This window comes from Mycobacterium sp. NGS11 (assembly GCF_059813315.1).
The window spans coordinates 1-55,161 of record NZ_JCALEJ010000028.1; the positions used below are offsets into that span (position 1 = coordinate 1).

The 55,161-nt window shown below is 67.6% G+C and carries 55 protein-coding genes, 4 tRNA genes and 1 pseudogene (1 of these 60 only partly in view); 22 read left to right on the forward strand and 38 right to left on the reverse strand.

Features of this window, described 5'->3' with window-relative positions; all coding sequences use genetic code 11:
* Positions 1-228: 228 nt before the first annotated feature.
* From AC5Y4T_RS22265 to AC5Y4T_RS22345, 17 genes are all read right to left on the reverse strand, one after another.
* Positions 229-3,468, reverse strand: a complete 3,240-nt coding sequence (locus AC5Y4T_RS22265) for an arabinosyltransferase domain-containing protein (protein ID WP_499955434.1) — start codon at positions 3,466-3,468, stop codon at positions 229-231.
* 77 nt (positions 3,469-3,545) lie between these two features.
* A complete protein-coding gene (locus AC5Y4T_RS22270; RefSeq protein ID WP_499955436.1) occupies positions 3,546-6,881 on the reverse strand; it encodes an arabinosyltransferase domain-containing protein in 3,336 nt (1,111 codons plus the stop codon).
* A gap of 87 nt (positions 6,882-6,968) precedes the next feature.
* Complete coding sequence (locus tag AC5Y4T_RS22275; protein WP_499955438.1) at positions 6,969-7,592, reverse strand: maleylpyruvate isomerase family mycothiol-dependent enzyme; 624 nt, start codon at positions 7,590-7,592, stop codon at positions 6,969-6,971.
* Positions 7,589-8,074, reverse strand: a complete 486-nt coding sequence (locus AC5Y4T_RS22280) for an SRPBCC family protein (RefSeq protein ID WP_499955440.1) — start codon at positions 8,072-8,074, stop codon at positions 7,589-7,591. The genes AC5Y4T_RS22275 and AC5Y4T_RS22280 overlap by 4 nt, the downstream gene beginning before the upstream one ends.
* Positions 8,071-8,394 carry an ArsR/SmtB family transcription factor gene (locus AC5Y4T_RS22285; RefSeq protein WP_499917252.1) on the reverse strand — a complete coding sequence of 108 codons (324 nt, stop codon included), beginning with the start codon at positions 8,392-8,394 and terminating at the stop codon, positions 8,071-8,073. Before AC5Y4T_RS22285 ends, AC5Y4T_RS22280 begins: the two co-directional genes overlap by 4 nt.
* A 108-nt stretch (positions 8,395-8,502) precedes the next feature.
* Entirely contained in the window at positions 8,503-11,754 is a 3,252-nt protein-coding gene (locus tag AC5Y4T_RS22290; RefSeq protein ID WP_499955442.1) for an arabinosyltransferase domain-containing protein, read from the reverse strand.
* Between the two features lie 6 nt (positions 11,755-11,760).
* Positions 11,761-13,782: a galactan 5-O-arabinofuranosyltransferase gene (locus AC5Y4T_RS22295; RefSeq protein WP_499955444.1), complete on the reverse strand. Its 2,022-nt coding sequence runs from the start codon at positions 13,780-13,782 to the stop codon at positions 11,761-11,763.
* A gap of 2 nt (positions 13,783-13,784) precedes the next feature.
* The gene (gene dprE2, locus AC5Y4T_RS22300) at positions 13,785-14,549 is read right to left on the reverse strand and encodes a decaprenylphospho-beta-D-erythro-pentofuranosid-2-ulose 2-reductase (RefSeq protein ID WP_499955446.1); all 765 of its coding nucleotides are present in this window, start codon (positions 14,547-14,549) and stop codon (positions 13,785-13,787) included.
* Positions 14,550-15,941 (reverse strand): decaprenylphosphoryl-beta-D-ribose oxidase, encoded by a 1,392-nt coding sequence (dprE1, locus tag AC5Y4T_RS22305; RefSeq protein ID WP_499955449.1) that lies wholly within the window; start codon positions 15,939-15,941, stop codon positions 14,550-14,552.
* Between the two features lie 90 nt (positions 15,942-16,031).
* Complete coding sequence (locus AC5Y4T_RS22310; protein ID WP_499917657.1) at positions 16,032-16,397, reverse strand: GtrA family protein; 366 nt, start codon at positions 16,395-16,397, stop codon at positions 16,032-16,034.
* A gap of 111 nt (positions 16,398-16,508) precedes the next feature.
* On the reverse strand, positions 16,509-16,988 hold the full coding sequence (locus AC5Y4T_RS22315) for a GreA/GreB family elongation factor (protein ID WP_499917247.1): 480 nt from the start codon (positions 16,986-16,988) through the stop codon (positions 16,509-16,511).
* Between the two features lie 101 nt (positions 16,989-17,089).
* Positions 17,090-17,977: a TauD/TfdA dioxygenase family protein gene (locus tag AC5Y4T_RS22320; protein ID WP_499955451.1), complete on the reverse strand. Its 888-nt coding sequence runs from the start codon at positions 17,975-17,977 to the stop codon at positions 17,090-17,092.
* Positions 17,978-18,070: 93 nt separating this feature from the next.
* On the reverse strand, positions 18,071-18,901 hold the full coding sequence (gene wzm / locus AC5Y4T_RS22325) for a galactan export ABC transporter permease subunit Wzm/RfbD (protein WP_499947288.1): 831 nt from the start codon (positions 18,899-18,901) through the stop codon (positions 18,071-18,073).
* The gene (glfT1, locus tag AC5Y4T_RS22330; RefSeq protein ID WP_499955453.1) at positions 18,898-19,818 is read right to left on the reverse strand and encodes a galactofuranosyltransferase GlfT1; all 921 of its coding nucleotides are present in this window, start codon (positions 19,816-19,818) and stop codon (positions 18,898-18,900) included. Before glfT1 ends, wzm begins: the two co-directional genes overlap by 4 nt.
* Positions 19,811-20,650, reverse strand: coding sequence for a galactan export ABC transporter ATP-binding subunit Wzt/RfbE (gene wzt, locus AC5Y4T_RS22335; RefSeq protein WP_499955455.1), 840 nt, complete (start codon positions 20,648-20,650; stop codon positions 19,811-19,813). Before wzt ends, glfT1 begins: the two co-directional genes overlap by 8 nt.
* A gap of 20 nt (positions 20,651-20,670) precedes the next feature.
* Positions 20,671-21,117: a bacterial proteasome activator family protein gene (locus tag AC5Y4T_RS22340; RefSeq protein ID WP_499917656.1), complete on the reverse strand. Its 447-nt coding sequence runs from the start codon at positions 21,115-21,117 to the stop codon at positions 20,671-20,673.
* Positions 21,118-21,198: 81 nt separating this feature from the next.
* On the reverse strand, positions 21,199-23,196 hold the full coding sequence (locus AC5Y4T_RS22345) for a DUF6541 family protein (RefSeq protein WP_499955457.1): 1,998 nt from the start codon (positions 23,194-23,196) through the stop codon (positions 21,199-21,201).
* 117 nt (positions 23,197-23,313) lie between these two features.
* Between AC5Y4T_RS22345 and AC5Y4T_RS22350 the strand changes: the two genes are divergently transcribed.
* Complete coding sequence (locus AC5Y4T_RS22350) at positions 23,314-24,510, forward strand: cysteine desulfurase-like protein (RefSeq protein ID WP_499955459.1); 1,197 nt, start codon at positions 23,314-23,316, stop codon at positions 24,508-24,510.
* A 101-nt stretch (positions 24,511-24,611) separates the two neighbouring features.
* On the opposite strand, the gene AC5Y4T_RS22355 is transcribed toward AC5Y4T_RS22350, so the two are convergent.
* Complete coding sequence (locus AC5Y4T_RS22355) at positions 24,612-25,580, reverse strand: NAD(P)H-quinone oxidoreductase (protein ID WP_499955461.1); 969 nt, start codon at positions 25,578-25,580, stop codon at positions 24,612-24,614.
* 37 nt (positions 25,581-25,617) lie between these two features.
* Here AC5Y4T_RS22355 and AC5Y4T_RS22360 point away from each other — a divergent pair.
* Positions 25,618-25,704, forward strand: a tRNA-Ser gene (locus tag AC5Y4T_RS22360).
* Positions 25,705-25,743: 39 nt separating this feature from the next.
* Here the strand turns inward: AC5Y4T_RS22360 and AC5Y4T_RS22365 are convergent.
* The 4 genes and pseudogenes from AC5Y4T_RS22365 to AC5Y4T_RS22380 all read right to left on the reverse strand — a co-directional run.
* Positions 25,744-26,098: pseudogene (locus AC5Y4T_RS22365) on the reverse strand (Rv2629 family ribosome hibernation factor); the annotation flags it as partial.
* Between the two features lie 35 nt (positions 26,099-26,133).
* Complete coding sequence (locus AC5Y4T_RS22370; protein ID WP_066873023.1) at positions 26,134-26,322, reverse strand: hypothetical protein; 189 nt, start codon at positions 26,320-26,322, stop codon at positions 26,134-26,136.
* 29 nt (positions 26,323-26,351) lie between these two features.
* Positions 26,352-27,605: a lipase LipE gene (gene lipE / locus AC5Y4T_RS22375; RefSeq protein ID WP_499955463.1), complete on the reverse strand. Its 1,254-nt coding sequence runs from the start codon at positions 27,603-27,605 to the stop codon at positions 26,352-26,354.
* A 25-nt stretch (positions 27,606-27,630) separates the two neighbouring features.
* On the reverse strand, positions 27,631-28,455 hold the full coding sequence (locus AC5Y4T_RS22380; RefSeq protein ID WP_499955465.1) for a crotonase/enoyl-CoA hydratase family protein: 825 nt from the start codon (positions 28,453-28,455) through the stop codon (positions 27,631-27,633).
* A gap of 23 nt (positions 28,456-28,478) precedes the next feature.
* On the opposite strand from AC5Y4T_RS22380, the gene AC5Y4T_RS22385 reads away from it, so the two are divergent.
* On the forward strand, positions 28,479-29,063 hold the full coding sequence (locus tag AC5Y4T_RS22385; protein WP_499917237.1) for a TIGR03086 family metal-binding protein: 585 nt from the start codon (positions 28,479-28,481) through the stop codon (positions 29,061-29,063).
* A 91-nt stretch (positions 29,064-29,154) separates the two neighbouring features.
* Here AC5Y4T_RS22385 and AC5Y4T_RS22390 read toward each other — a convergent pair whose 3' ends face one another.
* Both AC5Y4T_RS22390 and hisC read right to left on the reverse strand, forming a co-directional pair.
* Positions 29,155-29,616: a DUF4334 domain-containing protein gene (locus AC5Y4T_RS22390; RefSeq protein ID WP_499947293.1), complete on the reverse strand. Its 462-nt coding sequence runs from the start codon at positions 29,614-29,616 to the stop codon at positions 29,155-29,157.
* A gap of 9 nt (positions 29,617-29,625) precedes the next feature.
* Positions 29,626-30,693 (reverse strand): histidinol-phosphate transaminase, encoded by a 1,068-nt coding sequence (gene hisC / locus AC5Y4T_RS22395; RefSeq protein ID WP_499955467.1) that lies wholly within the window; start codon positions 30,691-30,693, stop codon positions 29,626-29,628.
* An 80-nt stretch (positions 30,694-30,773) separates the two neighbouring features.
* Between hisC and AC5Y4T_RS22400 the strand changes: the two genes are divergently transcribed.
* Both AC5Y4T_RS22400 and AC5Y4T_RS22405 read left to right on the forward strand, forming a co-directional pair.
* Positions 30,774-30,865: transfer RNA gene (locus AC5Y4T_RS22400), tRNA-Ser, on the forward strand.
* Between the two features lie 29 nt (positions 30,866-30,894).
* Positions 30,895-30,967, forward strand: a tRNA-Arg gene (locus AC5Y4T_RS22405).
* 151 nt (positions 30,968-31,118) lie between these two features.
* Here the strand turns inward: AC5Y4T_RS22405 and AC5Y4T_RS22410 are convergent.
* The 3 genes from AC5Y4T_RS22410 to AC5Y4T_RS22420 are packed head-to-tail and all read right to left on the reverse strand — an operon-like array spanning position 31,119 to position 33,049.
* Positions 31,119-31,634, reverse strand: a complete 516-nt coding sequence (locus AC5Y4T_RS22410) for a hypothetical protein (RefSeq protein ID WP_499917234.1) — start codon at positions 31,632-31,634, stop codon at positions 31,119-31,121.
* A gap of 11 nt (positions 31,635-31,645) precedes the next feature.
* Positions 31,646-32,650, reverse strand: a complete 1,005-nt coding sequence (locus tag AC5Y4T_RS22415) for a phosphotransferase family protein (protein WP_499955538.1) — start codon at positions 32,648-32,650, stop codon at positions 31,646-31,648.
* A 39-nt stretch (positions 32,651-32,689) separates the two neighbouring features.
* On the reverse strand, positions 32,690-33,049 hold the full coding sequence (locus AC5Y4T_RS22420; RefSeq protein ID WP_499955469.1) for a nuclear transport factor 2 family protein: 360 nt from the start codon (positions 33,047-33,049) through the stop codon (positions 32,690-32,692).
* A gap of 125 nt (positions 33,050-33,174) precedes the next feature.
* Here AC5Y4T_RS22420 and AC5Y4T_RS22425 point away from each other — a divergent pair, with 125 nt between their 5' ends.
* The 6 genes from AC5Y4T_RS22425 (at position 33,175) to AC5Y4T_RS22450 (ending at position 37,485) form a co-directional block, all read left to right on the forward strand.
* A complete protein-coding gene (locus AC5Y4T_RS22425; protein WP_499955471.1) occupies positions 33,175-34,119 on the forward strand; it encodes a class I SAM-dependent methyltransferase in 945 nt (314 codons plus the stop codon).
* An 85-nt stretch (positions 34,120-34,204) separates the two neighbouring features.
* A complete protein-coding gene (locus tag AC5Y4T_RS22430) occupies positions 34,205-34,615 on the forward strand; it encodes an MmcQ/YjbR family DNA-binding protein (protein WP_499955473.1) in 411 nt (136 codons plus the stop codon).
* 105 nt (positions 34,616-34,720) lie between these two features.
* Positions 34,721-34,960, forward strand: a complete 240-nt coding sequence (locus AC5Y4T_RS22435) for a hypothetical protein (protein ID WP_064880197.1) — start codon at positions 34,721-34,723, stop codon at positions 34,958-34,960.
* A 23-nt stretch (positions 34,961-34,983) separates the two neighbouring features.
* A complete protein-coding gene (locus tag AC5Y4T_RS22440) occupies positions 34,984-35,139 on the forward strand; it encodes a DUF6131 family protein (protein WP_197694711.1) in 156 nt (51 codons plus the stop codon).
* Between the two features lie 152 nt (positions 35,140-35,291).
* The gene (locus AC5Y4T_RS22445) at positions 35,292-35,996 is read left to right on the forward strand and encodes a response regulator transcription factor (RefSeq protein WP_499917654.1); all 705 of its coding nucleotides are present in this window, start codon (positions 35,292-35,294) and stop codon (positions 35,994-35,996) included.
* On the forward strand, positions 35,974-37,485 hold the full coding sequence (locus AC5Y4T_RS22450) for a sensor histidine kinase (protein ID WP_499955475.1): 1,512 nt from the start codon (positions 35,974-35,976) through the stop codon (positions 37,483-37,485). Before AC5Y4T_RS22445 ends, AC5Y4T_RS22450 begins: the two co-directional genes overlap by 23 nt.
* A gap of 1 nt (position 37,486) precedes the next feature.
* On the opposite strand, the gene AC5Y4T_RS22455 is transcribed toward AC5Y4T_RS22450, so the two are convergent.
* Entirely contained in the window at positions 37,487-37,954 is a 468-nt protein-coding gene (locus AC5Y4T_RS22455) for a lipoprotein LpqH (RefSeq protein ID WP_499917229.1), read from the reverse strand.
* 178 nt (positions 37,955-38,132) lie between these two features.
* Between AC5Y4T_RS22455 and AC5Y4T_RS22460 the strand changes: the two genes are divergently transcribed.
* Positions 38,133-40,007 (forward strand): alkyl/aryl-sulfatase, encoded by a 1,875-nt coding sequence (locus AC5Y4T_RS22460; protein ID WP_499955477.1) that lies wholly within the window; start codon positions 38,133-38,135, stop codon positions 40,005-40,007.
* Between the two features lie 7 nt (positions 40,008-40,014).
* On the opposite strand, the gene AC5Y4T_RS22465 is transcribed toward AC5Y4T_RS22460, so the two are convergent.
* From AC5Y4T_RS22465 to AC5Y4T_RS22490, 6 genes are all read right to left on the reverse strand, one after another.
* On the reverse strand, positions 40,015-40,983 hold the full coding sequence (locus AC5Y4T_RS22465) for an NADPH:quinone oxidoreductase family protein (RefSeq protein WP_499955479.1): 969 nt from the start codon (positions 40,981-40,983) through the stop codon (positions 40,015-40,017).
* Positions 40,983-41,606 (reverse strand): TetR/AcrR family transcriptional regulator, encoded by a 624-nt coding sequence (locus AC5Y4T_RS22470; protein ID WP_499955481.1) that lies wholly within the window; start codon positions 41,604-41,606, stop codon positions 40,983-40,985. The genes AC5Y4T_RS22465 and AC5Y4T_RS22470 overlap by 1 nt, the downstream gene beginning before the upstream one ends.
* A complete protein-coding gene (locus AC5Y4T_RS22475; RefSeq protein ID WP_499955483.1) occupies positions 41,587-42,870 on the reverse strand; it encodes an acyl-CoA dehydrogenase family protein in 1,284 nt (427 codons plus the stop codon). The genes AC5Y4T_RS22470 and AC5Y4T_RS22475 overlap by 20 nt, the downstream gene beginning before the upstream one ends.
* An 18-nt stretch (positions 42,871-42,888) precedes the next feature.
* Positions 42,889-43,653: an SDR family NAD(P)-dependent oxidoreductase gene (locus AC5Y4T_RS22480; protein WP_499955485.1), complete on the reverse strand. Its 765-nt coding sequence runs from the start codon at positions 43,651-43,653 to the stop codon at positions 42,889-42,891.
* Position 43,654: 1 nt separating this feature from the next.
* The gene (locus AC5Y4T_RS22485) at positions 43,655-44,695 is read right to left on the reverse strand and encodes a phosphotransferase family protein (protein ID WP_499955487.1); all 1,041 of its coding nucleotides are present in this window, start codon (positions 44,693-44,695) and stop codon (positions 43,655-43,657) included.
* A gap of 67 nt (positions 44,696-44,762) precedes the next feature.
* Positions 44,763-45,434 carry a class I SAM-dependent methyltransferase gene (locus tag AC5Y4T_RS22490; protein WP_499955489.1) on the reverse strand — a complete coding sequence of 224 codons (672 nt, stop codon included), beginning with the start codon at positions 45,432-45,434 and terminating at the stop codon, positions 44,763-44,765.
* Between the two features lie 74 nt (positions 45,435-45,508).
* Here AC5Y4T_RS22490 and AC5Y4T_RS22495 point away from each other — a divergent pair, with 74 nt between their 5' ends.
* Positions 45,509-46,144 (forward strand): histidine phosphatase family protein, encoded by a 636-nt coding sequence (locus tag AC5Y4T_RS22495; RefSeq protein ID WP_499917221.1) that lies wholly within the window; start codon positions 45,509-45,511, stop codon positions 46,142-46,144.
* 63 nt (positions 46,145-46,207) lie between these two features.
* Complete coding sequence (locus tag AC5Y4T_RS22500) at positions 46,208-47,254, forward strand: phosphotransferase family protein (RefSeq protein ID WP_499955491.1); 1,047 nt, start codon at positions 46,208-46,210, stop codon at positions 47,252-47,254.
* Here the strand turns inward: AC5Y4T_RS22500 and AC5Y4T_RS22505 are convergent.
* Complete coding sequence (locus tag AC5Y4T_RS22505) at positions 47,251-47,601, reverse strand: LapA family protein (protein ID WP_499947308.1); 351 nt, start codon at positions 47,599-47,601, stop codon at positions 47,251-47,253. The genes AC5Y4T_RS22500 and AC5Y4T_RS22505 overlap by 4 nt on opposite strands.
* Before the next feature lie 100 nt (positions 47,602-47,701).
* Here AC5Y4T_RS22505 and AC5Y4T_RS22510 point away from each other — a divergent pair, with 100 nt between their 5' ends.
* From AC5Y4T_RS22510 to AC5Y4T_RS22530, 5 genes are read left to right on the forward strand one after another with little or no spacing between them, the layout of a single operon-like run.
* On the forward strand, positions 47,702-48,649 hold the full coding sequence (locus AC5Y4T_RS22510) for an ABC transporter substrate-binding protein (protein ID WP_499955493.1): 948 nt from the start codon (positions 47,702-47,704) through the stop codon (positions 48,647-48,649).
* Between the two features lies 1 nt (position 48,650).
* A complete protein-coding gene (locus AC5Y4T_RS22515; protein ID WP_499955495.1) occupies positions 48,651-49,754 on the forward strand; it encodes an ABC transporter ATP-binding protein in 1,104 nt (367 codons plus the stop codon).
* A 12-nt stretch (positions 49,755-49,766) separates the two neighbouring features.
* Positions 49,767-50,453 (forward strand): ABC transporter permease, encoded by a 687-nt coding sequence (locus AC5Y4T_RS22520; protein ID WP_499955498.1) that lies wholly within the window; start codon positions 49,767-49,769, stop codon positions 50,451-50,453.
* A complete protein-coding gene (locus tag AC5Y4T_RS22525) occupies positions 50,450-51,166 on the forward strand; it encodes an ABC transporter permease (protein WP_499917215.1) in 717 nt (238 codons plus the stop codon). The genes AC5Y4T_RS22520 and AC5Y4T_RS22525 overlap by 4 nt, the downstream gene beginning before the upstream one ends.
* Positions 51,167-51,766: a putative glycolipid-binding domain-containing protein gene (locus AC5Y4T_RS22530; RefSeq protein ID WP_499955501.1), complete on the forward strand. Its 600-nt coding sequence runs from the start codon at positions 51,167-51,169 to the stop codon at positions 51,764-51,766.
* Here AC5Y4T_RS22530 and AC5Y4T_RS22535 read toward each other — a convergent pair.
* On the reverse strand, positions 51,729-52,673 hold the full coding sequence (locus AC5Y4T_RS22535) for a prephenate dehydrogenase (protein WP_499955540.1): 945 nt from the start codon (positions 52,671-52,673) through the stop codon (positions 51,729-51,731). The genes AC5Y4T_RS22530 and AC5Y4T_RS22535 overlap by 38 nt on opposite strands.
* A gap of 129 nt (positions 52,674-52,802) precedes the next feature.
* Here AC5Y4T_RS22535 and AC5Y4T_RS22540 point away from each other — a divergent pair, with 129 nt between their 5' ends.
* From AC5Y4T_RS22540 to AC5Y4T_RS22550, 3 genes are all read left to right on the forward strand, one after another.
* Complete coding sequence (locus tag AC5Y4T_RS22540; RefSeq protein ID WP_499917213.1) at positions 52,803-53,324, forward strand: tRNA adenosine deaminase-associated protein; 522 nt, start codon at positions 52,803-52,805, stop codon at positions 53,322-53,324.
* An 83-nt stretch (positions 53,325-53,407) separates the two neighbouring features.
* Positions 53,408-53,866 (forward strand): nucleoside deaminase, encoded by a 459-nt coding sequence (locus tag AC5Y4T_RS22545; protein ID WP_499955503.1) that lies wholly within the window; start codon positions 53,408-53,410, stop codon positions 53,864-53,866.
* Between the two features lie 29 nt (positions 53,867-53,895).
* Positions 53,896-53,985, forward strand: a tRNA-Ser gene (locus tag AC5Y4T_RS22550).
* 31 nt (positions 53,986-54,016) lie between these two features.
* Here AC5Y4T_RS22550 and AC5Y4T_RS22555 read toward each other — a convergent pair.
* Together AC5Y4T_RS22555 and AC5Y4T_RS22560 are read right to left on the reverse strand one after the other, a co-directional pair.
* Positions 54,017-55,156 (reverse strand): site-specific integrase, encoded by a 1,140-nt coding sequence (locus AC5Y4T_RS22555; RefSeq protein ID WP_499955505.1) that lies wholly within the window; start codon positions 55,154-55,156, stop codon positions 54,017-54,019.
* Positions 55,140-55,161: the 3' end of a helix-turn-helix domain-containing protein gene (locus AC5Y4T_RS22560; protein ID WP_499955507.1), read on the reverse strand. Its footprint extends 638 nt past the window's final position; 22 of the gene's 660 nt are visible here — the last part of the coding sequence; its start codon lies beyond the right edge, outside the window; it ends in the stop codon at positions 55,140-55,142. Before AC5Y4T_RS22560 ends, AC5Y4T_RS22555 begins: the two co-directional genes overlap by 17 nt.

The window sequence follows — 55,161 nt, forward strand, 5'->3', positions numbered from 1 at the left end:
GATCAGCAGCGTGACCGTGGCGGTGCAGGTTCCCAGGCGTGTCAGCGTGCGCATTCGGCCACCTTTTCCGACGTGTGAAATGGATCACAGCGGAATCAGTATTGACCAAAAAATGGCGCGGTTAAACCCCTGATCGGTAATTACTGCGCCGTTAATTCGGGCGCACTATTCAACTGATGAATAATGACGCCGCAAAGCCAATTGGAAAGCCGGTGTTTCGTTCGCTCGCTACGGTTTGATGCGGATCGGTCCGGGCGACCACCATCCGGTGCGGGTGGCGGAGCCCAGGTCGAGTTGCGCCGGGTGTGCATCGGCGATGGTGTCGAACTTGCGCAGCGATCCCCAGTCACGGCCCCAGTCATGGGACAGATACGTCGACATGACGTGGGCCCGCAGCAACAGGTCGGTGATGCCCAGCAGTCCACCGTTCACGCCGTCCTGCCAGGTGTCGGTGTCCTGCTTCTTGGCGTTGTAGTCCGGGGTGATGCGGAACTCCGGGATGTCGGTGACGCCATTGGAGTGCAGCATCGGCTGCTGGCACGGGAACGCCAGCCCGACGGCCCAGTCCATCAGCACCGGGCGCTTGGAGCCGACGTACTCCTGCAACGAGCGCAGCTCCGGCACCCGCGGCGGGGTCAGGGCGATCCAGTCGTCCGGTGTCAACGAAAGATCCTCGGCGACCACCCGCACCGCGACCGCGTCGGCGGGCATCGCCGAGCGCGCGAAGCGCAGGTTCCGCCACACCTTCGGCTGCTCGCCGTACAGGTCATAGGGCACCAGCCGGCCGGCCGGCTGCACCGCGCCGCCGGGGCCGGGCCTGCCGAATTCCAGTTCCACCGTCTGCCCGCTGGTGTGGCCGTGCAGGATGCTGTTGCCGGCGATGGTGCCCGCGGCCGTCACCACCACCAGCGGGTGTCCGTCATCGAGCTTGGGCAGCTGGTACCACGCCGAGGTGAGCCGGCTCTGCTGCTGCGCGCCGGTGGTGTAGCTGCCGGCCAGCGGCACCCTGCTGGGATCGAGGCCGTAGGGCAGCGGCACCGTGGAGCCGTTGACGCCCGGGGTCTTCAGCTTGGTCGGCGCATCCCAGTCGTAGTCGGTGCCGGGCTGCGCCACCTCCGTCTCTTTGACCGACTCGGCCAGGGTGCGGTCCGGCACGCCGTTGGGCGTGAAACCCGTTGGGCTGGCCCCACCCAACGGCCCGAGCGGGCCATAATTGTCCGGCTCTCCTGTTTTGAAAGGCGCCATGAAGCCGGCGTTGCTGTCCGGCTCGACGAGCACGTCGTCGGCCAGCCCGCAGCCGCCGCTGAACTCCCGCAGGTTGTCCCAGGCGTTGGAGTAGGTGGGGTACTGGCGCACGATGCCCGCCACCATCGACGCGATGAACACCAGCGCCATGAAGCCGGCCGCGAGGGGGATGGGCGCGGCGGTCAGCGCCCGCGCCAGCCGTCCTTCGCCGCGGTCCCGCGGCGCGAAGTGCAGGTACGCCGCGTACAGCGCGACGATCACGAACAGCGCGAAAAAGACGGCGCTGACGCTGATTCCGTGGAACCTCGGCATCACGTTGTTGAACGGGACGCCGAAGCTCGACACGTACCACCAGCCGTTCGTGGTGGCGAAACACAGCGCCAGCACGAACAACAGCGCCGCCAGGAAGGCCATGCGGTTACGCGACCAGCGCAAGCTCTCGTGCGACACCAGCACCGTCGTCAGCGCGGCCATCGCCGCTCCCACCGCGGCGAACAGCCCGAAGTGGTGCACCCACTTGGTGGGGGTGAACATCAGGAAGAACATGGTGCCGAAGATGACGCCCATCAGCCGCCAGGCCGGCCCGCGCGCAACTCCGGGAATTCGCTTGCGCCGCAACATGATGAACACGGCGGTGAAGAGGCACAGCGCGGCGATCAGGAAGCCGAAGCGGCGCGACAGCGAGCCGTCGACGGTGGGCAGGATCAGGTAGTAGTAGCGCAGGTTCTCGGTGTACCAGGCCTGGCTGGGGCCGATCGAGGTGCGAATCCTGGTGGCTTCCAACACCGTTGACAGCGTCTGATCGGCGAACACCACGGTCAGGATGACCGTGCCGGCGGCCAGCATCGGCGCCACCAGCGGCCAGGTGCCGACCAGACGATGGCGTTTCACCAGAATCCGCAGGATCGGGCGGCCGCCGGCGACCAGCGCGGCCACCGCGATCAACCCGGTCGGCTGCACCCCGAGGGTGAATGCCGCGGTGATGACCGCTAGCGCGGCGGGCGTCAGCCGGCTGTAGCGCATGGAGTGCTCGATCAGCACGTAGGTGATCAGCGACCCGACGGCGATGATCGGCTCGGGGCGCAGGCCGTTGTCGAACGGCATCCAGGCCGTCAGCAGGACCATGCCCGCCGCCCAGTTCGCCGCCTTGCTCGCGGCCACCGCGGGTCCCAGCCGCGGCAACACCTCCCGCGACAGCAGCAGCCAGCACACGATTCCGGCGATCAGGTCCGGCAACCGCATCCACAGGCTGGCGTCGGTGACGTGGGTCATCAGCGCCAGCAGGTTGTAGTACCAGCCGAAGGGGTCCTCGGGGCTACCGAACCAGCGGAAGTAGTTCGACATGTAGCCGGCGCGGTCGGCGACGCGGGCCATGCCCAGGATGTAGCCGTCGTCCGACGAGTTCGCCCCGATCACGTGCCAGAGCACGAAGCCGGAGATCACCGTCACGTCGGCCAGGGTGAACGTGCGCCAGTTCGCCGGAATGAGCCGGCGCATCCGGTGACCGTCCAGCTGATCGAGGCGCCACAAGGCGATCAGGGCGACGATGGTGGACACGATGGCCAGCACCATCGCGGCCAGCTTCAAAGTCGTTGGGGTGGTGGAGAACCGGGTGTCGATGGTCGCCGAGAGACCCAGACCCGCCGGGGCCGGCCCGCTGAGGTCGGTGAACACCCCGACGATCTGCGGCCGCAGGTTCGGGTCGGGGAAGCCGCCGCCGAGCGGCCTGCCCGCTGGATCGGTCAGCCCGACGAACGTGGCATAGGCGCCCGCCTTGGTCGAGGTGATCTCGATGCGCTGACACTGCGCCGACTCCACCTGATCGCGGGCCGCGCTGGCGATCACCACGTTGCGGTCGGTGACGTCGACGCGCTTGCCGTTGACGACCACGAACAACGCGTTGAGCGCGGCGTCCTTGCCCTTCTTGGGCGCCGTGCTGAGCACGACCCCGCCCTCGGGTGGCAGGCCCCGCACCACCGAGCACGGCACGGTCACGTGCACGTCGACCGGGGTGAGCGAAATCAGCGGCGCGGTAACGCTGTTCAGTTGGCCGTTCTGCGGCCAGTTCAGCGTTGCGGTGGTCTGCACGACGGGCAGCAGCGGGGTCGCGATCGACAGGATGAAACCGATCAGCCCGGCGATGGTCGCGACCCAGCGCGTCACGCGCACGTCTTGACGGGGGGCCGCCTTGTCTTCGCGCTTGTCGACGCTCGTGACACTCATTTGCTGGTCGGTTCGCGACCCGTCCCCCGCAAGCGGGAGGTGCCCCCCGCGCCCGGCTTCGCCGCCCTTGCGATCGCTCATGGCAGCGCCCGAATCGGTCCCTGCCGGCTCCAGCCGTGCACTGTCATCACACCCTGTTCGATCGTGGCGTCCGGCGCCTGATCAGCCGGCACCAATCGGAAGTACTGCTCCAGCGATCCCCAGTCGCGATGCCAGTCGCCACGCAGGTACGTCGCGATCGTCGAGGTGCGCAGCATCGCCTGGGTGATCAGGAACGGACCCCCGTCCTCGCTGGCCTCCCATCCGTTCGACGACGCCGCCGTCTGCTTGTGATCGGGCAGGATGCGGTACGCCGGAAGTTCGGCAACGCCAAGGTGTTCCGAGAACGGCCGCTGGCACGGGAAGTTCGCGGCCGTCGCGATGTCCATCAGCACGGGCGTCTGTGACCCCATCAACTGCTGCAGGGTCTGCAGCACCGGCACGCGCGGCGGCGTGACCGCGAACCACTGATCCGAGCTCAGGTTCGGGTCGTACGCGACGATGCGGGCCACGTTCGCCTCCGGCGGCGCCCAGGTCAGCGGAAACCGCAGGTTGCGCCACGCCGGCTCCGGCCCGATGTCGATCGGATACACCTCTGCCAGCGGCTGGGTGGTGGCGTCGGGACGGGCCAAGTCGCGGTGGCCCCACTGCAGCTTCAGCTGCTGCCCATAGGTGAAGGTGCCATCCTCCTTGTACGACCAGATGGCACCGGCCGCCGTCACCACCACGATCGGCCGGTCCGGGCTACGCGGCGGCAGCTGGTACCACGCCGAGGTCGCGGTGGCGGCCAGCGAATTCTCGCCGTAGCTGCCCATCACCGGCGTGCGGGCCGGGTCCAGTCCGAACGGCAGCGCGGCATGTGACCCGTTCACCCCGACCGGCCCCCTTCCGCCGGCCGTGCCGGCGGAGTCGCTCATGGTGGCATTGGGTTTGTTGGGCGACCCGGTGGAATTCACCACGCCCGGCTTGGTCACCACCGGATACGACCTCAAGTCGTCGCCGACGCCGTCGGGTTTGAAGCCGACCGGGTTGACACCGCCCAGCGGGCCGTCGGGACCGAACGTCTGCCCGGGGGCCGGCGCCAGCATGCCGGCGTTGGGGTCGGGCTCGGCCAGCACGTCGTCGGCCATGGCACAGCTGGTCTTCGCGAGCCCTGAAGTGATCGCGGCGAGGTTGGCCTTGCCGGTGGTGTAGAGGGGATAGCGCAACACCGCGCCCTTGGTCAGCGAGGCGACTTCGCCGACGACCATGATGGTCGCGACCACCAGCAGCGGGGTCGACGCCAGCACCCGGTTGCGCCGGTTGTCCTTGACCTCGGTGTGCCCGGCGTAGTCCATCCGGAAGTGCTGCCAGGCGGCCAGCAGGCCGGTCGCGATGGACAGCGCCAGGAACATCGACGTGACCGGGTGGCTGGCGATGACCGGCTGGATGTCGTACCAGGGCACCCCGTAGTTGCCGACGTAGAACCAGCCGTTGACGCCCGAGGTCGCGACCGCGAGCACGAACAGCAGCGCCGTCACGTACAGCGTCAGGTTGCGGCGGTTGTGCAGGCCGATCCGGGCCAGGGCGAACGCGGTCACCGCACCCAGCGCCCCGGCCAGCCCGGCGAACGCGCCGAACTGGACCGCCCACTTCGTCGGCGTGAACGTCAACAGCAGCAGGCCCAACGCGCATGCGCCGATCAACCGCCACGCCGGACCGCTGGCCACGCCCGGGATCCGGCCCCGGCGCAGCAGGGTGACCAGCATCCCGAACATGCACAGCAGCAGCACCAGTACCGCGAATCGCCGCGCCATCGATCCGTCGGGGTTGGATTCCACCGTGAGGAAGTAGTAGCGCAGCCAATCCTGGTACCAGGCGATGGTGGGGCCCACCTTGTACTTGATCCGGGCCGACTCGCCGACCGTGGCCAGCGTCTGGCTGCGGAACACCACCAGCAGGATCAGCGACAGCGAGGCCGCCAGCACCGCCAGCGGAGCCAGCAAGCCATCGGTCGCCCGGCGGCGCCGGATCGTCTGGGCGACGGCCCGCGCCCCGGTCAGCAGCGCGGCGACGGCGATCAGGCCCTGCGGCGCGAGCGTCGCGCTCAGCAACGCCACGATGACGGCCACCGCCGCGGGCGCCAACCGCCGCAGCGCGATCGCACGTTCCATCAGCATCCAGGTGATCAGCACGCCGAGGGCGATCAGCGGTTCGGGGCGCAGACCGTTGTTGAACGGCAGCCACGCCGCCACGAATACCGCGCCGGCGGTGAAGACCGCGACGCGATTCGCCGCGAGGCCGCCGCGGCCCGGACCGAGCCGGCGCAGCACCCAATGGCTGATGATCAGCCAGCACCCGATCGCGGCCACCGTGGCGGGCAGCCGCATCCAGACGCCGGCCGTGCTCACCGAGGCCATCTTGGCCAGCAGCCCGAGGTACCAGTCGAAGGGCGCGTCCGTGGCGCCGAAGTAGCGGTAGTAGTTGGCGATGTAGCCGGCGCCGGGGGCGACACGCGCGATGGCCAGGTTGTAGCCGTCGTCCGACGAGGTGGCGCCGATGATGTGCCACAGCAGCAGCGTCGCGATCACCCCGGCGTCGGCGATCCACGTCGCGATCCCCACCCGGCGCCAGTTGGCCAGGCGCGTGCCGGGGCGGTATCTGGAGAGCCACGCGATGGGGGAGCGCCAGTTGAGCAGCGCGCTGCTGCCCCGGCTGCGGCGGTCCAGCACCGCGAGCGCGACGATGGCCGTCAGCACCGCCAGGGCGCCCAGGATCATCACCACTTCCTTGAGGACGGTGGGCGCGGTGATGAATCGGGTGTCGATGTCGATGCGGGCCGACAGGCCCGGTCCCGCGGGCACCTTCATGTCGGTGAAGACGCCGCCGACCTGGGGCTTCTTCTCGGCGGGCAGCACGCCGGAGGCGCCCGGTATGCCGACGAAATCCGCGCCCGACGCGCCGGCGTCGGCCCAGACGTGCAGCACGCTGCAGGCCCCGGCGGCGACCGCCGAGCGTTGAGCGACCGTGGCCACGGTGTCCCGGAAAGCGACGACGACCACGTCGGTGTTGGCCCGCACGAACAGCCCGTTCTTCCCGGCGTCTATGCCGCCGGGCGGCAGGGTCGAGACCACCAGCCCACCGGCGGCGGGCAGGGTGGCGATGTCCGGGCAGGGGATGGAGATGTCCAGCGCGCGGGGCGCCCCCGACACCAGGGGAGCGGTGATCTGGCTGACGTGCCCGTCCGTGCTGCCCTGGGGCCACAGGACCGTTGCGGTGGTCTGTTTCACCGGAAGCAGCGGGACGGACAGGCACAGCAGCAGGCCCACGATCCCCGCGATGGCGGCCACCGACCGGGGGATCCGCTGCGATCGCTCTTTACCGTCGTGGGGCACGAGGCTCGATCGTAAGCGACGCGGCTTTGTCCGATGAGGACGCGGGGCCGCGCAGCGCCTCGGCGACGGACCTCAAGCCACCGAACGCTATCCGCGGACGCGGTCCGCCAGCGTGGCAACCCCGGGCCCGGTCAGGTCGGCCAGGGCGGCCGGGCGCCCGGTCATGGCCAGCAGGAGCGCCTCGCCGGGGCCGGTCACCTCGGGCCCGTCGCCGTGCGTCCACTCGACATCGGTGGCGCGCAGGCGCAGGCCCCGGATCCGGCGTCCCGCGCCGAGTCGGGGATTACCGGGCACCAACGGCAGTATTCGCGCGAGTCGATCGGATGGCACGTCGCGCGGCCGGCCAAGCGCGCGCCGAATGTCCTGGTGATGAATGGTGCCGTCGACGAGCGCGATCATCCCGCCGAAACCGGCTGTCAGGCCCCGCGGTTGGAGGTGGCTGCGCAGGAATTCCAGCAGCTGTGGTGGGGTCAGGGCCGCGAATTCGTCGACGCCCACCTGGTTTGCCCGCACGATCCAGCCTTTGGCGAACCGTTTGAGCAGCCCCAGCGCGCCCAGCTCATCGTAGCTGATCACATGCGCGACAACGTCTTTCACGCTCCAGCGGGTGCACAGGGTGGGCGCACTCCAGTCTTGCGGTGTCAGGGTGGCGAGGAAATCCGCGAGGTCGGCCCGCTCCTCGCGCGCCATGGCCATCAGGTCGGAGCTCATCGCGGACCACCGCCGCTGAACAGTCCCGCGTACCGACTCAGGTACAACGGCCAACCCGCATCGCCGTCGACGCCGTCGGCGACGGATTCCCAGCCCGGCCCGTGGCGGTCCAGATGGCGGTGTTGCAATTCGACCCGGGTGCGATCGTCGGACTCGGCCGTGAAGCGCACTTCGACCTCGCTTGCCTTCGTCGGGTCGGTTTCCACCTGCCACGTCGGACCGATGTCCCAGCTGAACGTCACGCGGTGGGGCGGCTCGTAGACCAGGATTCGCGCCCATCGGCACACGCTGCCGTCGACGCCTCGGTCGTAGATATGGCCGCCCACGTGGGGTTCGAACACCGTCTCGGCGATCGGGACCGCCAACAGATTGTGCTCGGGCGGCTTGAACGCGCCGAAGCGTTCGGTAAAGACGGCGAACGCCCGGTCGAGGGGGGCGTTGACGACGACGTGATGGTTGACGTCGGGGGTCCGCTGCGTCATGTTTCTCCTTCGTTCATCTCGTCGATGGTTTGCGCGTAGCCGGCCAGCGCCTGCGTCCAGAACCGGTCGAGGTCGGCGCGCAATGCCTGCAGACCGGTGGGGTCGAGCTGATAGACCCGACGGGTTCCCGCGGCGCGGTCGCGCACCAGCCCGGCGGACTTGAGCACCTTGAGATGTTGGGACACCGCCGGCCTGCTGACCGGCAGGGCGCGGGCCAACTCGCCGACCGCCGACGGCCCGTGGGCAAGCCGCTCCACGATGGCCCGCCGCGTCCCGTCCGCCAGGGCCAGCCAGACGTCACCCGTTTGGTAAGTGACCACGAACCGTAAGTGTAGGCTTACCGATGGCGCAGCTCAAGGGTTGCCAGCGGGCCTATGCAAGACTGGCCCACCCGCGTGTCGCGCGGACCTCGAGATTCGTTGTGCGCCTTAGTGTCTCAGCGGCGCCGGGCCCCATAGGCCGCTGCGCGTCGCCGTCCCCAGCAACAGGTGGGCGGGTTCGGCGTCGGGGTAGTAGGGCGTCAGCCGTTGCAGCGAGCCCCAATCGCGCGACCAGTCGTCCTTGAGATAGGTCGCCATGGTGGTCGCCTTGGTCAACAGCTCGGTCACGCCCAGCGGGCCGCCGCCGTTGTTGTCCATCACCGGTGAGTTGGCCTCGGCGCCGAATCGGTCCGGCAGGATGCGCCACTTCGGAGTCTCGTCCACGCCGTTCTGGTGGCCGAACGGTCGCTGGCAGGGGAAGGCCAGCCCGACGAGCCAGTCCAGGAACACCGGGTCGGTCGAGCCCACCACGTCCTGCAGCGTGCGCAGCTGCGGAATCCGCGGCGCGGTCAGTGCTATCCAGTGCTGCGGAGCCAGGTCTTCGTCGTCGGCGACCAGCCGAATCTGGGTGGCGGTACTCGGAATTGCGGACATCGCCAGCCGCAGGTTGCGCCAGGCCGGTGACGCGCCCACGTCCGCGAATTGGAGCGAACCGCCGGGGTGTCCGCCGGCCGCCTGGTCGTCGGTGGCCCACTGCACCTGAACCTCGCGGGGGTCGAAGCGACCGGCCGCGCTCACCACCAGCAGCGGCCCCGCCTTGTCCCGGGCGGGCAGCCGGTACCAGCTGGACCGCAGGTGCGCGGGTACCTGGATGCCGGAACGCCAGCTGCCCAGCACCGGTGTGCGCGCGGGGTCGAGGTAGAAGGGCAGCTGGGCGGACGATCCGTTGATTCCCGGTGCGGGGGTGGTGCCGCCCTCGGTGCCGGCCTGGTTGCTGCCGGTCTTCTCCTCGTCGTTGACGAAGCTGCGGTCACCCGGGCGTTCCATCACCGGGTCCGCGCGCACGTCGGCGGGAATCCCGTTGGGCGTGAAGGCTTCCGACATGCCGGCGCCGAGGGCGTCCGCCGCCGACGCGTTGACCGGCGTCAGCATCCCGGCGTTCGGGTCCTGTTCCACCAGCACGTCCTCGGCCAGCCCGCAGGACTTGCCGGTCAGGGCCTGCAGGTTGGAGCGGCCGACCGACCATGCCGGATACTGGTCGGTCATCGCCAGGGTCAACGATGCGACCTCGAACACCACCAGCACCCAGGTCGCAATTGCCAAGGGCGACTGGACGATTCCGGCGGCCCGGGCGCCCAGGCGGGTCTTGGGCGGACCGTTGTCCGGGTCGACGAAGTGGAACCACGCCGCCAACAGCAGCACCACGACGGTCAACGCGAGCAACGCGGTGGCGAAGGCGTAATTCCAGGCCGGGAACTCATTCGACCACGGCACACCGAAATTCGATACGTACCACCAGCCGTTGACGCTCGCGAACGACAACGCCACCAAGAACAGCACCACCGCGGCAAACACGGTGCGGTTGCGCCGCGAGCGCATCGCCACCGACGTCACCGCGACCGCCGCCAGCGCGCCCAGCGGCCCGGCCAGTCCGGCGAACACCCCGAAGTGGTGGGTCCATTTGGTGGGCGTGAACATCATCGCCACGAAGGAGATGATGGTGATCCCGACGATTCGCCGGCTGGGCCCGGTGGCCGTCCCCGGGATCCGGCCCTTGCGCAACGACATCGCGACCGTGATCCCGAGGGCGAGAACCAGCGCCAGCACGGCGAATCGGCGGGCGACCGACCCGTCGGGACTGGCCATGAACAGCCGCTCGTAGCGGATGTGTTCGTCGAACCAGCTGAGGCTGGGCCCGACGGCGCGCTTGAGCATGGTCGCCTGGATCTCACCGGTCAGCGTCTGGTCGCGGAAGATCAGGATGACGGTGACGGTGACCGCCGCCAGCAGGGGCGCGATCAGCGGCAGCGCGCCGAACCGCTTGGAGCGGCGGTGCAGGATGGTCCGCAGCGGCCCGATCGCGACCAGCAGCGCGCCGATCGAGGCGATGCCCGTCGGCCCGGAGAACAGAGTCAGCGCGCCGATGATGCAGGCGATCGCCACCGGCAGCAGCCGGCTGGTCGCCACCGCGCGTTCCACCGAGCACCAGGTCAGCAGGATGCCCAGCGCGATGATCGGCTCCGGGCGCAAGCCGTTGTCCAGCGGCAGCCAGACGGCCAGGAACATGCCCGCCGCGGTCCAGGCCGCGGCCCGGTTCTGTTTGACCGCGTGGCCCAGCCGGGGCATGACTTCACGGCTGATGACCCACCAGCACGTCAGCGCCATCGCGAGGGTGGGCAGCCGCATCCAGACGCTGGTGGTGCTCACGTGTGCCCACAGCGCCAGCAGGTCGTAGTACCAGCCGAACGGCGCCTCGGGCGTGCCGAGCCACCGGTAGTAGTTGGCCATGTAGCCGGCGTGCTCGGATACCCGGGCCATGGTCAGGATGTAGCCGTCGTCGGAGGTGTTGGCGCCGACGAAATGCCACCACACCAGCACGGCGATGACCAGGGCGTCCAGCCCGCCGATCGACCACCAGCGGGCGGGCAGGAAGCGGCGGTGCCGGGTCCCGTCGGCGGTGTCGAGGACGTGCAGGGCGACCAGGGCGGCGGCCGTGAGCACCAGCCCGAGGATCATCGCGGCCATCTTCAGCGGCGTGGGGCTGCTGCTGTAGCGGGTGTCGATGGTCGCCGAGAAATTCAGGCCCGACGGCGCCGGCCCGCTCAGATCGGTGAAGACGCCGACGATCTGGGGCCGGAAGTCGTAGCCGCTCTTCTCGCCGCGCAGCGGCGAGCCGGGATGCTCGGCGTTAGGCCCCTGGGTCAGCCCGACGAACTCGGCGGTGACCCGGTCGGCGTGTGCGGTGAAAGTCAACCGCTGGCAGGCCGGGCTGAGCACCTGGCTCAGTGGCGCGGTCACCACCGGGACGTTGCGCACCACGAGCACCAGGTCGTTGTTGGCGCGCACGATCAGCAGTCCCCGGTCGACGGCCTTGGGTGCCTGCTTGGGCACCGTCGACAGCAACACCGTCTTGCCGGAGGTCAGCCCGGCGGCGGCCTGGCACGGGACGGTGACGGTCAAATCCGTGGCGACGTAGCCGATCAGCGGTGCGTCGACGCTGCCGAAGGTGCCGTTCTGCGGCCAGTTCAGTTGCGCGGTGGTCTGGTCGACCGGAAGCAGCGGGGTGGCGATCGCCAGCAGCACACCCAGCAGCCCGGCGACCGAAGCGACCAGCCGGGCGATCCGGTGATTCGCTTCCCTGTCGTTCACGGAGCTAGATGCTAGTTCTTCGGCCTTTTGCGGCGCAGTGTCGGTGCTCATCGGCAGTCACATCCCCGGTTTGCGGATGGCCAGCACAAATGGGCCGACGCTTTGAACGACGAAGCGCGGGTTGTCGAACAGGGCTCCGCGCAGATCGACGGTGTAGCGCCGCACGTTGGGCTGGTTGGGGTACACGTCCTCGGCCAGGCGCAGGGTGTAGTTGCCTCCCGCTCCGCGCCGCATCAGGAAGACCGTCGGCGGCGGCCAGGGGCAGGTGTCCAGGGCATGGATCAACTCGTCGGCGGTCTTGAGGTTGGACCACTTGTTGATCTGCGCGGCGCGCAGGTCGAACTGCGCGAGCGGGTTGGCGTAGTGCGAGGTGAGCCCCTGAAATCCCCAGTAGGGATAGAAGGACAGGAAGCTGTAGTCGGCGGTCAGCACGACGGTCTGATCGCGGGGTCTGCCGGTCACCTGCGTGATGGCGTGATCGATTGTCGCGTAGAACTTCTCGGCGCTGGGTGGCCGCCGGTCCCCGCGCTGCCCGTGACCGTCGGTGTCGGTGTAGGCGATGGTGAGGTCCGGCCGCAGCACGTCGGGGATGTCCTGGCTGAACGCGATCGCGGCGGCCAGGCCGACGGCGCCGGCCACCGGAGCTATGGCGCGACCCCAACCGCGGTCGCGGCCGGCGGCGGCCAGGGCCTGCGCGAGTTCGACGAAGCCGAACGCCCCGGCGGCGACCAGCAACACGCTCAGGGTCGGCTGTAGCCGGAACGACAACAAGGTGGTGCGCGCCAGCGTGGTGAGCATCGACAGCAGCGACCACAGGTACAGGGCCAGGACGCCGATGGCCAGGGCGCCGGCCCGCACGGAGTAACGGGCCCGCAGCACCAGCCACAGGGTGCCGATCAGGCAGACGACGCCCAGCAGCGTGAACTGCAGCATCGGGAACGTCAACTCCGCGCCGTCGGCCGGCAGGTAGTGCATGGCGCTGCCGGAGTTGCTGACCGGGCTGTGCACCGCCCGCACCACGAATGGGAGCCACGTCGTGCACGCGATCACCACGGCGATGCCGGCGATCACCGCCAGCCTCAACAGTGGATCGAGCGCGGCCTTGAGGCCCCCGGTCTTCCGGTTCCGCCGCCAGCGGACGCCGGCCAGCCACAGGGCCATCAACCCGATCGTGAAGGCACTGAACCCGAACAACAGCGTGTACCAGGTGGCCGTCCAGCCGAGGAACAGCCCGGCGGCGACGACGGCGCCCCAGCCCGCCCGCGGGGGCGCGTCCGGATCCGCTCGCTGCCCTGCCGCGAGTGTGAAGTTAGTTTCACGCTCGGACTCGACTGTGCAGTTAGTTTCACGCTCGGCGTCGGGTTCGCGGCCAGTCCCACGCTCACCGGCGCGCAGTCCCGACCACGTCAGCACCAGCATCGGCGGCAAGAGCACGGTGATCATCGCCGAATAGGGTTCGGGCGAGCCGTAGGCCAACGTCACCGCCGCGGTGGCGGCGGTGACGATCAGCGCGGATTCGAAGCGGACCATCCGCCACCACAGCACCAGCGCGACCGCGACGGCAATGGTGATCGAGGTGATGGCCCACGGCTTGAAGATCTCCCATGCCGGCGTCCCGCCGAGCGCCGCGGCGCGCCCGCCGATCCAAAACCAGCCCGGGGGGTAATACGGGGGCAGGCCGAGATAGGTCATGTCGCGCAGGGCGGGGCTGTCGGCCAGGCGCGTCACGTATTCGGTGCGGAATTGCTGGTCGACGGAGATGCCGAACAGATACAGCTTGGTCGCGCCCAGCGGCATGCCGAGGGTCACGACGGTGAATGCGCAGACGAACACCAGCCCGGCCAGCTGGGCCAGCAGCCGGCCGCGGGGACGGACGCAGCGCCGCCAGCCAAAGCCGACGGCGACCAGGCCGGCCACGCAGCCGACCTGCCCGACGGTGGTCAGCGCGTGCAGTTGGTTGGACGACGGAAAGGCCGGCCACTGGACCCGGGCGATGGCGCTCAGCGATACCACCGCGACGGCCACCGCGACCAGCACCGCCAAAGCCATCTGGCCGAGGGTGGCCAGCGCGTTACGCATTATCAGATGGGAAGCTTGCGGAAGATGGGACGCGGGACGTGTCGCAACACCATCATCACATAACGGAATGCTGCTGGTGCCCAAACCAATTCCTTACCTTTGGCGGCCGCGGTCACCGCGAGGTTGGCGACATATTCTTTGTCGACGGTCAGCGGGGCTTCCTTGACGTGCGCGCTCATCCGGGTGCGCACCTGGCCTGGCCGGATCACCAGCACGCGAACACCGTACTCGCGCAATGCTTCTGCGAGGCCCAGGTAGAAGCCGTCCAATCCCGCCTTGGTGGAGCCGTACACGAAGTTGGACCGCCGCACCCGCTCGCCGGCGGCGGAGCTCATCGCGATGATCTGGCCGAAGCCCTGCGCCCGCATCTTCTCGCCCAGCAGCACGCCCACTGAAACCGCTGCGGTGTAATTGATTTCAGCGGCCAGCACCGCCTTGTGCTGGTTCTGCCAGAGCTCTTCGGCATCCCCGAGGATGCCGAACGCGACTATGGCCACGTCTATATCTCCGCCGGCGAAGGCCGCATCGATCATCTTGGGGTGGGTGTCGGGATCGGTGGCTTCGAAATCGATCAGCTCGACCGAACGCGCGCCGGCGGCCTGCATCTGCGCCACCGCGGCGTCGCGGCCGGGGTCGCTGGGCATGGCTGCCAACACAATCCGTGCGTGCGCATTCTGCAGGTAGCGCTCGCAGATTGCCAGGCCGATCTCGGAGGTCCCGCCGAGCAGCAGGATGGTCTGTGGATTCCCCACGGCATCGAGCACCATTTAGAGCAGCTCCAAACGTCGGGCCATGTCGGAGGCGAATACCCGCAAGGGGTCGGCCTTGCGGCGCACCGCGATCCATTCGTCGATGCGTGGATACATGGCGTGGAAGGTTTCGGCGCTCACGCGGGAATCCTTGGCGGTGTACACCCGTCCACCGAATTCCAGTGCGCGCCGGTCGAGTTCGTTGAGGAACTCGTTGATCCCCGGCTTGTTGGGGAAGTCCATGGCGACGTTCCAGCCGGCCATCGGGAAACTCAGCGGCGCGCGGTTGCCCGGGCCGAAAAGCTTGAACACGTTCAGGGCCGAGTAGTGGCCGCTGGTCTGGATCCAGCGGATGATGGCCTTGAATTCGTCCATCGCGTCCGGCGGGACCAGGAACTGGTGTTGGGCGAAACCCCTTGGGCCATAGGCGTTATTCCAGCCGCTGACCAGGTCGAGCATGTGGTAGAACTGCGACAGATTCTGGATCTTGCCGCTGTAGGTTCCGCCCAGCCGGTAGTACACCTCGCCGATCGCCATGAACGACAGCTTGTTCATCGCGCTGACCGGGAACACGTCTGGCACCGTCAACAGCTGCGGCGCATCGAATTTCAGCGGGTTCTTGGCCAGCTTCTTCGGCAGCTGATCGAGCTTGGCCAGGCTGCCGCGGCTGACCGCGGCACGGCCCAGCTTCGGCGGCGGGCTGATCAGGTCGAACCAGGCGCTGGAGTACGTGTAGTTGGACTCGCTGCCGTCGAGGTGAACGGCGACCGTTTCGTCGAGGTCGCGGGTGGCGATGCCGTCGGCGATGAAGTAGGCCGTCTCCGTCGGCGTCATGGCGATGGTGGCGCGCAGCACGATCCCGGTCAGGCCGTTGCCGCCGACGGTGGCCCAGAACAGCTCGGCATCCTCGCCGTCCGGGGCGATGGTGCGCACGGTGCCGTCGGCCATGAGGAGATCCATCGACCGGACGTGGTTACCGAAGCTGCCCGCGCTGTGGTGGTTCTTGCCGTGGATGTCGCAGGCGATCGCGCCGCCGACGGTGACCTGGCGCGTACCCGGCAGCACCGGAACCCAGAGCCCGAACGGCAGCGCCGCCTTCATCAACTGGTCCAGGCTGACGCCGGCGTCGACGTCGACCAGTCGGGTGTCGGCGCTGATCGAGTGGATGCGATTGAGCCCGGTCATGTCGATCACCAGGCCGCCGCCGTTCTGCGCGTTGTCTCCGTAGGAGCGGCCCAGCCCGCGGGCGATCACGCCGCGGCTCTTGGGGTCGCCGGAGTCGGCCACCCGGGCTACCGCCTTGGCGATCACCTCCGGATCGCGGGTGGAGAGCACCTGGGCCACCGACGGCGCGGTGCGCCCGAAGCCCGTCAGCCGGGCGGGCTTGGTCAGGGGATCGGTGCTCGACATCGTCAAAGAGGGTACCGCCTGCTCCGACGACGATGCGGGACGCGGGCGTCCCGCTGAGGAGGCGGGCAATCTGGGCTTGGCGAAGGCGGCTCAGTGGATGCGGAAGATTACGGCCCGCTGCACGACGAAGTTGATCACCGTCGCGGTGCCCTGCGCGATCACGAACGCGACGAGGGGCGCCCACCCGCGGTAGTGCAGAAGCGCCAGACACAGATGGTTGAGCCCGACCTGGACGGCGAACGTGATGGCGTAGAGAACCATGACCGCGACGAACCGGGCGGTGCTGGGGGTCGCCTGGAAGGTCCAGCGGCGGTTGATCAGATAGGCCGTGATGGTGCCGACGATGAAGCTGGTGGCCTTGGACAGGTCGACCTGTACGCCCAGCACCTTCCACAGCAGCAGGTAGAGCCCGAAGTCCACGATTCCCGCCAGGCCGCCGGTGACGACGAACCGAATGACCTGCGTCGTCAGGCTCAAGTCCGCGCGCACCTCTTCGGACGCGGAACCGGGCAGCGGGGCAACCATCGAGGGGAGTCTAACGGGGCCGGCGGGCACTTCCCGCAAGCGTCAGCGGGGCAGCTTGACCGAGATCAGCTCGACCTGGTTCTCGCCCTGAGGCGTCGAGTAGGTCACCGTGTCGCCGGCTTTGCGCCCGGCCAGGGCCTGGGCCAGCGGGCTGCGCGCGGTCAGCGTCTCGGCCTCGCGGCCGACGGGGGTTTCCTCGACGATCGAGATGACCTGCATCGTGACGACCTCGCCGTCGGCGAACCGCAGGGTCACCTCGGTGCCGCCGGGCAGCGTCTCCGACGCGTCGGACTCCGACGGCCCGGTCCGCAGGCGCCGGTCCAGGTCGCCGATGCGGTCGTTGAGCACCACCAGTTCCTCGGCGCGCTGGATCGCCTCGGCCGCGTCGCCGTGATCGCCAACCATGCCGCGGTCGTTCTTGACCTCGGCCTCGAGGCGGTCGCGCCGTTGCCGTAGCCGGTCCAGCTCCGCTTCGAGGTTGCTCCGCGCGGCGTCCGCTGCCGATGGGACCTTTTTGCTCACGTCGGTGGACCTTTCGCCCGGTTGCTCAGGTGGCGTTCCAGTGTGACACCGCGACGAGCGGCCCGCCAGCACCGGCCGCGCGGCTCCCCACACCGGCGCCGTCACTGCGCCGCCCGGCGTGTCGGCGCCCGCATCGCCTCGAGCCCGTCGGCGGCCGTCGCGGCGATCGTGCTCCGCACCATGTGGCGCGGCTGTCGCGCCGGCCAGGGCCGGCCGCGATGCATGACCGCGCGGTTGTCCCACATCACCACGTCGCCCTCGCGCCACGAGTGCAGATAGCTCGTGCCGGGGGCGGTCGCCGCCCGGGTCAGCTCGCCGAGCAGCTCTTGCGCGGCTGTGCGCTCCATGCCCTCGATCGCGTAGGCGTGCGAGGCCATGTACAGCGCCTTGCGGCCGTTGACCGGGTTCTGCCACACCAGGCGCCAACATTGCGGCGGCAGCGCGGCCCGTTCGGCCGGGCCGACGAGATCGGGCGCGATCTTGCCGCGCGAAAAGGCGTATTCGTGCCAGGCGAAGGAATCTTCGAGTCGCCGCTGCAATGCCGGATCGAGGCGCCCGAACGCGAGCCGGGTGGAGACGTACTCGGTCTCGCCGCCCTGCGCCGGCACGATGCGCGACGACAGCACCGAGGCGAGCGCCGGCACCGGCTTGAACGAACTGTCGGTGTGCCAGAGCTGGTTGGCCTTGTTCTCCAGCGCGATCGGGTCATCTTCGGCCACCACGTTGCCCTGGTCGTCGAGTGTCGTGAGGATCACCAGGTTGGTGCCGTGGCCCTGCGTGTTCGGCTTGGTGACCTCGAGCGGCCCGAAGCGGCGCGAGAACGCGAGCTGCGCCTCATCGGTGACGTCCTGGTCGCGCAGGACCAGAACGGAGTGCTCCTCAAACGCCGCGCGCACCGTCGCGTATGCGGCGTCGTCGGCCGCAACGTCGTGGATGGTGACGCCGCGCAATTCCGCGCCAAAGCCCGGGCCCAACGGCACGATTTCCATCGGCGCCCTCCGTCGTTCGTCTGTGCACGACTGTCCACCCAAAACGAACGCCCGGCAAGCATGGCCGCGTGGACGATCCCGGGGGGAACGGTCCTACACCCAGTACGGCACCCGGGCGCGGTACTGGCGCATGGCGAAGGCAGCCAGCAGCCAGCCGACGGCCGTCAAGATCAGCACCACGGCCCAGTGCCGCAGTTCCTGATGCGAGCCCAGCAGGGGGGCGCGCACGATGTCGAGATAGTGCAGCAGCGGGTTGAGTTCGACGATCTTCGACCAGCGACCGGCGCCTTGCTGTCGCAGGGTGTCGTCGTTCCAGATGATCGGCGTCATGAAGAACAGCAACTGCACCACCGAGAAGAGCAACGGTCCGATGTCGCGGTAGCGGGTCGCCAGGATGCCGAAACACAGTGACACCCAGATGCAGTTGAGCACGATCAGCGCCAGCGCCGGGATCACCGAAAGATCGGCCCACGACCATGGTTTGGGGAAGATCATCGCGATCACGACGTAGATGACGATGTTGTGCGCGAACAGAATCATCTGCCGCCACACCAGCCGGTAGACGTGCACGCTGAGTGGCGTGGGCAGTTGCTTGATCAGTCCCTCGTTGGCGACGAAGACGTCGGCGCCCTCCAGGATTGCGGCGTTGATCAGGTTCCAGATGATCAGGCCCAGCGTCACATACGGCAGATGCAGCGACAGCTCGAGATGAAAAAGCTTGGAGTACAAGCCTCCCATCGCGACGGCCGTGGTTCCGGTCGCGATGGTGATCCAGAACGGTCCCAGCACCGAGCGACGATAGCGCTGCTTGATGTCCTGCCAACCCAGGTGCAGCCACAGCTCGTGCCGGCGAAAGCCTGCGACGAGGTCGCCCCGGGCGCGGGTAAGGGTGCGCGACTGTGCCGCCGCGTCGACGAACGTCATGTGCGCCGCTCCTCTGCTGGCTTGCCGAACTGCTCGCGACGCCCCAAGCGCCGCAACCGGATCCATTCCAGCAGACCGCGCGGATCGCGACGGCTCACCAGGAAGAACCAACCGAACCGCACCCACTCCTGCACCAGCAGCTTGCGCAGGCCGGGCTGCGACAACAGGTAGCCCCGATTGCGGTAGGTGTAGAACCGCTTGGTGTGGTTGTCGGGATACTGGGTGTGCATGCGGCCACCCAGAATCGGGCGAAACTCGTCGGATCCGCAGGGGTGCAAGTAGATCGTGTCCAGGCAGGTCCCGAACGGCAGTCCGGACCGCACCAGCCGGCGATGCATCTCCACCTCGTCGCCGCGAATGAACAGCCGCAGGTCCGGGACGCCGACCGCGTCCAAGGTGGTGGCCCGAAACAGCGCGCCGTTGAACAGCGAGGCGATCCCGGGAAGCAGGTCCTGCCCCGCTTCGGTGCGCAATTCGCTTGCGCGCCTGCGCCATACCAGGCCACGCCGCAGCGGGAAGGCCAGCCGTTCCGGGTCGTCGGAGTCGCAGACCATCGGAGATACTTCGGCGAGGCCGTACTTTTCGGCACAGGCCAGCAGGGTCGCCAGGACGCCGGAGTCCTGTGGGCGGCCGTCGTCGTCGGCCAGCCACACCCAATCGGCGCCCTGGGCCAGCGCGTGCAGGATGCCCAGCGCGAAACCCCCTGCGCCGCCGAGGTTTCGGCGCGATGCCAGGTAGGTGGTCGGGATCGGTTGGCCGGCCACCAGGTCGCGAACGCGGCCGGAGCCCGGGCCGTCGTTGTCCACCACGATGAGGTGATCGGGCAGCCGGGTCTGCGTGCTCAGCACATCGAGCGACTTGGCCAGTTCGTCGGGGCGCCGGTGGGTGACGACGACGGCGAAGACGGTCTCACTCATCCCCGGATGCTCTTTGGGCCAGGGGTGTCTCGAGTCGATTCGCCTGCCGGGTCTCTTCGAGCACCTCGCGGACGTGGCGGGCCGCGTCTTCCCCTTCGTACGCGCGCACCACGTCCTCGATGCCCCCGGACATCCGGATGACGCCATGGTCGATCCACATCGCCGTCTTGCACAACCGCGCCAGGAATTCGTTGGAATGACTGGCGAATACCAGGATTCCGGAGCGCTCCACCAGGCTCTGCAACCGCGACTGCGCCTTCTTCAAGAACTCGGCGTCCACCGCGCCGATGCCCTCGTCGAGCAGCAGGATTTCGGGGTCGATGCTGGTGACCACGCCCATCGCCAGCCGGACACGCATGCCGGTGGAATAGGTGCGCAGCGGCATGGACAGGTAGTCGCCGAGCTCGGTGAACTCGGCGATCTCGTCGACCTTGGCCAGCATCTGCTTTCGCGTCTGCCCCAGGAACAGACCGCGAATGATGATGTTCTCGTAGCCGGAGATCTCGGGGTCCATGCCGACGCCGAGGTCGAAGACCGGTGCGACCCGGCCGGTGACCGTCGCCCAACCCCGGGTGGGCTCGTAGATGCCCGAAAGTAGGCGCAGCAGAGTCGATTTGCCCGCCCCGTTGTGGCCCACCAGTCCGACCCGGTCACCCAACTCGAGGGACATGGTGATGTCACGCAACGCTTCGACCACCACCACGTTGGAGCTATTGCGTCCGATCGTGCCGCCGGCTTTGCCCAAGAAGGCCTTCTTCAACGAGCGCGACTTGGCGTCGAAGATGGGAAACTCCACCCACGCGTTGTGCGTCTCGATGTGAGGACCCGACACCGTCACCTACTCGAGGTCGCTTACAGGTACTGGCCGTGCCCGGGCGCGCCCGGCTTGCCGATGCCGGAAGGGAGGGCGCCCTGGCGCATCTTTTCCAGCTGCGCGCGGGCGGCCATCTGCTGCGCGAAAAGCGCGGTCTGGATGCCGTGGAACAGCCCTTCCAGCCAGCCGACCAACTGCGCTTGGGCGATGCGCAATTCGGCGTCGGACGGCGCGGCGTCCTCGTTGAAGGGCAGGGTCAGGCGATCGAGCTCCTCGCGCAGTTCCGGCGCCAAGCCCTCCTCCAGTTCCCGGATGCTGGTCGCGTGGATCTCGCGCAGCCGGTTACGGCTGGCCTCATCCAGCGGTGCGGCCCGCACCTCCTCGAGCAGTTGCTTGATCATCGTTCCGATGCGCATCACCTTCGCGGGCTGCTCGACCAGGTCGGTCAGGGAGCGCTCGTCGGCGTCGTCCTCGGTGAGCGCCATCACTCGCGGGTCGACGCCACCGATGATTTCGACGTCGTCGTCATCGTTGCGGGTACTCAATCCTTCACCATCCTTTGTGGACTATGGGTGTGGCGTCGTGCCGTTTGGTCGCCATTCATAAATTCGGGCACCGCCATTGTCGTAGATCAACGCCCACGACTTCGACTTATCCAGTGACACTAGTCCTTCGGGTACGGCGAACCCCCGGACAGTCGGCGTGCTGGTGTAGATGTACCGGATATTGAGCGCTTTGATCGCTTCGAGCACCCGCGGATCGGATTCGCCTTTGCGGGCCGAGGTCCAGAAGATGTACCGGTTGGGACCCGGGCCCATCTGCTGTGGGTAGTCGTAGTGGGTCCACAGCGGATGCAGATCGGCGACGGCGTACATCCAGGCGGTGCCGTCGGTGTTGGCGTTGCCGATCAACGTTTCGTGGGCGCCGGGCAGCTTGGACAGATAGGCCATCGCCATCAGGTCGCGCTGGTCGATCATCACCGAGTCGTACTTGTCGCCGAACAACACGATGTGCCGATACAGGTAGTGGCGCCCGGTGAGCACGGTGATAACCACCAGCAGCACCGCTGTGGTGGCGGTCCACACCGGAACCGGCCCGAGGCGCCAGTCGCCTGCCAGGGCCGGTCGAACCCGCCCGGCCAGCCGTTTCGCGAGGCCCACGGCGCCCACGACGAGCGCGAACAGCGCGACGCCGGCCATCGGCTCCAGCAGCAGGGTGATGGCCGCCGAGATCCGGCGCGGGTCCTTGTAGAAGAACTCGCCGATCATCCCGGCCACCGCACCGACCGGACCGCCGAGGGGCGTTCCCGCGTCGACATCGACCACCACGAGTAGCAGCCACGCCGCCAGCGGCCACCAGATCCTCTTGTAGGCGAAAAGCAGCCCGCCGAGGATCGCGAGCGCCATGAGCCCGTACTGGTACGGGAAGTCGTTGAGGTGGCGGGAGTGCTGGAAGACGGCGTCGAAGAGTCCGCGTTTCTTGCTGAGGTAGGTCAGAAAGGAGTGTCCGGCGATGATGTCTTCCTGCCCCTGGACGCTGATGAACTGCGGCAACAGGATGAGTCCGGAGACCACCGCGACGCAGGCCAGCGCGACGAGGTCTGCCAGCCTGCCGCGCACCGGACGCCACACCGCATCCATCAGCCACCAGGCCGCAAGGAACAACAGCACGATCACCCCGCCGGTGATGTGCACGGACATGACGCCCACCCACGCCAGGATGGCCGCCGGGATGCGGTCGCGGTGCCGCAGCGTGGTGGTGATCAGGACGAAAGCCGGAACCGCGACCCCATAGGCGGCGAGGTTGGGCATCGCGGCCACACCGAACTCGACATAGGGGACGGCGGTGAACGATGCCGACAGCGCCGCCGCGGTGGCCGCCGCTCCGGCGCTGCGCCACTCGGTGGTGTGCCGCCGCACCAGATGCCAGGTCAGCATCGCCGCGCTGGTGGGGAACAGCCAAACCGATGCCGCGACCGACGTCAGTGTGTAGCCGGTGGTGGGTGCGGCCCCGGTCAGCTGGCAGAACACGGCGATCAGGGCGTGGAACACCGACGGGTAATACAGCGTCTTATGGGTCTCGACGTTGCGCAGCTCGCCCATGTGCGTCGACGACGCCTGGCCGGTGTCCAGGATGAAACGCACCTCGTTGGCGTGCCAGACCGCGTCCCAGGTGCTCGGGATGGTCTGCCAATGGGCGGCCAGTCCGCGGTAGGCGGCCCACATGATGAGCAGGGCGCCCAGCAGTACGCCCACCCCCACCGTGATGGCCGGCCAGCGGCTGACCCCGCGAGCTTCCGCTTCGCGGTCGCGGAACCGGGCCAGCAGCAGCTGCAGCACGATCATCAGCAGGCACACCACGACCAGCGTCGCCAGCGCGGTCCAGCCGTTCCACGGAATTCCGATGGCGCCAAACGGAATAATGGCGAGCGCGACCATGCCGAAGGTCAGCGCCGGGCCGACCGCGACAGCGACCGACCACGACAACTGACTGATGCGTGCGATGATCGCCCCGGGCGCTATCAGCAAGAACAATGCAATGAGCGTTCCGAACCAGAGCCCCACTCGACTAGTATGGCTGGCCGGGTGCCCTGGCTCGGGAGGCCACCAACTGGCCGGAACGTCTGTGGGACCCGCTACCGTCACAGTTTCGCAAAAAGCGGAAGCCCTAAGGTGGCCCACATGGCATATGACGTCGCCCGGGTGCGCGGACTCCATCCGTCGCTGGGTGACGGCTGGGTGCACTTCGACGCCCCGAGCGGGATGCTGATTCCAGATTCCGTCGCGACCACGGTGTCGACGGCTTTCCGCAGGTCCGGTCCCACGACGGCGGGCGCACACCCGTCCGCGCAGCGCAGTGCCGCCGTTCTGGAGGCGGCGCGGGCGGCGGTGGCCGATCTGTTCAACGTCGACCCCGCGGGTGTCGTGCTGGGGGCCGATCGGGCGATTTTGTTGTCGGCGCTGGCCGAGGCGTCGTCGTCGCGGGCCGGCCTGGGCTACGAGGTCATCGTCAGCCGCTTGGACGACGAGGCCAACATCGCCCCGTGGCTGCGCGCGGCACACCGGTACGGCGCCAAGGTCAAGTGGGCCGAGATCGACATCGAGACGGGTGAGCTTCCCACGTGGCAGTGGGAGGGGTTGATCGGAAAGTCGACCCGGCTGGTCGCCGTGGCCTCGGCCTCCGCGACGCTGGGCACGGTCACCGACCTGCGGGCGATGACCAAGCTGGTGCACGACGTCGGCGGCCTTGCGGTGGTCGACCATTCCGCCGCCGCGCCCTATCGGCTGCTCGACGTCAAGGAAACCGACGCCGACGTGGTGGCGGTGAACGCCGCGGCGTGGGGCGGTCCGCCGATCGGCGCGATCGTGTTCCGCGATCCCGCGTTGCTCAACTCGTTCAGTTCCATCTCGCCGGATCCCAAGGCCGTTGGGCCGGCCCGCCTGGAGATCGGTGCGCACCAGTTCGGTCTGCTGGCCGGGGTGGTGGCCAGCATCGAGTACCTGGCGTCGCTCGACGAATCCGCCCGCGGCGGCCGGCGCGAACGCCTGGCGGTATCGATGCAATCCGCCACGTCGTACCTGAACCGGATCTACGACTATCTGATGGTGTCGTTGCGGTCACTGCCGTTGGTGATGGTGATCGGCCGCCCGGAGGTGCGGATCCCGGTGGTCAGTTTCGCCTTGAACGGCGTGCCCGCCGAGCGAGTCGTTCAGCGGTTGGCGGACAACGGAATTCTGGCCGTCACCAACGAAAGGTCCCGCGCGCTCGACGTGTTGGGCGTCAACGACGTCGGCGGCGCGGTGACGGTCGGCCTGGCGCACTACTCGACGACGGCAGAAGTCGACCAGTTGGTGCGCGCGCTCGCGTCGCTCGGTTAGACCGTCATCGCGTGTGCACTCACGGCGGGAATCCGGCGTAGATTTCGCCGACGTTGCACACTGAAAGCCCTGGGCGCACACTCGACGGCCCGAGCCCTTGGCTAGACCGTCAGGACGACCTTTCCGGTCACCTTGCTCGACGAAAGCTGTTGATGTGCCTCACCGGCCTGCTGGATGGGCAGGCGGGCGCCGATGATCGGCCGGACGCGGCCCTCGGCGATCATCGGCCACACGGACGCGATCACCGCCTGCACGATTTCGGTCTTGCTGTTGGGTCCGGTGACCGGGCGGGCGCGCAACGTGGTGCCGATGACCCGCGCCCGCTTGCCCAGCAGCTTGCCGATGTTGAGCTCGCCCTTGATGCCGCCCTGCATGCCGATGATCACGAGCTGTCCGTCGGTGGCCAGGGCGTCGATGTTGCGGTCGAGATAGGAGGCGCCCATGATGTCGAAGATCACGTCAGCGCCGCCGGCCTCCTGCAGGCGCGCGACGAAGTCCTCGTCGTGGTAGTTGATGGTGATCTCGGCGCCGAGCTCACGGCAGAACTCCAGCTTCTCCGCCGATCCGGCGGTGACGGCCACGCGCACACCCAGCGCCCGGGCGACCTGGATGGCGTGACTGCCGATGCCGCTCGCCCCGCCGTGCATCAGCAGCAGCTGCCCCTTGCCGAGGTGCGCGGTCAGCACCAGATTCGACCAGACGGTGCAGGCCACTTCGGGTAATCCGGCAGCGTCCACCAGGTCGACGCCAGAGGGGACCGCCATCACCTGCCCGGCCGGCACGGCGACGTATTCGGCGTAGCCGCCACCGGCGAGCAATGCGCAAACCTGTTGTCCGACAGACCAATTCGTGATATCGGGGCCGACATCGGCGATGACGCCGGACACCTCCATGCCGATGATCTCGCTCGCACCCGGCGGCGGCGGGTACTTGCCGGCGGCCTGCAGCAGGTCGGCGCGGTTCACCCCGGCCGCGGCGACCTCGACCAGGACCTCGCCTGGACCGGCGGACACGTCGGGTACTTCCTGCCACGAAAGCTGATCGGCGGATTCGGCGACGATGGCGCGCATGCAGGCCACGCTACCGAGTCCCGCTACCCTGATCAGCGGTGGCGTGGCAGAGCGGCCTAATGCACTCGCCTTGAAAGCGAGAGACGGCTAACACCGTCCGGGGGTTCAAATCCCTCCGCCACCGCTGTGGTCACTCGACACTGCGATGCAGGGTCGGCGCGTAGCGCAGCTGGCGCTTGACGAATTCGCCCTCGATGGCGTGCTCGATCTCGCCGAAGTCGTGACCGCTGTGCCGTGCCCCGATCTCGAGTGCCACCGTGCGCTCCTGCAGTCGCTCGGGCAGCGTGGCGATCACCGCGCGCCCGCTGCGGCCTATCGGCGGACGCAGGCTCATGATCGCGTCCTCGAGCTGGCCGATCACCGTCGCCCCGGCGGCTGAGCGTTCCAGCTTCCTTGACCGCCCGCCACTTCAGCTCGAGCTGAGCCTCGGCGTCGTGGGTGTCGTGTGAGTCGTCGAAGTACACCGAGGCGAACGGCCCCGGTGCGTCCAGCAGCTTGCGGAAGCGTTGCGAGTCCATACCGTGTTGGGTGCCCCCGCGCCGGGGACAAACACCTAGCTTCGATCGCCCTCGGTGTCGTCGAAGAAGTGCCATTCGCCGTCATGCTCGACTTCCATGCGCCAGCCCAGCTCGCTGTTGTCGGCTTTTTGGTCGACGAACCACGCGTGCGCGTCGTCGGCGCTTTCGATGTCTTTGGTGGCGACGACTTCGCCCTTGGGATCGAGCACTCGATAGGTAGCCATGGGTGGCAGGATTCCCACTGCCGCCGTCGTCAACCGGTTGGGATTTCGGCGGTGATCGTGTCCAGCAGGGCGGTGTACCGGCGGGCTTCGGGATCCCGCCCGGGTTTGCCACTACTCACGACGCCGGCCGACAGCCCGCGCGCGGGGTCGGCCCAGATCGCGATGTTGACCAGGCCCAGGTTGCCGAACGCGTGGGGCGCGTTGTGCCCGAACGGGCCCCACCGGTTGGTGCCGAGGATGAATCCGGTGCCCCAGCGGGCCGGGTGCAACCCGACCGCGAAATCGGGTCGCAGCCTTCGGCATTGGGTCACGGCACGGTACATGGTCTCCGGACTGATCACCCGGACGCCGTCGAGTTCGCCTCCGCGGCGCCAGATTTCGGCGAAGCGTGACATTTCCTGCGCGGTCGAGACCGTGTTGGACGACGGGATGATCGTGTTGAGGAACAGCGGGGTGTTGGTGATCGGGATCATCTCGTGCACCGTTCCGCCGATCGCCTTGCGGAAGATCTGCGCGATCACCGGCGGCAGCGGGCGGCCGGTGGCGTGACTCGGCGCGACCAACGGCAGGTCTTCCTTGGTGACGCCGAAGTTCGTCCACCGGAAGCCGAGCGGGTCGAGGATCTCGGTGGCCAGTATTTCGCGAATCTCCTTGCCGGTGGCCGCGTAGACGAGCTCGCGCACGAGCGGACCCCAGGTCAGCGCGTGGTAGATGTGCACCAGCCCCGGCCTGTACAGGGGTCGCAGCTCGCCCAGCTTCTGCTGTGCGTATTCGTGGTCGTCGGCTCGCTTGACGTCCGGCTTGGCCCCGGTGGGAAACGGCAGCCCGGCGCTGTGAGTCATCACGTGCCGGATGGTGATCCGATGCTTGCCATGACTGGTGAACGTGGGGATGTAGTCGCACACCCGGTCGTCGAGCGAGAAGACGCCGCGCTCGACGAGCATGTGCACCACCGTCGCCGCCATGCCCTTGGCGGCCGAGTACACGCAGAACGGTGTGTCCGGCGTGACCGCGATCTTCTCGGCGTCGGGTGGGTCGCTGGGGGCGTTGCCCCAGCCGTGGCCGATCGCGCGGTTCAGCACCACGCGGCCGTGCTGTCGGATGCACAGCTGGATCGCGGGATGGAAGCCGGCGCGATACCAATGTCGCGCCGCCTGCCAGATCCGGTCGACGGCGGCGCTGTCGATCTCGGAGTGGTCTTCGTCGGCGATCGCCGTCACGGCGTCCAAATCGGCCGGGACGCGGATTCTGCCGTCGGGAGTCGCTGAGCGCGGCTGGTTCACCCCAGCGAGGGTACGTGGCGTCCGGTTATTCCCCGGTGAACTGCGGCGGGCGCTTCTCGAACGTCGCCGAGATGCCTTCGGTCAGGTCCTTGGACGGCAGGAAGGCCGCGTTCCAGGCGGCCACATACCGCAGGCTCTCCGATACCGCCGCGATGCGCTGCTGGTCGAGCACGTCCTTGACGCCGTGCACCGTCAGCGGGGGATTGGCGGCGATCTCCGCGGCGGTGGCGTGCGCCGCGGCCAGGGTGGCCTCGGCGTCGGCGTACACGTCGTTGACCAGACCTATCTTCTCCGCGCGGGCCGCATCGATGTCCTTGCCGGTCAGCGCCAGCTCGCGCAGGTGCCCGTCGTTCAGGATCATCGGCAGGCGGGCCAGGCTACCGACGTCGGCGACGATGGCGAGCTTGACCTCCCGCACCGAGAACTTGGCGTCGGCGCTGGCGTAGCGGATGTCCACCGCCGAGATGAGGTCGACGCCGCCGCCGATGCACCAGCCGTGCACCGACGCGATGGTGGGGGTCCGGCAGTCGGCGACGGCGGTGATCGCGGCCTGCATGCGCTTGACCTCGCGGTGGAACACCGCGCGCGGGCCGGCCAGCGCGTCGCCGGACAATAGCGGGGTGAACGAACCGCCCATCGCCGGCACGTCCAGGCCGTAGCTGAAGTTCTTGCCCGAGCCGGTCAGCACGATGGCCCGCACCTCGGGGTCGGCGTCCAGCGCCGCGAACAGCTCGGGCATTTCCGACCAGAAGGCCGGTCCCATCGCATTGCCCTTGCCCGGTCCGATCAGCGTCACCTGGGCGACGTGGTCTTTCGTCTCGACGGTGACGGATTCGTATGCTTGCGCCATATCGAGACCGTAGCGTGGCGAATATGGCTCCAGACTTGCGACCCGGACCGCATTCCCCGCCCACCGACGAGCTGCACAGCGCCGAGGACACGCTTGGGGTGCTGCAGCGGGTGCTGCACACGATCGCCTCCGACGACCTGTCACGACGGACGCCGTGCACGGAATTCGACGTGTCGGATCTGACCGGGCACCTGCTGAACTCGATCTCGGCCCTCGGCGGCATGGTCGGCGCGGACATTCCGGCGCGCGAGGAGGGCGATTCGGTGGAACGTCAGGTGATCGCCGCCGCTCGGCCGGCCTTGGACGCCTGGCACCGCCACGGTCTGGACGGGTCGGTGCCGTTCGGCAAGGGCGAGATGCCCGCGAACAGCGCGTGCGCCATCCTGTCGATCGAATTCCTGGTCCACGCATGGGATTACGCCACCGCGCTGGGCCGCGACGTGGACGCCCCCGAGCCACTGTCGGAGTACGTGCTGGGGCTCGCGCGTCAGATCATCCGTCCGGAGCTACGCGGTCAGGCCGGGTTCGACGACCCGGTCGACGTCCCCGCGGACGCCGGCGCGCTCGAGCAGTTGGTCGCGTTCACCGGACGCAACCCCGCGGGGTAGTTCTACGCCTTCGGTGCTATTGCCGAGCGTGAAGTTGGCTTCACGCTGAGTGACGAATGTGAAACTAACTTCACGCTCGAGCGTCGAAGACTCACTCCCGCTCGAGGTAGAAGTAGTAGTACTTGCCGTTATCCCGGACGCCCTTGCCGTTCATGATGCCCATCACGGCGTTGTCGTCGATCTTCTTGAAGTGGTCGTGCACCGGCTGACCGTCGTAAACCATGGTCGCGGTGACCTCTCCGCGGAAGTCCTCCAGCCACAGGCTGGCCTCGCCCTTGCCCATCTCGACGTTGGAGAATTTGTTGCCGTCGGCGTCGAGACAGACGAGTGGCTGCACGTCGCGGGCGGACTTGAAGGTCTTGCCGTACCAGCCGGCCTTCTCCAGTTGGCCGTTCATCTTGTGGCCGGTCTGGAACTCGCCGCCCTTCCATTCGCCGAGCATCCCGTCGATCGTCGCGGGCGCAAGCTCGGCCCAGAATTCGTCGAGCTCGGAATCCGGGATGTCGCCGCTGCGCTCCTTGAACTCGGTGAACTTCTTCCGCGCGAGGTCCACGGCGTCTCCTTACGATTCGGTGCGGGCTATCCAATCGCGGGCAAAATGCAGCAGCGCGTCATTTTCCTGCGGCGCACCAATGGTGACACGGACGCCTTCGTTCGCGAACGGCCGCACCACCAGGTGTGCGTCGGCGGCCTGCTCGGTGAAATCCATGGTGCGCTCACCCAGCGGTAGCCACAGGAAGTTGGCCTGCGAAGGGGGCAGCTCGAATCCGGCGTCGCGCAGCGCGTCACCGACGCGGGTGCGCTCGACGACCAGCGCGTCGGTGCGGGCCATCAGCTCGTCGGAGGCCTCGAGCGACGCGATGGCGGCCGCTTGCGCGAAGTTCGTCACGGCGAACGGCATGACCACCTTGTCCAGCGCGATGATCAGGTCCGGGTGGCCCACCGCGTAACCGACGCGCAGCCCCGCCAACCCGTAGGCCTTCGAAAAAGTCCGCAGCACAACGACATTGCCGTGGGTCAGCGCCAGATCCAGGCTGTTGGGCAGCATGCCGTCGCGGATGTATTCGACGTAAGCCTCGTCGATGGCGATCAGGACGTGAGGCGGCACGGCCTCGACGAATCGCGTCAGTGCGTCCGGGTCGACGACGGTGGACGTCGGATTGTTCGGGTTGCACACGAAGATGAGCCGGGTGCGGTCGGTGATGGCGGCGAACATCGCGTCGAGGTCGTGCGTGTGCTCGGTCAGCGGAACTTTGACGGTGGTCGCGCCGGACACCTGGATGATGGGCCGGTAGCACTCGAAGCTGCGCCAGCCGATCATCACCTCATCACCGGCGGCGGCGGTGATCTGAACTAGCTGCTGGCACAAGGTGACCGAACCGCTACCGACCGCGATCTGCTCGGGGGCGACGTGGGAACCCAGGTGCACGGACAGCGCCGCCTTGAGTTCGACGCTGGCGCTGTCCGGGTAGCGGTTGACGACGGCGACCGCGCGCTCGATCGCCGCGTGCACGCTGGGCAGCGGGCCGTAGACGGTCTCATTGCTGGCCAGCTTGATCGAGCCGGGCACGTTCTTGCCGGGGACATACACCGGCAGTCCGACCAGTTCGTTGCGCAGGCGGGCGGTCATTTCGACAGTTTATGTCTCGACTGTGTAAGGTATGGCTCCGCGCGAGCGGAAAGGGGTCCGGTACCCTCAGGAAGTCCAAGGGAGGCGTGCCAGAGCGGCCGAATGGGGCTCACTGCTAATGAGTTGTCCCCCTCAAAGGGGACCGGAGGTTCAAATCCTCTCGCCTCCGCCACGGAACACGGAACGACAACTGAATGACAGGCGCCCGTAGCTCAACGGATAGAGCATCTGACTACGGATCAGAAGGTTAGGGGTTCGAATCCCTTCGGGCGCGCTCAGGGCTCAGGGCTTGTTCGGGGCATCCGAAATGATTCGAATCGTGAAGCGCCAGTTTGTTGTAGGCGCGGCTTTCCCGATACCTTCCGCCCACGACTAACGTCATGCCAGCAGCCGGATCACTCACCGCCCGCGTGCACTCCGCCGCGCTAGGGGCGCGGCTGGAACGGCTGGAACGGTCCGCCGAACGGCCCCCGGCGAGGCGGTTCGGTCACGGTCTGTGTGACGGTGCTGGTTTCGGTGCTCGGCGACACCGTGACCGTGCTCGGAGGCTCTGTCGTCGTAGGAGTCTCGGTGCTCGACGGCGGCGGGGCCGTCTCGGTCACCGTCTCGGTCGGGCCTCCGCCACCGCCGCCCCTATGGTGCCGCGGCGCCTGCTCCGTGGTGGTCACCGGCGCGGTGGCGGACGGGACAGGCGTGGTTGTGGTGGCGGGGCTGGGCGCCGGTGACGACCCGCCAGTCAGCTTGACCACCGCGAACACCAGCGCAGCCAGCACGATCACCCCGATGGCGCCGGCCGCGACCAGCGCCGCCGGACGGCGGTACCACGGCGTCGGCGGCTCCGGTGGCTCAGGCGATTGTGGCTCGGGCTCGTAATATCCGCCGTACCGCGCGGCCGCGGTCGGCTCGGAGTAGAAATCCGGTTCCTCGGGATAAGGCGGCACGAGAGGAGATGTTAGTAGGAGCCCTCATCGGAGATGAGGCCCAGCGCCCGCTCGAACAGGTGCACCGTGGCCGCGTGCAGTTGGTCGCCGACCTCCTTCTCGGCTTTACCGGCGCAGGCACGGGCCAACGTTCCCTCGATCACGATCCCGAGCTTGAAGCAGGCCAGCACCGTGTACCAGGTGATGTGGGACAGGTCGCGGGTGGTGTTGGCGGCGTAGCGCTCGAGCAGCTCGTCGGTGCTGGCCAACCCGTCCTGCCCGCCAAGGGCGTGGCTGAACACGCTGGAGCCGTCGGGCTGGCGCCAGGTGGCCAGCAGCCAGCCCAGGTCCAGCAGCGGGTCTCCGATGGTGCACATCTCCCAGTCGACGATGGCGACCACGTCCGGGCCGGTGCGGGAGAACATCACGTTCGCGGCGTGATAATCGCCGTGCATGATGCCCGCCCTCCAGTGGGCGGGTCGGTGCCGGTCCAGCCAGGACGACACCTGCTCGATGCCCGGGATGTCGGGCCCTGGGTAACCGTCGTACTCGTTGTAGGACTCCAGCTCCGAAAGCCAGCGCGGCACCTGGCGTTCCAGGAAACCCTCGGGCTTGCCGAAATCGGCGAGGCCCACTGCGACATGGTCGACGGCGCCCAGGTTGGCCAGCGCGTCGGCCATCGACAGTCCCATTCCGTGACGCACTTTGGCGTCGCCGGCGTGCAGGGGTGGCAGGCCTTCGCCGGCGTTGAATCCGTCGACCGGGTCCATCAGGTAGAAGACGGCGTCTCCCAGCACACTCGGGTCCGCACAGGCGGCGATGAGGTGGGGATGGGGGACGTTCGAACCAGCCAGTGCGGCAAGGACTTTCGTTTCCCGCAGGATCACGCTGTTGCTACGCGGGCGCAAGTGTCGCGGTCCGCGCCGCAGCACATACTGGCGGCCGGCCCGGGTGAACCGCACCATGACGTTCTGAGTTCCGCCGGTGACATTGGAAACGTCCTGTAGCGGCCCCTCGCCGAGTCCCTGCCCGGACATCCACTCCGCTACGGCTTCCAGGTTCACGTAATCCACTCTTCAGCCCTTTGGGTGCGGCGTGTATCGGACGGTTTGCGCTCGGATCATGCCGTCGCGAAACACGAAGGTGTCGACGCCGTCGTCGACCCGATTGACAGCCGAGTCGGCCGACCACTGGAGGAACAGCACGTCCTCGTGGAAGAGCTGAGTTTTCAAGTCCCAGTTCGCATCCGGCAGGTCGGCGAGCAATGTCGCGAAGACTCTGCGAATGGCCGCCTTGCCGCGAGCCACGCCGGCTGGGCTGAGCAGCACGGAATCCTCGGTGTAATCGACGACGATCTCGTCAAGGTCGCCCGCGGCCAGCGCGGTGCCGTGGTGGGCGAAGACCTCCCGCGGCGTACGTGACGGGGTGGGCGTCATGGCACTCCCTTGCAACCTGTGGACCGTCTGCGAAAAAGACTAGGACAGGGGCGACGGGCGACCCCGGCCGGCGGCGCCTGGAAGAATAGTGTGCATAACTTACTTTCTGGGGAAGGGAACTGGCGATGCCGCGGACCGACGACGACTCCTGGGAGATCACTCAAAGCGTGGGCGCCACCGCGCTCGGTGTGGCGGCAGCTCGCGCGGCCGAAACCGAGAGCGAGAACCCCCTGATCAACGACCCCTTCGCCCGCATCTTCGTCGACGCCGCGGGCGAGGGGATGTGGAGCGTTTACGCCGACCCGGCGCTGCTGGCCAAGGCGGGCGACATCGAGCCGGACCTACGCAATCGGCTACAGCTGATGGTCGACTTCATGGCCACCCGGACGGCGTTCTTCGACGAGTTCTTCCTCGGCGCCGCGGACGCCGGCGTTCGGCAGGTGGTGATCCTGGCGGCCGGCCTTGACGCACGCAGCTGGCGCCTCCCCTGGCCCGACGGAACCGTCGTCTACGAACTCGACCAGCCCAAGGTGCTGGAATTCAAGTCCGACACGCTGCGCGAGCACGGGGCGCAGCCCAGGGCGCGGCTGGTCAACGTCCCGATCGACCTGCGTCAGGATTGGCCGAAAGCGCTGCGGGAGGCGGGATTCGACCCCTCCAAGCCCGCCGTGTGGTCGGCCGAGGGACTCGTTCGCTACCTGCCGGCGCAGGCCCAGGACCTGTTGTTCGAACGGATCGATTCGCTGAGTGTGGAGGGCAGTCGGCTGGCGTCCAACGTGCCCGCCGCGGGTTTCACCGATCCGGCTCGTGTGCAGCGCCAGCGCGACGACATGCGCCGGATGCGGGCCGCGGCCGCCGAACTGGTCAACGCCGAGATCACGGACTTCGATGACCTGTGGTATCCCGAGGAGCGCACGCCCGTCGACGGCTGGCTGCGTGAGCGCGGCTGGGACGTCACGACGGCCTCGTTCGCGGAGTTGATGGCGCGGTATGGCCGCAGTGTTCCGCCGGGCGCGGAGGACTCGATGCCGCCCACTCTCTACGTGTCCGCGCAGCGGACGGCGGGCTGATCTGCCCGACGGATCTCCGCGAGGTTAACGTCAAGTACCGCAACGGTTCTCGCCAGAATGACAGGCGGACGGTACCCTCGCCGCTATGGCTGCTCGACGTGCCCGGCTAAGCGACGTGCATGAGATCGCCGCCGCGATGCCGCACGTCCAGCGTTTGGACGGCCCCAAGGGCAATGCGATTTACCAGGTGGGCGGGAAGTCATTCGTCTTTTTCCGCACGCCCCGGCCCGACGCGATCGATCCCGACACCGGCGAGCGCTACGCGGATGTGATCATGCTGTGGGTGGAATCGGAAAGCGACAAGTTGGCGTTGATTTCCGATCCGGGTTCGCCGTTCTTCACCACGGACCACTTCGACGGTCACCCTTCGGTGTTGGTGCGGGCCAGCCGGCTGGCGGAAATCAGCAGGACCGAGTTAGCTGAGCTCATTCAGGACGCCTGGTTATCCCGGGCGTCGAAAAAGCGCGCCGCTACCTGGCTTGCCGACCACATCTAACGCAACGAGCTGCGCCGACAAGCACTGTTGCATAACCCATTGCATGTTTAGACATAAGTCGAATGGGTAACTTCAGGTCCACGAGAAAACTTCTTCTCGTCCACATTGGAGGTCACGATGCGTGGCAGCGGGATCATCGGAACGGTTGCGTTGGTGTGGTTGCTGATCGGGGTTTTCGCGGCGTGGCAGCGCGACTACTTCAAAAACGACAACACCTCATGCGCCTCGGCGGGCACGGTCGCGGTAACCGTGATCGCTGGCCCCTTGAATTACTTCGGTGTCAATCCAAAAGTGACGGATTGTCATCTGCCGCAACCAAGTTCAATGCAATCGATCAACCTCTAACCACTCACTCAAAGGAAGTCGACATGGTTATCTTAGGGATCATCCTGCTTATCCTGGGATTCTTTTTCCACGTACCCATCCTGACCACGCTGGGCATCGTGCTACTGGTCATCGGCGTGGTGCTCTGGATTCTGGGCTCGGTCGGCCGCCCGGTCGCCGGACGTCGTTACTGGTACTAACGGCTTCTGCCGAAGACGGATCGCGCGGCTGCCTGGCAGCCGCGCGATCCGTTTCACAGGACACGCATAGGTTCGGCATAGCCTTGGCTCAGCCCGCGGCGGGGATACTGGACGCTGTGACCCAGCCCCGAGCCTCGGTAGAGCGGGTTGTCATGTGTCGCGCCGACGGCAACCCCATCAATGTTCTGGTCGTTGACGACGAATCGGTGCTGGCCGACATGGTGTCGATGGCCCTGCGCTACGAGGGCTGGAACATCTGCACCGCCGGCGACGGGGCGTCGGCAATCGCGACCGCTCGCTCCCAGCGGCCCGACGTGGTCGTCCTGGACGTGATGCTGCCCGACATGAGCGGCCTCGACGTCTTGCGCAAACTGCGCGAGGAGAATCCGCAACTGCCGGTCCTGCTGCTGACGGCCAAGGATGCCGTCGAAGACCGCATCGCCGGCCTGACGGCCGGTGGCGACGACTATGTCACCAAACCGTTCAGCATCGAAGAGGTCGTGCTGCGCCTGCGCGCCCTGTTGCGCCGCACCGGGGTGACAACGGTCGACAGCGGCGCGCAGTTGGTGGTCGGAGACTTGGTGCTCGACGAGGACAGCCACGAGGTCACCCGCGCGGGCGAGCCAATCTCGTTGACCTCCACCGAGTTTGAACTGTTGAGATTCATGATGCGCAACTCCAAGCGCGTGCTGAGCAAAGCCCAGATACTGGACCGGGTATGGAGTTACGACTTCGGCGGCCGGTCCAACATCGTCGAGCTCTACATTTCCTACCTGCGCAAGAAGATCGACAACGGCCGAGAACCGATGATCCACACGCTGCGCGGCGCGGGCTATGTCCTCAAGCCGGCCCGCTGATACCCGAAGGGTCTGGTCCCTTCGCCTTCGGCTGCTGGTCGGGCAGATCGTCGTGTTGGCAATCGTTTGCGTCGGCATCACCGCGGCGACCGAACTGGCGTTGCTTCACCACCTGGTGGCCCAGCTCGACGGTCAGCTCGCCGGCACCTCCTTCCGTTCGGCGCTCATGTACCCCGAGCCGCCGCATTCGGGCTGGCGGCATCAGCGCGTCTATCCGCGTCCGGGCCCCGGCCCGCGATTCCTGGACGCGCCGGGCCAGCCGGCGGGCATGGTGGCCGCGGTGGTCAGCCACGGGGACACGGTGGACGCCGGTTACACGACGAGCAGCGGCGACCGGGCCGGGCTGACCCCGACCGCCCAGCAGCAACTGTCCGGGATCGCCGGCAGCCGCAAGCCGGTGACCCTCAACCTCGACGGGCTAGGCCGCTACCGGGTGGTCGCGGCGCCGAGCCGCAGCGGCGGTGACGTCATCGTCACCGGCCTGTCGATGGCCAACATCGACGCCACCCTGATGCGGATGCTCGTCATCTTCGGGATCGTCACCGTCGTCGCGCTGGTCGCGGCCACCACCGCCGGTGTGATCATCATCAGGCGGGCGCTGGCGCCGTTGCGCCGCGTCGCGCAGACCGCGAGCGAGGTGGCCGGCTTGCCGCTGGCGCGCGGCGAGGTGAAACTCCCTGTGCGCGTAGGTGAATCCGACGCGAACCCGTCCACCGAGGTGGGGCAACTGGGTGCTGCCCTCAATCAGATGCTGGACCACATCGCTGCCGCACTGTCGGCGCGGCAGGCCAGCGAGACGCGGGTTCGCCAGTTCGTCGCCGACGCCAGCCACGAGCTGCGCACGCCGCTGGCGGCGATCCGCGGCTACACCGAACTGACCCAACGGATGGGCGACGATCGCGAAGCGGTTGCGCAGGCGATGAGCCGGGTGGCTTCGGAGACGGAGCGGATGACGCGCCTCGTCGAGGACCTGCTGCTGCTGGCCCGGCTGGACTCCGGCCGTCCCTTGGAACGCGAACCGGTCGATCTGTCCCGGTTGGCGGTGGACGCGGTCAGCGACGCTCACGTCGCCGGACCCGATCATCAGTGGGAACTCGACCTGCCCGAAGAACCGGTGGTCGTCACTGGCGACGCGGCGCGCCTGCATCAGGTGCTGACGAACCTGCTTGCCAACGCCCGGGTGCACACCGGGGCGGGCACCGTCGTGACGATCCGATTGAGCACCGAGCCGTCACACACCGTGCTGCAGGTCGTCGACAACGGGCCCGGCATCCCGGCGGCGCTACAGTCCGAGGTCTTCGAACGCTTTGCCCGCGGCGACTCCTCGCGCTCGCGCAAGGGCGGCAGCACCGGACTGGGCCTGGCGATCGCCTCGGCGGTTGTCAAGGCGCACAACGGAAGTATCGCGGTGGACAGCGTGCCGGGCCACACCGCGTTCACGCTGCGGTTGCCACCGAATGGATGGCAACCGCCCGCTGGCGAGCCTTAAGTCAGGAGCAAGTCGCGTCGATTTCGAACGGCTTGTTCACCTGCTGCATCGGGTTGGCCATGTCGACACCGGTTGCGGTGCCGGTGACCTTGTACGTGTTGCCGTCCTTGGTCGCCGAGGCGTTGCCCTGGCCACCTTGCGCGTACTGAAGCGTCACGCCGTTGACGTTGCCGAGTTGGACCGCTTTCACCGCGAGCGGATTGGCGTCGGCGAGCACGACGCTGATCCCGGTGGTGTTCCCACCGACCGCGATGGAGATATTGCCGCCGGCCTTCGTGCAAATCGTGGTGCCCTGGACGTTCTGGTCCTTGCCGTCGATGATGACCTTCGACGAGTTGTTGCCGCCTGCCGACACCGAGCCTCCCGGCACCGAGGTCGAAACGCCATTTGATTTGTTGCTCGAACAGCCGGAAATGCCCGCGGCAAGAATTGCCGCTCCGGCCACCGCGACGGTCAGTCCACGCTTCACCTGTACTCCTTTGCCCGAAAGTTGCGGTCCTCGGCATTGAGGGCCGTCTGGGCAGTATGCGGGTTAACTGGGCTACGAATCCAGAACCCGCAGAAATTGTTGCTGTGTTCATTAATTGGACGGCGAAAAGCCGTCGGAACAACCTTGGCCGATGGCGCATTAGTGGCAAGGTAAGACGGTGGACCACAAATCGCCCAGCGCAATCATCGAATCGGCCCATCGCGAACATGTTCTGCCGTTCCATGATGAGACGGATTTCGCCGATGCCGACCGCGGATTCATTGCCGCCCTGTCCCCGTGCGTGATCAAAGCGGCCGACGGGCGGGTGGTGTGGGACAACGACGCCTATTCATTCTTGGACGGCCCCGCCCCGACGTCGGTGCATCCCAGTCTCTGGCGACAATCGACGCTGGCCGCCAAGCAAGGCCTTTACGAAGTGGTTCCCGGCATCTATCAGGTACGCGGTTTAGACCTCTCGAACATCACCTTCGTCGAGGGCGACAGCGGCATCATCGTCATCGACCCACTGATTTCCACGGAGGTCGCCGCCGCGGCGCTGGGGCTGTATCGCGCCCATCGCGGCGGCGACCGCCCGGTGGTCGCGGTGATCTACACCCACAGCCACGCCGACCATTTCGGCGGCGTGCTTGGCGTCACCTCGCAGGAGGACGTCGATGCCGGTGCGGTGGCCGTCCTGGCACCGGAGGGCTTCATCGAGCACGCGGTGCAGGAAAACGTCTACGCCGGGCCGGCGATGACGCGACGCGCCACCTACATGTACGGCATGCTGCTCGAGCGCGGGCCGCGCGGCCATGTGGGGTGCGGGCTCGGCCAGGCCGGATCCACCGGCGAAGTCGCGCTCATCGTGCCGACCGTCGACATCAGGGAAACCGGTGAGCGACACACGATCGACGGCGTCGAGATCGAGTTCCAAATGGCGCCCGGCACCGAGGCTCCCGCCGAAATGCATTTCTATTTCCCGCGTTTCCGTGCCTTGTGCATGGCCGAGAACGCCACCCACAACCTGCACAACCTCTTGACCCTGCGCGGCGCCCTGGTGCGCGACCCGCACGCCTGGTCCGAATACCTCACCGAGGCGATCGACACGTTTGCCGACCGCGCCGACGTCGTGTTCGCCTCCCACCACTGGCCGACCTGGGGACAGCACAACATTGTTGCGTTCCTGTCGCTGCAGCGCGACCTGTACGCGTACCTGCACGACCAGACGCTGCGGCTGCTCAATCAGGGCTACACCGGTGTCGAGATAGCCGAAATGTTCCAGATGCCACCGGCTCTCGATCAGGTCTGGCATACGCGCGGGTACTACGGCTCGGTGAACCACAACGTCAAGGCGGTATACCAGCGTTACATGGGGTGGTTCGACGGCAACCCCGGACGCCTGTGGCCCCATCCGCCCGAGGCGCTGGCGCCCCGCTACGTCGGCGCGATGGGTGGCGTCGACCGGGTCGTCGACCTCGCCAGGGACGCGTTCGGATCGGGTGATTACCGTTGGGCGGCAACTCTTTTGGACCATGCGATGTTCACCGACAGCGCGCACCCGGGCGCCCGCGCGTTGTACTCGGACACGCTCGAGCAGCTGGCGTACGGGGCCGAAAACGCGACTTGGCGCAACTTCTTCCTCAGCGGCGCAGCGGAATTGCGCGACGGAAACTTCGGCACCGCGACCACGACGACGTCTATCTCGATGCTCAGCCAGCTGACGCCGGAGCAGATCTTCGACAGCCTGGCTATCCGGGTCAACGGGCCGCGCAGCTGGGATCTTGACATCACCATCGACGTCACGCTCGCCGACGCGGCGGTCAACTATCGACTCGCCCTGCGCAACGGCGTGCTGGTCCAGCGCAAGGTGGCGGCGGATCCATCGACGGCGACGGTTACGGTGCGGCTGGCCAACAAGATTCGGCTGCTATCGGTGGCGGCGGGTGACTTCACCTCGCCCGGCCTGGAGCTCACCGGTGATCAGGACGCCCTGCAGGCCTTCCTCGGCGCGCTCGACCAGCCCGACCCGAACTTCAACATCGTCACGCCGTGACACCGCTTCACGCGACGTCGATCACCACCTTGCCCAGCACCTGGCGGTCGGCCACATGCCGTAACGCCGCCGCGGTCTCCGAGAGCGGGAATCGCGCGCCGATGTACGGCCGCACCGTGCCGGCAGCGAACATCTGCGCCAACTCCGCCAGGTCGCGCACGGCTTCGTGGGGCCGGTCCGTCATGAAGGTGCGGATCTCCATGCCGCGGACGCAGATGTCTTTGAGCAGAATGAGATTGAGCGGGATGGCCGGGATGGAGCCGGCGGCGTAGCCCAGCGTGACGAAGGTGCCGCCCCGCGCGAGACCGCGCAGCGCCGGCTCCGAGTAACGTCCGCCGACCGGGTCGAGCACCACGCGGGCGCTGTCGCCGGTGAGTTCACGGATCCGCGCTTTGAGGTCCTCGCGGTCGTAGTCCACGGTGGCCTCGGCCCCGCGCTGCCGGCACAGCTCGAGCTTCGCCGGGCTCGACGCCGCGGCCAGCACCCGGGCCCCCATCGCCGCCGCCAGGTCGACCGCGGCCAGCCCCACGCCGCCGGCGGCCCCGAGGACCACCACCCAATCTCCTTGCGTGACAGCGGCCGTCGAGCGCAGCGCGTGATAGGCGGTGCGGTAGGTGACGCCGAAGGCCGCGGCCGACGCGAAGTCGGCGTCGTCGGGCACCAACTCGGCCTGGCTCGCGTCGAGCAGCGCTAGTTCGGCGAACGCCCCGAAGGTGGTTCCGCAGACCCGCTGCCCGGGACGGAACGGCGCGCCCTCCCCGGCGGCGACGACCTCCCCGGCGATCTCGTTGCCGGGTATGAACGGAGGCGGAATTTTGACCTGGTACTTGCCGGCGATGAACAACACGTCGGGGAAGTTGACCGCGGCGGCACGGACCCGCACCAGCAGTTGTCCGGGCGCCGCAACGGGATCGGGCACGTCGTCGATCACCAGGTCCTCGGGTGTGCCATACGCACGACAGATCACCGCGCGCATCAACTGACCCCCAATCCCCGTACACAGAACCGCACCACGTGCGCGATGTCGTCGGCACCGGGCTGCGCGGCCGAACCCACGTAGCGACGCATCGTAGCGGCGGTGCAGCTGAACACGGCCTCGACATCCCGCTCGACATCGCTACTGCCCAGCGCCGCAATGGGTTCGACGAGCAGCTCGCGAAGCGGCCGCATCATCTCCTGGTCGGCCGCGCGCCAATTGGTGCCGGCCGACATCTGGCCGGCCGCCGCGCGGGTCATGCTGATCAGGTGCGGGTCGGCCACCTGGGCCAGCGTGCCCTCGATCCACCGCATGACCTTGTCGCGGGGGTCTGATTCCTTGGCCATCTGGTGCTCGAGGTAGGAGACCACGATGGCTACCCCGCGTTCCATCACCGCCAGGATCAGGTCGTCCTTGCCGGCGAAATATCGGTAGAACGCCTTATTAGACGAGCCCGCCTCGGCGACGATGTCGCTGACCCGGGGCGCTTCGGGCGCGACGCGTTGCATGACGCGCACCGCGGCGGCCAGGATGCGTTCCACCTCCTCGGTGGCCTCGCGCTGGCGGTCGTCGAGCGCGCGTTCGACCGCCGCGCTCACCCGGTCAGAGGTCAACGAGCTCACCGTATTTGGCGCGCGCGGCCGCGCGCCGCACATCGAGCATCTCGCTGGGCCAGTCGCCTTCTTCGGCCTCGTAACCCTTGAGCAGCATCCTGGCCAGGTTCACCTTGTGCGCCTCGGTGGGCCCGTCGGCCAGGCCCAGCGCGATGCCGCCGAGCAGGACGTTGACCAGTGGCAGCTGATCGGTGAGCCCCAGCGCCCCGTGCACCTGGATCGCCCGCAGGGCAATCGATTTGAGCACCTGCGAGGCCAGGATTTTGCAGGCGGCGATCTCGGCGCGGGCGGCGCGCTCGTCACCCTGGTCGATCAACCACGCCGCGTGCAGCACGGTCAGCCGGAACGGAATCAACTCGGTGTAGGAGTCGGCGACGAACTCCTGCACCAGTTGTTTGTCGGCCAGCAGGCTGCCCTGGGTGAAGCGGCTTTTCGCCCGGCGCGACATGATCTCGACGGCCCGCTGCGCCATCCCGATGGAGCGCATCGCGTGGTGCAGCCGCCCGCCGGCCAGCCGGGTCTGCAATATCAGGAATCCCTGACCCGGCTCTCCCAGCAACGCGTCGGACGGCACGCGCACGTCGTTGTAGTGCACCAGGGAATGGCCCGGCTCGTGCGGGTCGGCCCCGACCAGATGATGGTTGGCCGCCACGACCAGTCCCTCGGTGCCCGCCGGGATCAGGAACGTCGACGCGCCGGTATGCACCGGCACATCGGGGTCGGTGATCGCGACGACGATGAAGAAGGAGGCGACGGAGGCGTTGGAGGAGAAGTACTTTCGCCCGGTGATCACCCATTCGTCGCCGTCGCGCACGGCCCGGGTGGTGAACACCCGCGGGTCGGCGCCGCCTTGCGGCTCGGTCATCGAGAAGCACGAGAAGATCTCTCCGGACAGCAGGCCCGCCAGATAGCGGTCCTTTTGTTCCTGGGTCCCGAAGCGGGCGATGATCTCGGCGTTGCCGGTGTCGGGCGCCTGCGTCCCGAACACGATCGGCGCCCAGGGGCTGCGGCCCAGGATCTCGTTGATCAGCGTCAGCTTGACCGCGCCGAAGCCCTGCCCGCCCAGTTCCGGGCCCAGATGCGGCGCCCACAAACCCTTGTCGCGCACCTGCTGTTTGAGCGGGTCGACGATGCGGCGTCGCTCGTCGTTCAGCGGCAGAAATTCACACCCGGGGAACAGCACCTCGAGCGGTTCCACCTCGTCGCGAACGAACCCGCGGATCCATTCGAGCTTGTCTTCGAACTCGGGCTCGGTAGAAAAGTCCCAGGACATCGCGCAACCTCCTGCTCGCTAAGGGATCCCGCCGTCGGCCCGCAAAATCGAGCCGGTGGTGAAGCTGGACGCGTCGGACGCCAAAAACAGGGCGGCGCCGACGATTTCGCGTGGGTCGCCCGCGCGCTGCAAGGAAAGGTGCTTGAACGGATTCTGAGGTGCCGCATCGAGATTCCAGGCCTTGCTCACGTCGGTGAGGAACGGCCCGGCCATCAGGGTGTTGACCCGCACCGCCGGGCCGAACGCCTTCGCCAGCGCCTCGGTCATGGCGTTCAGACCGGCCTTGGCCGCGGCGTAGGGGACGATGTCGGGTGTCGGCCGCAGCGAGCCGGCCGTACTCACGTTGATGATCGAACCCCGCCCGGCCGCCACCATGCGCTCACCGACCAACGCCGACAACCGGAACGGGCCCTTGAGGTTGAGGTTGACCACCGCGTCGAACAGCTTCTCGGTCACGTCGGTGAGCTTGTCGTACAACGGCGACATGCCCGCGTTGTTGATCAGCGCGTCGACCTTGCCGAACCGCTCGTAGGTCGCCTCGACCAAGCCGTCCAACTGATCCCAGCGCCCCACGTGCACCTGATACGGCATGGCCACACGGCCGGTCTCGGCCTCGATCTCCTTGGCGGTGGACGCGCAGTTGTCCAGGTTGCGGCTGGCGATCACCACATCCGCTCCGCAGCGCGCCGCGCCGAACGCCATCTCACGTCCCAGCCCGCGGCTGCCGCCGGTGATCAGGACGACCCGGTCGGTGAGGTCGAAAAGCTGCTCGGCATAACCCATTTCAGGACACCCTGTTGGATCGGGCGAGTTCGGCTGCCGTCGCGATGAGTTGCAAGATCATCGGCCCGAACGCGTCGGTGATCTTGGGGTCGACCTTCCCGGTGCGCACCCCGGCAGCGTAGGTCTTCTCCAGCACGATGCCCAGCTTCCAGTTGGCCAGCACCAGGTAGTAGTCGATGTCCTCGGTCGACAAGCCGCTGACGGTTTCGTAGTGGTCCAACAGCTCGCTTCGCGTAGGCATGCCGCGCATGTCGAGATAAAACCCGTCCTCGCGCGGCTTTTCACCGTCGTAGCCCAGTAGGCACCACGCCAGGTCGAGCAGCGGATCGCCGACGGTGGTCATCTCCCAGTCGACGATCGCGGCAAGACGCGCCGGCTCGCCGTGCGCGAACATCACGTTGGCGAACTGATAGTCGCCGTGCATGATGCCGGCCCGGTAGTGCGCCGGACGGTTGCGGCGCAGCCAGTCGGACGCCTCGTCAAGACCGGGCAGCTCGCGGACCTTATAGGCGTCCAGAAACGCCAGCCAGCGATCGACCTGCCGCTCGTGGAATCCGTCGGGGCGGCCGAAGCCTTCGAGCCCTTGCTTGCGCCAATCCACCCGGCCAAGCCTGGCCGCGCCGTCGACCAATTGGAAGGCCAGGCCGCGCCGGGCCGCCAAGTCCGTGTCGAACGGCGGTTGCCACCCGCCGTCCATCGGGCTCCACCCGTCGATCGCCTGCATGACGTAGAACGGCATCCCGAGCACGTCGCCGGTGTCGTCGGCGGCGATCAGCGCCGCGTGCGGGACATCCGTGCCGGATAGCGCGCGAACCAGGCGAATCTCCCGCAGCAGCCCGTCGATGCGGGCGGCGTCCGCCCGGGGACCGGGCATCCGCAGCACCATGCGCCGGCCGGCGCGCTCGATCAGGTAGAGGGTGTTCTGCGAACCGCCCTTCAGCTGGGTCAGCTGCGGTTCTTCCCCGTTCCCCGGTGCGTCGTTGGCGTCCAGCCACCGGGCGAATACGGCCGCGTCGAGTCCCGATTCACCCACGTGAGTCACCCCGCATCGCCGCACATCACAATCTCTATGCGGAGAATAGCATTCTCCGTGCCGTGGCGCCGTCGGGTCAGTCTGGCTTGTGCGCGCTCAACAGGAACCCGGGCGCCATGAAGTGGCCCTCGTCGTCGTGGTCGAGATGCGCCAGGGGATTGTCCGGCGACCCGGCCGCGTCGTCTGTGCCGTACACCCTGGCCGCGCGGACCTCGTCGACCCGCCACAGCGTCGCGACGGCATCGCGCAGTTCGGTTTCGGTGAAGCCGGGTGGGCCCGGCCGGCCCGAATGGGCATCGTCCAGTGCCCCGGCCGCGAAGGCCAGGATGTACAGCGAGGCTCCCGGCGCCGCCGCGCGAAAGATGGACTGCACGTAGTCATGGCGCCGTTCGGGTGGCAGCGCATGGAACAGCCCGCTGTCCAGGATGGTGGAGAAGCGGCCGTCATAGCCGCCGAATCTGGTGACGTCGGCCTGGGCGAAAGTCGCCGTGGCGAGCCCTTGTTCGGCGGCCGCGGCGGTGGCCGCGGCAATCGCGGTCGCGCTGACATCCAGGCCGACCACGGTGTAGCCGAGCGCGGCAAGGCTCAGCGAGAGCGCGGCGTGGCCACAGCCGGGGTCCAGCACCTCGCTGCGCACCTTGCCTTGGTCGATGAGAAGCGCCAGCTCCGGCTGGGGCCGGCCGATGCTCCACGGGGGCGGGGCGGCCTGCCGGTAGGCGGCGTCCCAATCCCTATCCGGTTCGGTCATCGGTCCTCCTCGAGATTGGCGTCACCCGGCGATGAGAAACTGGCGCTGCCAACCATCGAACGACAGGAAGACATATGCAAGTGCTTCTGGTCCGGCACGCGCTGCCGCTGCGCAGCGAACACGGCCAAGGTTCCGACCCGGATCTGTCGGAGGAAGGGTTGGCGCAGATCGAGCGACTCCCCAAGGCGCTCGCCAGGTTTCCCATTGCCCGCGTGGTGAGCAGTCCGCAGCGCCGGGCCATCCAGACCGCCGAGCCGGTCGCGGCGGATCGCGGGCTGACCGTCGAGGTCGACGATCGCTTCGCCGAGTACGACCGCGACCTGCCGGTGTACATCCCCGTCGAGCAGATCCGCGCGGAGATGCCCGAAGAATGGGCGCGACTGGCTCAGGGGCATCTACCCAGCGCGGTCGACGAGGATGCGTTTCGTGACCGGGTGCGCGCCGCGGTCGACGACCTCGTCGCCGCCGCCGACCCCGACGACACCGTCGCGGTGTTCAGCCACGGCGGGGTCATCAACGTCCTCTTGCACGAAATTCTGGGCACCGCCCGGCTGCTGTCCTTTCCCGTCGACTACGCGTCGGTCACTCGGCTGTTGTTCTCCCGGTCCGGTCAGGCGACGGTCGCCGCGGTCAACACGACCGAACACGTCTGGGACCTGTTGCCGCGAAACCAAAGGATGCTCGACGACGACGCCGGCCGCGGCGGCTGAGCGAAAGATCGGCACATCGCAGGTGGTGCACCGCGTCGGGCTCGGCGATGGTAGACAAGTTCGGTGACTTCAGCTGACCAACTCGAGGGGCTCGACCTGGCCTCGCTCGACCGGTACCTGCGTTCACTCGGGATCGGGCGAGACGGCGAGTTACGCGCGGACTTCATCTCCGGTGGTCGCTCCAATCTGACGTTCCGCGTCTACGACGACAGCACCAGCTGGCTGGTGCGGCGACCGCCCCTGCACGGCTTGACACCGTCGGCGCACGACATGGCCCGCGAGTACCGCGTCGTTGCGGCGCTACAGGACACACCCGTTCCGGTGGCACGCACGATCGCGCTCTGCGAGGACGATTCGGTGCTGGGCGCCCCCTTCCAGATCGTCGACTTCGTCGACGGCCAGGTGGTACGTCGTCGCGCTCAACTGGAATCGTTCAGCCACACCGTCATCGGCGGCTGCGTCGACTCGTTGATCCGGGTCCTGGTCGATTTGCACCATGTCGACCCCAGCGCCGTCGGCTTGGCCGATTTCGGCAAGCCCAGCGGTTATCTGGAGCGTCAGGTGCGGCGATGGGGTTCGCAATGGTCGCTGGTGCGGTTGCCCGAGGATCGGCGCGATGCCGACGTCGAACGGCTGCATTCCGGTCTGGGCGAGGCCATTCCGCAGCAGAGCCGCACGTCGATCGTGCACGGCGATTACCGGATCGACAACACGATCCTGGACGCCGACGACCCGACCAAGGTCCGCGCCGTCGTCGACTGGGAGCTCTCCACGCTGGGCGATCCGCTGTCCGACGCCGCCCTGATGTGCGTGTACCGCGACCCCGCCCTGGATTTGATCGTCAACGCGCAGGCCGCTTGGACATCGCCGTTGCTGCCGACGGCCGACGAACTGGCCGACCGGTATTCGTTGGTGGCCGGTACACCGCTGGCGCATTGGGAGTTCTACATGGCGTTGGCCTACTTCAAGCTCGCCATCATCGCCGCGGGCATAGACTTCCGCCGGCGGATGTCGGATCTAGCCCGGGGCGCGGACTCCGACCACGCACCGGAGGTGGTGGCGCCGCTGATCTCCCGGGGTCTGGCCGAACTGGCCAAGCTGCCCGGCTAGCGCGCGACGGCCGCGTGGCTTTTCTTCGCCGCGCGGCGAAGCTGCAAGATCCGTGCGGTGCCGGCCGCAACCGTGATCAGGCCGCCGACCACGGCGGCCAGCAGGATAGCCACGCCCAACGGCAGGCTCCAGTGCCAGCCCAGGAACTTGAAGTCCGTCGGCGACGTGTTCTGGGTAATGAAAATCAGCAACAGGATCAGGATTACGAATCCGGCGACCAGCGACGACCACAGCGCTCCGGCGCGGGTGAAGCCAATGGCCGGTTGCTTGGTGGTTGCGCCCGTTTTGGGTGCAGGATCGGGCTGGGGAGGTGGCTGGCCGGGCGAGGCAGGGGTTTGGCTGCTCATAGTGCCATCTTTGCCCCATCCCGAGCAGATTGAAACCGATTCACCGCAACCGGTCCTCGGGGACCGGCATCGGCGCCGTTCGGGCGTTAGGGTCGGCGGTATGACGGCACTGCCGCGACGTCGGAGCGCGATTACGCGCGCGGCGGCATTAGTGCTGGCGATGTCCGTCGTTGCGGCGTGCAGCAATTCCGATCCGTTGGGAGCGCAGGTTCGCAGCCCCAACTCCATCGTCATCGGCTCCGGCGATTTTCCGGAGTCGCAGATCATCGCCGAGATCTACGCACAAGCGTTGCAGGCCAACGGTTTCGAAGTGGGCAAGCGGATGGGCATCGGCAGCCGCGAAACGTATATCCCTGCGCTCAAAGACCATTCCATTGACCTGGTGCCGGAGTACATCGGCAATCTGCTGCGCTATGTTTGGCCGCAGTCCGACGCCACCACATTGGAAGCGGTCGAGCGGGAGCTCGACCAGCGCCTGCCCGACGGCCTGTCAATTCTGACGCCCGCGCCGGCCGCCGACACCGACACCGTCACGGTGGCCGGGCAGACGGCGAAGTCCTGGGATCTGAAGGCGATCGCCGATTTGGCGGCACATTCGCCCGACGTGCGATTCGGGGCGCCCTCGGCCTTCGCGACCCGGCCGGCGGGCCTGCCGGGGCTGCGGCAGAAGTATGGGCTCGACGTCAGACCGGGCAACTTCGTCGCCATCGACGACGGCGGTGGCGCGGTCACCGTGCGCGCGTTGCTCGAGGGAAGGGTGAATGCCGCCAATATCTTCACCACATCGCCGGCGATACCGCAGAACCATTTGGTGGTCCTCGACGACCCCGAACACAACTTCGTAGCCGGAAACATTGTGCCGCTTATCAATACGCAGAAGAGGTCCGACCGTCTCAAGGTCGTTCTGGACGCGGTCTCGGCGAGGCTGACCACCTCAGGTGTCGCTGGACTCAATGCCGCGGTGTCGGGAAACTCGGGCATCGACCCTGACGAGGCGGCGCGAAACTGGTTGAAGGACAACGGCTTCGACCACGCGATCGGAGGATGACTTGATCATCTTCGACAACGTCAGCAAGGCCTTCGCCGACGGCACCACCGCCGTCAACCAGCTGAGCCTGACCGTCCCCAACGGCAAGCTGACCGTCTTCGTCGGGTCCTCGGGCAGCGGCAAGACCACGGCGCTGCGCATGATCAACCGGATGATCGAGCCCACCTCGGGAAGCATCTCGATCGACGGCGTCGATGTCTCCAGCCGCGACCCGGTAAAGCTGCGACTGGGAATCGGATACGTCATCCAGCACGCCGGCCTGATGCCGCATCAACGCGTAATCGACAACGTGGCAACGGTTCCCGTCTTACGCGGCCAGTCTCGCAGGGCCGCCCGCAAGGCCGCCTACGCGGTGCTCGAACGGGTGGGGCTGGACGCCAAGCTCGCAACCCGTTACCCCGCGCAGCTCTCCGGAGGCGAGCAACAACGGGTCGGCGTGGCGCGGGCGCTGGCCGCCGACCCGCCGATCCTGTTGATGGACGAGCCGTTCTCCGCCGTCGATCCGGTGGTTCGCCACGACCTGCAGAACGAGATACTGCGCCTGCAAGGCGAAATGCACAAGACGATCGTCTTCGTCACCCACGACATCGATGAGGCGCTGCGGCTCGGCGAACGGGTGGCGGTGTTCAAGGGCGGCTCATTACAGCAGTACGACGAACCCGGCCGGCTGCTGTCGCGGCCGGCCAATGATTTCGTGTCCAGGTTCATCGGGCTGGGCCGAGGTTATCGATGGTTGCAACTTCTCGACGCGACCGGTCTGCCGTTACACGACGTCGAGCGGATCGCGGCCGACAAGCTCTCCGGGGCAAGGCTTTCCGACGGTTGGGCGGTCGTCGTCGACGACGACGGTGCGCCGCTGGGCTGGATCGACGAGGCGGGCCTGCGTCGGCATCGCGACAATGTGTCGTTGTCCGAAAGCGTGAGCGGCATCGGATCGCTGTTTAGGCCGCGGGGCAATCTGAGCCAGGCGCTGGATTCCGCGCTGTCGTCGCCGTCGGGCATCGGCGTCGCGGTGGACGACGCCGGCAAGGTGATCGGCGGTGTGCTGGCCGCCGACGTGTTGGCAGCGGTCCAGGCCCAGCGGCTGGGCGCCGCGGAACCTTGAGGGACTTAGCCGATGCACTACCTGCTGACCCACCTCGACGACGCCCGGACGCTGACCGCGGAACATCTCTGGCTGGCCTTGGTGCCGGTGCTGATCGGGCTGGCGATCGCGCTGCCGCTGGGCATGCTGGTGCAGCGCAAGCGAATCGCCCGCCGGCTCACGACGGCGGCCGCCAGCGTCGTGTTCACCATTCCATCGCTGGCCCTGTTCGTGGTTTTGCCGATGCTGATCGGGACCCGCATCCTCGACGAGGCCAACGTCATGGTGGCGTTGACGGCCTACACCGCCGCCCTGCTGGTGCGCGCGGTGCTCGAGGCGCTCGACGCGGTGCCGGCCCAGGTGCGTGACGCCGCCACCGCGGTCGGCTATCCGCCGCTCACGCGGATACTGAAAGTTGAACTGCCGCTGTCGATTCCGGTACTCGTTGCCGGTTTGCGGGTGGTCGTGGTCACCAACATCGCGATGGTTTCGGTCGGTTCGGTGATCGGCATCGGTGGCCTGGGCAGCTGGTTCACCCAGGGCTACCAGACCAACAAGAGCGATCAGATCCTGGCGGGCATCATCGCGCTGTTCCTGCTGTCGGTGGTCATCGATGTGCTGATCGTGTTGGCCGGCCGGTTGGCCACACCGTGGGCACACGCCACCCGGAGCACCGGCCGCCGTTCGGTCGTGGCGCCCGTTGTGGGTGGTGCGCGGTGAACTTCGTCGAGCGGGCGATCTCCTACGTGCTGACCGCCGACAACTGGACGGGCCCGGTGGGGCTCGCGGCCCGCATCCTCGAGCATCTCGAGTACACCGCCCTGGCGGTGGCGGCCTCGGCGCTCATCGCGATTCCCGTCGGCTTGATCATCGGGCACACCGGCCGCGGCACCCTGCTGGTGGTGGGTGCCGTCAACGGCCTGCGCTCCCTGCCGACGCTGGGCGTGCTGCTGTTCGGGACGCTGCTGTTCGGGTTGGGGCTCGGTCCGTCTTTGGTGGCGCTGATGCTGCTGGGTGTGCCGGCGTTGTTGGCCGGCACCTACGCCGGGATCGCGAATGTCGAGCCCACGGTCGTCGATGCCGCTCGCGCGATGGGTATGACCGAGGCCCAGGTGCTGATGCGCGTCGAAGTGCCGAATGCGTTGCCGTTGATCCTCGGTGGGCTCCGCAGCGCGACGCTGCAGGTGGTTGCCACCGCGACGGTGGCCGCCTACGCCAGCCTCGGCGGTCTGGGCAGATACCTGATCGACGGGATCAAAGAACGTGAGTTTCATCTCGCTCTCGTCGGGGCGTTGATGGTGGCCGCGTTGGCGCTGGTGCTCGACGGACTGCTGGCTCTGGCGGTGTGGATTTCGGTGCCGGGCACCGGGCGGTTGCGGCGAACATACCGGGCACTTCCGCAGCGGTTGGCGGGCACGTCTTACGGTAGATGAGTGAACGCAGCCCCCTCTGACCCGTCTCGCCGCGTGTGGCAGGCGATGCTCACCTGGCGCGCACATGATGCTCCCCGGATGGAATCGGTACGAGTTCAGGTGTCCGGCAACAGAATCAAGGCCAATGGCCGCATCATCGCCGCCGCCACCGACACCCACCCGGCGTTCGGCGCCTATTACGACTTGCTGACCGATGAGACCGGCGCCACCAAGCGGCTCGGCATGACCGTGACCCTGGCCGAGCGTGAGCGCGTCTTCTCGTTCGCCCGCGACGAAGAGAACATGTGGTTGGTCACCGACCATCAGGGCGAGCACCGCGCGGCCTACAACGGTGCGCTCGACATCGACGTGGAGTTCAGCCCGTTCTTCAATGCGCTGCCCATCCGGCGGCTCGGGCTGTACGAGCGAGCCGCCTCGGTCACGCTGCCGGTGGTCTATGTGAACATGCCGGAGATGTCGATCACCGCGGACACCGTGAGCTACAGCAGCACCGGCAGTCTGGACGCGATCAAGTTGCGCTCGCCGATCTCCGACACCACGGTGAGCGTCGACGACGAAGGCTTCATCGTCGACTATCCAGGCTTGGCAGAGCGGATCTGATCACCCCGCCGGCCCGGCCCGCCGCGGCCAGTTCCTGACGCCAGTTCTCCGCCCCGACGATGACGTGGAAGATGTCGGAGCGCGGGAAGCTGTCGTAACGCGTTCGCGCGGCGTGGCCGGCGTCGACGAGGTCGGCGACCGAGTTATGGGACGCCAGCGATTGCCGGGCGCGTTTCAGCAGCTCGATCGCGCGATCGGCCGTGGGCACCAGTTGATCGGAGTTGCCTTCGCACATCGCCCGGACCAGGTCCGGGGCCGTGGCCGCCACCCGGGTCCCGTCCCGGAATGACCCGGCGGCCAACGCGAATGCCAGCGGGACGTCTGCGGCCACGACGGCCAGCGTCTCGGCGAGCAGGTGAGGCAGATGCGAGATGGCCGCCGCGGCGGCGTCGTGCTCGTCGGACCTGGCCGGCACGACCACCGCGCCGCAGTCCAGGGCCAGCGTCATCACCGTCGACCAGACCGAAGGATCGACATGATCGTCGACGCTGATCACCCAGGGGGCCCCGGTGAACAAACCGGCGTAGCCGGCGGCCCATCCCGAATGCGCGGTGCCCGCCATCGGGTGTCCCCCGACGAACCGTTTCAGCAGACCGGCCGCGACCACCTGATCGAGCACCGCTTGCTTGACGCTGGTGACGTCGGTCAATGCGCACTCCGGAGCGTTCTCCTTGATGCGGGCGAGCATGCCCGCCATCGCCGGCATCGGCACGGCCAGCACGATCAACGCTTCGGAGGCGGCTGCGCGAGACAGCGTCGCGATCAGATCGGTGTCGGCGTCGAAGCCGTCGGCGGTCGCGGCGTGCGCGCCCTCCACCGACCGGTTGTAGCCGAACACCTCGCGGCCGGCCGCCGTTGCGGCCCGCATTATCGAGCCACCGATCAACCCCAGCCCGAGCACACACACCGGTGTCTTAGAAGGAGGGCTTGCCACATTCCAAGGTTGGCACATCCGGCTGGGAACGGCGCCGTCAGATCTCGCGGCTACCAGGCGCCATCTGGTCAGGGGCCTGGTCAGGGACTACCGTAAGCGGCCATGGGAGCACAACGGGCCTCCGCCCAGCGCCTGTCCGCCGACACTCCGGACGGTTTCGGTGTCGCGGTGGTGCGTGAAGAGGGGCAGTGGCGCTGCGCCCCGATGGCCCGTAAGTCGCTGTTGAGCCTGTCGGCCGCGGAGACGGAGCTGCGTGAACTGCGCAGTTCCGGGGCGGTCTTCGGGCTGCTCGACGTCGACGACGAATTCTTCGTCATCGTCCGGCCCGCTCCGTCGGGGACGCGGTTGTTGCTCTCCGACGCCACCGCCGCACTGGACTACGACATTGCCGCGGAAGTGCTCGACAAGTTGGATGCCGACATCGATCCGGAGGATCTCGAGGACTCGGATCCTTTCGAAGAGGGCGACTTAGGGCTGTTGTCCGACGTCGGGTTGCCCGAGGCGGTGCTGGGGGTCATCCTCGACGAGACCGATCTGTACGCCGACGAGCAGTTGGGCCGCATTGCCCGCGAGATGGGCTTCGCCGACCAGTTGTCCGCGGTGATCGACCGCCTCGGTCGGTGATCGCAAGCGCGGCGGAGCCGGGCGCGGCGGGTTGCCGCCATCAGGACCCGCGCGCGGCGGGTCGCCGCCATCAGGACCCGTCGGTGAGATCTGACGACGACCTGATCCGTTCCGCATTGTCGGTTGCCGCGACTGCGGGTCCCCGTGACGTGCCCATCGGGGCGGTGGTGATCGGCGCGGACGGAGCCGAACTGGCCCGCGCGGTCAATGCGCGCGAGGCGCGGGGAGACCCGACGGCCCACGCCGAGATCTTGGCATTGCGCGCGGCGGCCGAGGTTCTCGGCGACGGGTGGCGCCTGGAAGGCGCCACGGTGGCGGTCACCGTGGAACCGTGCACCATGTGCGCGGGCGCGCTGGTGCTCTCGCGCGTCGCCCGGCTGGTGTTCGGCGCCTGGGAGCCCAAGACGGGGGCGGTCGGGTCGCTGTGGGACGTGGTCCGCGATCGGCGGCTCAACCACCGCCCGGAAGTGCGCGGTGGCGTGCTGGCGCAGGAGTGCGCTGCGCCACTGGAGGCCTTCTTCGCCCGCCAGCGATTGGGGTGACGGCCCTTCGGTTGGGTAAGCTGCTCGGCGGTGGCGTGTCCGAGCGGCCTAAGGAGCACGCCTCGAAAGCGTGTGACGGCTAAAACCGTCCGAGGGTTCAAATCCCTCCGCCACCGCCATAGCTCCAACCCCTGCAATGCAGGTCAGGGGCTATTTCTCTGTTTGCTGACCGTTGGTCTGCCCACCTGTTGCCCACACTTTGCCCACAGTCACAGGTGAGTACGAGTTGTGAAGAGTGACCGCGACAGCATCGAGATCGGTATCGAACAGGTCCGCATAGGTGTCCAACGTGACCTTCGCCGACTTGTGTCCGAGCATCCGCTGTAGCGCCAGTACGTTTACGCCCGCAGAGATCGCCAACGACGCCGCGGTGTGCCGAAGGTCATGCGGAGTGATCGCCTGAACCTTCGAACGCGTGACAGCACCCGAGAACCACCCCCGAGTCGACTTCGGGCGCGGTAGGTACTTTCCGTCGGGTGCGGGGAACAGCAGATCTTCTGTGCTCTTGTCTGCACATAATCGGGAGAGCTCGTCGAGAACGAACGACGGCACCGGCACCGACCGGACCTTGCGACCTTTGGTCTGCCCGACGGCGTGTTCGACGCCGAGCTGGACGGCGTTGTCCGCGACGACCAGGCGGCGCTTCAGGAACTCGACATCACGCACCCGCAGTGCGATCGCCTCGCCCCAGCGGAGTCCGCATAGCGCCAGCACGTACACCAGTGGCCGATGCTCGCCGCACTCCGCTGCTAGGCGGTGTACGTCGTCGGCGGTCAGGTAGATGTGTCGGCGCGTTGTCTTGCGCGGTAGCCCCTCGATTCCGCGCGCCGGGTTCGACGCCAACCGCCGCGCCTTAACCGCGTCTTGCAGGATCCCGGATAGCACACCGTGCGCACGCAGCACGGTCGTCGCTCCCCGGCCGTCGCGGACCATTTGGGCAATCCAGGATTCGATATCGGGCACCGAAACCTTGGCGATCTGCCAGTGACCCCACTTCGGTCGAACGTGGATCCGCCAGGCTGATTCGATCATCCGATAGTTCGACGGTGCAGTTGCCTGTTGCTTGCGCGCCAACCAATCTGGTGCCAGCTCGGCCACCATGGTGCGTCCCGCGGCCTCCGGGATGAACTCACCGGTCAGCTTCTTGACCTCTACGGTCGCTGCGAATGCCTCGGCATCACGCTTGGTTCTAAAACCGCGCTTGTCGGTCTGTCTGTGATCCGGCGTCCGGTAGCGGACCCGGTAAAGCGTTGCACCGCTTGCAGTTTGATACTTATTGATCGTCGCCATCGAGA

Bases quoted from the DNA above. Each gene is read 5' to 3' on its own strand.
- AC5Y4T_RS22265 (WP_499955434.1), bottom strand. From the start codon at position 3,468: ATGAGTGTCACGAGCGTCGACAAGCGCGAAGACAAGGCGGCCCCCCGT.
- AC5Y4T_RS22275 (WP_499955438.1), bottom strand. From the start codon at position 7,592: ATGAGCTCCGACCTGATGGCCATGGCGCGCGAGGAGCGGGCCGACCTC.
- AC5Y4T_RS22280 (WP_499955440.1), bottom strand. From the start codon at position 8,074: ATGACGCAGCGGACCCCCGACGTCAACCATCACGTCGTCGTCAACGCC.
- AC5Y4T_RS22290 (WP_499955442.1), bottom strand. From the start codon at position 11,754: ATGAGCACCGACACTGCGCCGCAAAAGGCCGAAGAACTAGCATCTAGC.
- AC5Y4T_RS22295 (WP_499955444.1), bottom strand. From the start codon at position 13,782: ATGCGTAACGCGCTGGCCACCCTCGGCCAGATGGCTTTGGCGGTGCTG.
- dprE2 (WP_499955446.1), bottom strand. From the start codon at position 14,549: ATGGTGCTCGATGCCGTGGGGAATCCACAGACCATCCTGCTGCTCGGC.
- dprE1 (WP_499955449.1), bottom strand. From the start codon at position 15,941: ATGTCGAGCACCGATCCCCTGACCAAGCCCGCCCGGCTGACGGGCTTC.
- AC5Y4T_RS22320 (WP_499955451.1), bottom strand. From the start codon at position 17,977: ATGGAAATCGTGCCGTTGGGCCCGGGCTTTGGCGCGGAATTGCGCGGC.
- wzm (WP_499947288.1), bottom strand. From the start codon at position 18,901: ATGACGTTCGTCGACGCGGCGGCACAGTCGCGCACCCTTACCCGCGCC.
- glfT1 (WP_499955453.1), bottom strand. From the start codon at position 19,818: ATGAGTGAGACCGTCTTCGCCGTCGTCGTCACCCACCGGCGCCCCGAC.
- AC5Y4T_RS22340 (WP_499917656.1), bottom strand. From the start codon at position 21,117: ATGGCGCTCACCGAGGACGACGCCGACGAGCGCTCCCTGACCGACCTG.
- AC5Y4T_RS22350 (WP_499955459.1), top strand. From the start codon at position 23,314: ATGGCATATGACGTCGCCCGGGTGCGCGGACTCCATCCGTCGCTGGGT.
- AC5Y4T_RS22355 (WP_499955461.1), bottom strand. From the start codon at position 25,580: ATGCGCGCCATCGTCGCCGAATCCGCCGATCAGCTTTCGTGGCAGGAA.
- AC5Y4T_RS22370 (WP_066873023.1), bottom strand. From the start codon at position 26,322: ATGGCTACCTATCGAGTGCTCGATCCCAAGGGCGAAGTCGTCGCCACC.
- AC5Y4T_RS22380 (WP_499955465.1), bottom strand. From the start codon at position 28,455: ATGGCGCAAGCATACGAATCCGTCACCGTCGAGACGAAAGACCACGTC.
- AC5Y4T_RS22385 (WP_499917237.1), top strand. From the start codon at position 28,479: ATGGCTCCAGACTTGCGACCCGGACCGCATTCCCCGCCCACCGACGAG.
- hisC (WP_499955467.1), bottom strand. From the start codon at position 30,693: ATGACCGCCCGCCTGCGCAACGAACTGGTCGGACTGCCGGTGTATGTC.
- AC5Y4T_RS22415 (WP_499955538.1), bottom strand. From the start codon at position 32,650: ATGTCCGGGCAGGGACTCGGCGAGGGGCCGCTACAGGACGTTTCCAAT.
- AC5Y4T_RS22420 (WP_499955469.1), bottom strand. From the start codon at position 33,049: ATGACGCCCACCCCGTCACGTACGCCGCGGGAGGTCTTCGCCCACCAC.
- AC5Y4T_RS22425 (WP_499955471.1), top strand. From the start codon at position 33,175: ATGCCGCGGACCGACGACGACTCCTGGGAGATCACTCAAAGCGTGGGC.
- AC5Y4T_RS22430 (WP_499955473.1), top strand. From the start codon at position 34,205: ATGGCTGCTCGACGTGCCCGGCTAAGCGACGTGCATGAGATCGCCGCC.
- AC5Y4T_RS22440 (WP_197694711.1), top strand. From the start codon at position 34,984: ATGGTTATCTTAGGGATCATCCTGCTTATCCTGGGATTCTTTTTCCAC.
- AC5Y4T_RS22445 (WP_499917654.1), top strand. From the start codon at position 35,292: ATGTGTCGCGCCGACGGCAACCCCATCAATGTTCTGGTCGTTGACGAC.
- AC5Y4T_RS22450 (WP_499955475.1), top strand. From the start codon at position 35,974: ATGTCCTCAAGCCGGCCCGCTGATACCCGAAGGGTCTGGTCCCTTCGC.
- AC5Y4T_RS22465 (WP_499955479.1), bottom strand. From the start codon at position 40,983: ATGCGCGCGGTGATCTGTCGTGCGTATGGCACACCCGAGGACCTGGTG.
- AC5Y4T_RS22475 (WP_499955483.1), bottom strand. From the start codon at position 42,870: ATGTCCTGGGACTTTTCTACCGAGCCCGAGTTCGAAGACAAGCTCGAA.
- AC5Y4T_RS22480 (WP_499955485.1), bottom strand. From the start codon at position 43,653: ATGGGTTATGCCGAGCAGCTTTTCGACCTCACCGACCGGGTCGTCCTG.
- AC5Y4T_RS22490 (WP_499955489.1), bottom strand. From the start codon at position 45,434: ATGACCGAACCGGATAGGGATTGGGACGCCGCCTACCGGCAGGCCGCC.
- AC5Y4T_RS22495 (WP_499917221.1), top strand. From the start codon at position 45,509: ATGCAAGTGCTTCTGGTCCGGCACGCGCTGCCGCTGCGCAGCGAACAC.
- AC5Y4T_RS22505 (WP_499947308.1), bottom strand. From the start codon at position 47,601: ATGAGCAGCCAAACCCCTGCCTCGCCCGGCCAGCCACCTCCCCAGCCC.
- AC5Y4T_RS22510 (WP_499955493.1), top strand. From the start codon at position 47,702: ATGACGGCACTGCCGCGACGTCGGAGCGCGATTACGCGCGCGGCGGCA.
- AC5Y4T_RS22520 (WP_499955498.1), top strand. From the start codon at position 49,767: ATGCACTACCTGCTGACCCACCTCGACGACGCCCGGACGCTGACCGCG.
- AC5Y4T_RS22540 (WP_499917213.1), top strand. From the start codon at position 52,803: ATGGGAGCACAACGGGCCTCCGCCCAGCGCCTGTCCGCCGACACTCCG.
- AC5Y4T_RS22555 (WP_499955505.1), bottom strand. From the start codon at position 55,156: ATGGCGACGATCAATAAGTATCAAACTGCAAGCGGTGCAACGCTTTAC.